The organism is Burkholderia sp. Bp9099, assembly GCF_003857805.1.
Classification (GTDB): domain Bacteria; phylum Pseudomonadota; class Gammaproteobacteria; order Burkholderiales; family Burkholderiaceae; genus Burkholderia.
In genome coordinates, this window is the sequence record NZ_QTPU01000015.1 from 1 (window position 1) to 54,295 (window position 54,295).

General features: G+C 64.7%; 59 protein-coding genes, 1 tRNA gene and 1 pseudogene (1 of these 61 cut by a window edge). 22 read left to right on the top strand and 39 right to left on the bottom strand.

The annotated features are described in order from the left end of the window. On the top strand, positions 1–486 hold a 486-nt coding region (locus DIE17_RS18625; RefSeq protein WP_175693453.1), incomplete at its 5' end, for an AAA-associated domain-containing protein. Between the two features lie 70 nt (positions 487–556). On the opposite strand, the gene DIE17_RS18630 is transcribed toward DIE17_RS18625, so the two are convergent. Then, complete coding sequence (locus tag DIE17_RS18630; protein ID WP_124521578.1) at positions 557–1,051, bottom strand: hypothetical protein; 495 nt, start codon at positions 1,049–1,051, stop codon at positions 557–559. Then, the gene (locus tag DIE17_RS18635) at positions 1,048–1,599 is read right to left on the bottom strand and encodes a hypothetical protein (protein WP_044846387.1); all 552 of its coding nucleotides are present in this window, start codon (positions 1,597–1,599) and stop codon (positions 1,048–1,050) included. The genes DIE17_RS18630 and DIE17_RS18635 overlap by 4 nt, the downstream gene beginning before the upstream one ends. Before the next feature lie 287 nt (positions 1,600–1,886). On the opposite strand from DIE17_RS18635, the gene DIE17_RS18640 reads away from it, so the two are divergent. The 3 genes from DIE17_RS18640 to DIE17_RS18650 all read left to right on the top strand — a co-directional run bounded on the left by DIE17_RS18640 (position 1,887) and on the right by DIE17_RS18650 (position 4,230). Next, entirely contained in the window at positions 1,887–2,072 is a 186-nt protein-coding gene (locus DIE17_RS18640; protein ID WP_059527452.1) for a hypothetical protein, read from the top strand. A gap of 150 nt (positions 2,073–2,222) precedes the next feature. Then, positions 2,223–3,644 (top strand): alpha,alpha-trehalose-phosphate synthase (UDP-forming), encoded by a 1,422-nt coding sequence (gene otsA, locus DIE17_RS18645; RefSeq protein ID WP_124521580.1) that lies wholly within the window; start codon positions 2,223–2,225, stop codon positions 3,642–3,644. Between the two features lie 4 nt (positions 3,645–3,648). After that, on the top strand, positions 3,649–4,230 hold the full coding sequence (locus DIE17_RS18650; RefSeq protein ID WP_124521613.1) for an AAA family ATPase: 582 nt from the start codon (positions 3,649–3,651) through the stop codon (positions 4,228–4,230). Between the two features lie 51 nt (positions 4,231–4,281). On the opposite strand, the gene DIE17_RS18655 is transcribed toward DIE17_RS18650, so the two are convergent. Both DIE17_RS18655 and DIE17_RS18660 read right to left on the bottom strand, forming a co-directional pair. Further along, the gene (locus DIE17_RS18655) at positions 4,282–5,649 is read right to left on the bottom strand and encodes an MFS transporter (RefSeq protein WP_044846391.1); all 1,368 of its coding nucleotides are present in this window, start codon (positions 5,647–5,649) and stop codon (positions 4,282–4,284) included. Between the two features lie 179 nt (positions 5,650–5,828). Beyond that, complete coding sequence (locus DIE17_RS18660; RefSeq protein WP_044846392.1) at positions 5,829–6,209, bottom strand: DUF5594 family protein; 381 nt, start codon at positions 6,207–6,209, stop codon at positions 5,829–5,831. Between the two features lie 117 nt (positions 6,210–6,326). Here DIE17_RS18660 and DIE17_RS18665 point away from each other — a divergent pair, with 117 nt between their 5' ends. Next, complete coding sequence (locus DIE17_RS18665) at positions 6,327–6,728, top strand: hypothetical protein (RefSeq protein ID WP_044846393.1); 402 nt, start codon at positions 6,327–6,329, stop codon at positions 6,726–6,728. A 184-nt stretch (positions 6,729–6,912) separates the two neighbouring features. Here DIE17_RS18665 and DIE17_RS18670 read toward each other — a convergent pair whose 3' ends face one another. Next, positions 6,913–7,287 (bottom strand): hypothetical protein, encoded by a 375-nt coding sequence (locus DIE17_RS18670; protein WP_124521581.1) that lies wholly within the window; start codon positions 7,285–7,287, stop codon positions 6,913–6,915. Between the two features lie 143 nt (positions 7,288–7,430). Here DIE17_RS18670 and eco point away from each other — a divergent pair, with 143 nt between their 5' ends. Beyond that, positions 7,431–7,931, top strand: coding sequence for a serine protease inhibitor ecotin (gene eco, locus DIE17_RS18675; protein WP_044846395.1), 501 nt, complete (start codon positions 7,431–7,433; stop codon positions 7,929–7,931). A 117-nt stretch (positions 7,932–8,048) separates the two neighbouring features. Here the strand turns inward: eco and DIE17_RS38015 are convergent. Further along, a pseudogene (locus DIE17_RS38015) lies at positions 8,049–8,387 on the bottom strand (TetR family transcriptional regulator C-terminal domain-containing protein); the annotation flags it as partial. 394 nt (positions 8,388–8,781) lie between these two features. Between DIE17_RS38015 and DIE17_RS18685 the strand changes: the two are divergent. Beyond that, positions 8,782–9,900, top strand: a complete 1,119-nt coding sequence (locus tag DIE17_RS18685) for a right-handed parallel beta-helix repeat-containing protein (RefSeq protein ID WP_124573303.1) — start codon at positions 8,782–8,784, stop codon at positions 9,898–9,900. Between the two features lie 359 nt (positions 9,901–10,259). Further along, positions 10,260–10,748, top strand: a complete 489-nt coding sequence (locus tag DIE17_RS18690) for a hypothetical protein (RefSeq protein WP_124921198.1) — start codon at positions 10,260–10,262, stop codon at positions 10,746–10,748. 114 nt (positions 10,749–10,862) lie between these two features. Here the strand turns inward: DIE17_RS18690 and DIE17_RS18695 are convergent, their stop codons facing one another. Beyond that, complete coding sequence (locus DIE17_RS18695) at positions 10,863–11,600, bottom strand: Abi-alpha family protein (protein WP_124921199.1); 738 nt, start codon at positions 11,598–11,600, stop codon at positions 10,863–10,865. Between the two features lie 285 nt (positions 11,601–11,885). On the opposite strand from DIE17_RS18695, the gene DIE17_RS18700 reads away from it, so the two are divergent. Further along, the gene (locus DIE17_RS18700) at positions 11,886–12,254 is read left to right on the top strand and encodes a hypothetical protein (protein WP_124921200.1); all 369 of its coding nucleotides are present in this window, start codon (positions 11,886–11,888) and stop codon (positions 12,252–12,254) included. Positions 12,255–12,401: 147 nt separating this feature from the next. Here DIE17_RS18700 and DIE17_RS18705 read toward each other — a convergent pair whose 3' ends face one another. From DIE17_RS18705 to DIE17_RS37480, 18 genes are all read right to left on the bottom strand, one after another. Continuing rightward, complete coding sequence (locus tag DIE17_RS18705) at positions 12,402–12,719, bottom strand: head-tail connector protein (RefSeq protein ID WP_124921201.1); 318 nt, start codon at positions 12,717–12,719, stop codon at positions 12,402–12,404. Continuing rightward, positions 12,709–13,998, bottom strand: coding sequence for a phage portal protein (locus DIE17_RS18710; protein ID WP_124921202.1), 1,290 nt, complete (start codon positions 13,996–13,998; stop codon positions 12,709–12,711). Before DIE17_RS18710 ends, DIE17_RS18705 begins: the two co-directional genes overlap by 11 nt. After that, positions 13,998–14,177 carry a hypothetical protein gene (locus DIE17_RS18715; RefSeq protein ID WP_060357439.1) on the bottom strand — a complete coding sequence of 60 codons (180 nt, stop codon included), beginning with the start codon at positions 14,175–14,177 and terminating at the stop codon, positions 13,998–14,000. Before DIE17_RS18715 ends, DIE17_RS18710 begins: the two co-directional genes overlap by 1 nt. Before the next feature lie 12 nt (positions 14,178–14,189). Next, on the bottom strand, positions 14,190–16,079 hold the full coding sequence (locus tag DIE17_RS18720) for a phage major capsid protein (RefSeq protein WP_260439253.1): 1,890 nt from the start codon (positions 16,077–16,079) through the stop codon (positions 14,190–14,192). A gap of 56 nt (positions 16,080–16,135) precedes the next feature. Next, entirely contained in the window at positions 16,136–17,656 is a 1,521-nt protein-coding gene (locus DIE17_RS18725) for a terminase large subunit (RefSeq protein WP_124921204.1), read from the bottom strand. After that, entirely contained in the window at positions 17,638–18,078 is a 441-nt protein-coding gene (locus DIE17_RS18730) for a hypothetical protein (RefSeq protein WP_060357442.1), read from the bottom strand. The genes DIE17_RS18725 and DIE17_RS18730 overlap by 19 nt, the downstream gene beginning before the upstream one ends. 104 nt (positions 18,079–18,182) lie before the next feature. Beyond that, complete coding sequence (locus DIE17_RS38020) at positions 18,183–18,623, bottom strand: HNH endonuclease (protein ID WP_260439254.1); 441 nt, start codon at positions 18,621–18,623, stop codon at positions 18,183–18,185. A gap of 88 nt (positions 18,624–18,711) precedes the next feature. Further along, a complete protein-coding gene (locus DIE17_RS18740) occupies positions 18,712–19,122 on the bottom strand; it encodes a hypothetical protein (protein WP_124921205.1) in 411 nt (136 codons plus the stop codon). Further along, positions 19,119–20,435 carry an AAA family ATPase gene (locus DIE17_RS18745; protein ID WP_124921206.1) on the bottom strand — a complete coding sequence of 439 codons (1,317 nt, stop codon included), beginning with the start codon at positions 20,433–20,435 and terminating at the stop codon, positions 19,119–19,121. The genes DIE17_RS18740 and DIE17_RS18745 overlap by 4 nt, the downstream gene beginning before the upstream one ends. Continuing rightward, entirely contained in the window at positions 20,432–20,617 is a 186-nt protein-coding gene (locus DIE17_RS18750; protein ID WP_124921207.1) for a hypothetical protein, read from the bottom strand. Before DIE17_RS18750 ends, DIE17_RS18745 begins: the two co-directional genes overlap by 4 nt. After that, positions 20,614–21,006: a hypothetical protein gene (locus DIE17_RS18755; protein WP_124921208.1), complete on the bottom strand. Its 393-nt coding sequence runs from the start codon at positions 21,004–21,006 to the stop codon at positions 20,614–20,616. The genes DIE17_RS18750 and DIE17_RS18755 overlap by 4 nt, the downstream gene beginning before the upstream one ends. After that, positions 20,999–21,226: a hypothetical protein gene (locus tag DIE17_RS18760; RefSeq protein ID WP_124921209.1), complete on the bottom strand. Its 228-nt coding sequence runs from the start codon at positions 21,224–21,226 to the stop codon at positions 20,999–21,001. Before DIE17_RS18760 ends, DIE17_RS18755 begins: the two co-directional genes overlap by 8 nt. After that, complete coding sequence (locus tag DIE17_RS18765; RefSeq protein WP_124921210.1) at positions 21,223–21,411, bottom strand: hypothetical protein; 189 nt, start codon at positions 21,409–21,411, stop codon at positions 21,223–21,225. The genes DIE17_RS18760 and DIE17_RS18765 overlap by 4 nt, the downstream gene beginning before the upstream one ends. After that, positions 21,408–21,617: a hypothetical protein gene (locus DIE17_RS18770; RefSeq protein ID WP_185735387.1), complete on the bottom strand. Its 210-nt coding sequence runs from the start codon at positions 21,615–21,617 to the stop codon at positions 21,408–21,410. The genes DIE17_RS18765 and DIE17_RS18770 overlap by 4 nt, the downstream gene beginning before the upstream one ends. A 156-nt stretch (positions 21,618–21,773) precedes the next feature. Continuing rightward, complete coding sequence (locus tag DIE17_RS18775) at positions 21,774–22,049, bottom strand: XRE family transcriptional regulator (RefSeq protein ID WP_124921211.1); 276 nt, start codon at positions 22,047–22,049, stop codon at positions 21,774–21,776. Positions 22,050–22,196: 147 nt separating this feature from the next. Beyond that, complete coding sequence (locus DIE17_RS18780; RefSeq protein WP_254609460.1) at positions 22,197–22,514, bottom strand: transcriptional coactivator p15/PC4 family protein; 318 nt, start codon at positions 22,512–22,514, stop codon at positions 22,197–22,199. A gap of 3 nt (positions 22,515–22,517) precedes the next feature. Continuing rightward, positions 22,518–22,778 (bottom strand): AlpA family transcriptional regulator, encoded by a 261-nt coding sequence (locus DIE17_RS18785; RefSeq protein ID WP_124921212.1) that lies wholly within the window; start codon positions 22,776–22,778, stop codon positions 22,518–22,520. A 102-nt stretch (positions 22,779–22,880) separates the two neighbouring features. Then, positions 22,881–23,750, bottom strand: a complete 870-nt coding sequence (locus DIE17_RS37480) for a hypothetical protein (RefSeq protein ID WP_185735388.1) — start codon at positions 23,748–23,750, stop codon at positions 22,881–22,883. Between the two features lie 552 nt (positions 23,751–24,302). On the opposite strand from DIE17_RS37480, the gene DIE17_RS18795 reads away from it, so the two are divergent. Next, positions 24,303–25,316 (top strand): ParA family protein, encoded by a 1,014-nt coding sequence (locus DIE17_RS18795; protein ID WP_124921213.1) that lies wholly within the window; start codon positions 24,303–24,305, stop codon positions 25,314–25,316. Then, a complete protein-coding gene (locus tag DIE17_RS18800; RefSeq protein ID WP_124921214.1) occupies positions 25,316–26,194 on the top strand; it encodes an SIR2 family protein in 879 nt (292 codons plus the stop codon). The genes DIE17_RS18795 and DIE17_RS18800 overlap by 1 nt, the downstream gene beginning before the upstream one ends. Before the next feature lie 274 nt (positions 26,195–26,468). Here the strand turns inward: DIE17_RS18800 and DIE17_RS18805 are convergent, their stop codons facing one another. The 3 genes from DIE17_RS18805 to DIE17_RS18815 all read right to left on the bottom strand — a co-directional run bounded on the left by DIE17_RS18805 (position 26,469) and on the right by DIE17_RS18815 (position 28,267). Next, positions 26,469–27,686 (bottom strand): phage integrase central domain-containing protein, encoded by a 1,218-nt coding sequence (locus DIE17_RS18805; RefSeq protein ID WP_124921215.1) that lies wholly within the window; start codon positions 27,684–27,686, stop codon positions 26,469–26,471. Between the two features lie 175 nt (positions 27,687–27,861). Beyond that, positions 27,862–27,936: transfer RNA gene (locus DIE17_RS18810), tRNA-Arg, on the bottom strand. A 148-nt stretch (positions 27,937–28,084) separates the two neighbouring features. Further along, complete coding sequence (locus DIE17_RS18815; protein WP_006478164.1) at positions 28,085–28,267, bottom strand: rubredoxin; 183 nt, start codon at positions 28,265–28,267, stop codon at positions 28,085–28,087. 198 nt (positions 28,268–28,465) lie between these two features. On the opposite strand from DIE17_RS18815, the gene DIE17_RS18820 reads away from it, so the two are divergent. The 5 genes from DIE17_RS18820 to DIE17_RS18845 all read left to right on the top strand — a co-directional run bounded on the left by DIE17_RS18820 (position 28,466) and on the right by DIE17_RS18845 (position 36,417). Next, positions 28,466–28,873 carry a DUF4399 domain-containing protein gene (locus DIE17_RS18820; RefSeq protein WP_124487169.1) on the top strand — a complete coding sequence of 136 codons (408 nt, stop codon included), beginning with the start codon at positions 28,466–28,468 and terminating at the stop codon, positions 28,871–28,873. A gap of 228 nt (positions 28,874–29,101) precedes the next feature. Next, a complete protein-coding gene (locus DIE17_RS18830) occupies positions 29,102–31,087 on the top strand; it encodes an ATP-binding cassette domain-containing protein (protein ID WP_185500430.1) in 1,986 nt (661 codons plus the stop codon). Positions 31,088–31,345: 258 nt separating this feature from the next. Then, positions 31,346–33,328: a DNA topoisomerase IV subunit B gene (locus tag DIE17_RS18835; RefSeq protein ID WP_124487170.1), complete on the top strand. Its 1,983-nt coding sequence runs from the start codon at positions 31,346–31,348 to the stop codon at positions 33,326–33,328. A 62-nt stretch (positions 33,329–33,390) separates the two neighbouring features. Continuing rightward, positions 33,391–35,712 carry a DNA topoisomerase IV subunit A gene (gene parC, locus DIE17_RS18840; RefSeq protein WP_044846423.1) on the top strand — a complete coding sequence of 774 codons (2,322 nt, stop codon included), beginning with the start codon at positions 33,391–33,393 and terminating at the stop codon, positions 35,710–35,712. Between the two features lie 246 nt (positions 35,713–35,958). After that, complete coding sequence (locus DIE17_RS18845) at positions 35,959–36,417, top strand: CopD family protein (RefSeq protein ID WP_044846424.1); 459 nt, start codon at positions 35,959–35,961, stop codon at positions 36,415–36,417. A 67-nt stretch (positions 36,418–36,484) separates the two neighbouring features. On the opposite strand, the gene DIE17_RS18850 is transcribed toward DIE17_RS18845, so the two are convergent. Beyond that, the gene (locus DIE17_RS18850) at positions 36,485–37,369 is read right to left on the bottom strand and encodes a LysR family transcriptional regulator (protein WP_124521587.1); all 885 of its coding nucleotides are present in this window, start codon (positions 37,367–37,369) and stop codon (positions 36,485–36,487) included. Positions 37,370–37,482: 113 nt separating this feature from the next. On the opposite strand from DIE17_RS18850, the gene DIE17_RS18855 reads away from it, so the two are divergent. Then, a complete protein-coding gene (locus tag DIE17_RS18855; RefSeq protein WP_124521589.1) occupies positions 37,483–37,929 on the top strand; it encodes a multidrug/biocide efflux PACE transporter in 447 nt (148 codons plus the stop codon). Positions 37,930–37,972: 43 nt separating this feature from the next. Here the strand turns inward: DIE17_RS18855 and DIE17_RS18860 are convergent, their stop codons facing one another. The 7 genes from DIE17_RS18860 to DIE17_RS18890 form a co-directional block, all read right to left on the bottom strand. Beyond that, positions 37,973–39,181 (bottom strand): chromate transporter, encoded by a 1,209-nt coding sequence (locus tag DIE17_RS18860; RefSeq protein WP_124487173.1) that lies wholly within the window; start codon positions 39,179–39,181, stop codon positions 37,973–37,975. A 207-nt stretch (positions 39,182–39,388) separates the two neighbouring features. Then, positions 39,389–41,728: an EAL domain-containing protein gene (locus DIE17_RS18865; RefSeq protein WP_124487174.1), complete on the bottom strand. Its 2,340-nt coding sequence runs from the start codon at positions 41,726–41,728 to the stop codon at positions 39,389–39,391. A gap of 220 nt (positions 41,729–41,948) precedes the next feature. Next, positions 41,949–42,830 carry a PhzF family phenazine biosynthesis protein gene (locus tag DIE17_RS18870; protein ID WP_124487175.1) on the bottom strand — a complete coding sequence of 294 codons (882 nt, stop codon included), beginning with the start codon at positions 42,828–42,830 and terminating at the stop codon, positions 41,949–41,951. Between the two features lie 13 nt (positions 42,831–42,843). Next, positions 42,844–43,302, bottom strand: a complete 459-nt coding sequence (locus DIE17_RS18875; protein WP_034190720.1) for a RidA family protein — start codon at positions 43,300–43,302, stop codon at positions 42,844–42,846. Positions 43,303–43,352: 50 nt separating this feature from the next. Then, positions 43,353–44,534: a PLP-dependent aminotransferase family protein gene (locus DIE17_RS18880; protein ID WP_124487176.1), complete on the bottom strand. Its 1,182-nt coding sequence runs from the start codon at positions 44,532–44,534 to the stop codon at positions 43,353–43,355. A gap of 152 nt (positions 44,535–44,686) precedes the next feature. Beyond that, positions 44,687–45,595 carry a DMT family transporter gene (locus DIE17_RS18885; RefSeq protein ID WP_124521591.1) on the bottom strand — a complete coding sequence of 303 codons (909 nt, stop codon included), beginning with the start codon at positions 45,593–45,595 and terminating at the stop codon, positions 44,687–44,689. 55 nt (positions 45,596–45,650) lie between these two features. After that, positions 45,651–46,343 carry a VOC family protein gene (locus DIE17_RS18890; protein ID WP_124521593.1) on the bottom strand — a complete coding sequence of 231 codons (693 nt, stop codon included), beginning with the start codon at positions 46,341–46,343 and terminating at the stop codon, positions 45,651–45,653. A 230-nt stretch (positions 46,344–46,573) separates the two neighbouring features. Here DIE17_RS18890 and DIE17_RS18895 point away from each other — a divergent pair, with 230 nt between their 5' ends. The 4 genes from DIE17_RS18895 to DIE17_RS18910 all read left to right on the top strand — a co-directional run bounded on the left by DIE17_RS18895 (position 46,574) and on the right by DIE17_RS18910 (position 51,175). Further along, positions 46,574–48,034: a PLP-dependent aminotransferase family protein gene (locus DIE17_RS18895; protein WP_124487178.1), complete on the top strand. Its 1,461-nt coding sequence runs from the start codon at positions 46,574–46,576 to the stop codon at positions 48,032–48,034. A gap of 158 nt (positions 48,035–48,192) precedes the next feature. Further along, a complete protein-coding gene (gene htpG, locus DIE17_RS18900; RefSeq protein WP_124521595.1) occupies positions 48,193–50,091 on the top strand; it encodes a molecular chaperone HtpG in 1,899 nt (632 codons plus the stop codon). 8 nt (positions 50,092–50,099) lie between these two features. Further along, on the top strand, positions 50,100–50,699 hold the full coding sequence (locus DIE17_RS18905; protein ID WP_044846453.1) for a chorismate--pyruvate lyase family protein: 600 nt from the start codon (positions 50,100–50,102) through the stop codon (positions 50,697–50,699). Continuing rightward, positions 50,699–51,175 carry a DNA-deoxyinosine glycosylase gene (locus DIE17_RS18910; protein ID WP_044846432.1) on the top strand — a complete coding sequence of 159 codons (477 nt, stop codon included), beginning with the start codon at positions 50,699–50,701 and terminating at the stop codon, positions 51,173–51,175. The genes DIE17_RS18905 and DIE17_RS18910 overlap by 1 nt, the downstream gene beginning before the upstream one ends. 35 nt (positions 51,176–51,210) lie before the next feature. Here DIE17_RS18910 and DIE17_RS18915 read toward each other — a convergent pair whose 3' ends face one another. After that, positions 51,211–52,014: a hypothetical protein gene (locus tag DIE17_RS18915; protein ID WP_124487181.1), complete on the bottom strand. Its 804-nt coding sequence runs from the start codon at positions 52,012–52,014 to the stop codon at positions 51,211–51,213. A gap of 75 nt (positions 52,015–52,089) precedes the next feature. Beyond that, on the bottom strand, positions 52,090–52,785 hold the full coding sequence (locus DIE17_RS18920) for a mobilization protein (protein ID WP_039319584.1): 696 nt from the start codon (positions 52,783–52,785) through the stop codon (positions 52,090–52,092). Between DIE17_RS18920 and DIE17_RS18925 the strand changes: the two genes are divergently transcribed. Beyond that, on the top strand, positions 52,784–52,972 hold the full coding sequence (locus DIE17_RS18925) for a hypothetical protein (protein ID WP_124521597.1): 189 nt from the start codon (positions 52,784–52,786) through the stop codon (positions 52,970–52,972). The two genes, DIE17_RS18920 and DIE17_RS18925, sit on opposite strands and share 2 nt — an antisense overlap. Positions 52,973–52,974: 2 nt before the next feature. Here DIE17_RS18925 and DIE17_RS18930 read toward each other — a convergent pair whose 3' ends face one another. Beyond that, positions 52,975–54,295: the 3' portion of an alkaline phosphatase gene (locus DIE17_RS18930; RefSeq protein WP_124521599.1), read on the bottom strand. 482 nt of this gene lie beyond the right edge of the window; only the last 1,321 of its 1,803 coding nucleotides appear in the window; its start codon lies off the right edge, out of view — the gene reads right to left on this strand; the stop codon is at positions 52,975–52,977.

Here is a 54,295-nt window from a genome sequence, read left to right on the forward strand (position 1 = left end):
AGCTGGCTGCCGCAGGTGTCGACCAACCTGATGGCCGGCCTGATCGAGACGCTCGCGATGGCGCCGTACCACGGCCGTGCCGACATGCCGGAAATCGCGCGCACGCTGCATCTGGAGGTCGACGACCTGTTCCCGATCGCCGAAGTGCTGCAGTACCTCGGCTTCGCCGACGTGCGCGAAGGGGACGTGTTCCTGACGCCGCCGGGGCGTGTGTTCGCGGAATTCGGCACGCAGGAGCGCAAGCTGATGTTCGCGGATCACCTGCTGAAGCACGTGCCGCTCGCCGCGCGGATCAAGAAGGTGCTGAACGAGCGCCCGGGCCATCGTGCGCCGCGTGTGCGTTTCGAGCAGGAGCTGGAGGATTTCCTGTCGGACGGCGCGGCGGAGGAAACGCTCGACGCGGTGATCGACTGGGGTCGTTACGGCGAGATCTTCTCGTACAACGACCAGACCGAAATCTTCAGTCTCGAGGACGTCGAGTCCTGAGCCGTCGAGCCGGGCCGTCTGGCCCGGCATCCGCACGCACGGCGCCTGCCAGGCGTCGCGCATCGCATCGTTACTGCAGGTTACCCCACCGGTCGACCGCCGGTTCGGCCGACGCCCACTTCCAGTGCGTGCCTTGCTGGCACGCATTCGCGAAATACCAGTCGGCCTTGTCGCCGTCCTTCACTGAGAACGCGAATTCCTTGCACAGCGCAAGCGCCGTCGAGTACGCGCGCGTGACGCGCACCTCGCCCTCGCCGTTTTCGAGCGGCAGCGTGTTCTTCACGTTCCACGGCTTCACTTCGCCGACGGCCAGGCTGCCGGCCGCCTTCGCGATCGCGTCCTGCTGGTTCTGATGGAGCTGTTTCATCGTGCGGTTGACGGCCTCGTCGGTCGCCGCCTGCACGGCGATCCCGACACCGACGCCGACGGCCGGGTTCGCCGTGACGAGGCCCGTCGCCGCGCCGGCGAGCGCGCCGCTCGCCGCGCCGACCGAGCCGCAGCCCGACAGCGCGGCGCTGGCCGCGCACAGCGCGCCGATCGCGGCGATTCGGATCGCGACGGTCATTGCAGCGCGCCCCAGCGTTCGGTCGCCGGTTCCGCCGACGCCCATTTCCACACGGGACCGTCGCGGCAGATCGTGGCGACGTAGAACGCCGATTGCGCGGCCTTGTCGGCCTTCGCGGGCGTGTCGACCGCGAACACGATTTCCTTGCAGTCGAGCGGGCCGATGCTGATCATCCGGCTGACCGTCACGCGGCCCTGTTCGTCATCCTCGATCGGAAACGAATGGTGCGTCGTCCACGGCGCGACGCCGCCGACGTCGAGCGGGCCGGCCGCCTTCGCGATCTGTTCCTGCGTGTAGCGGTGCGCGACGCGCTGCGTGTACTGGACGCCCGCACGCGCACCGGCGACGGCGCCGAGGCCGATGCCTGTCGCGACGGCGGCATTGTTGGTGACCTTGGAGGCGATCGCGGCGCCCGCGATACCGGCGCCGGCGGTCGCGCCTTCGCTGTACAGCGAGTTGCAGCCGGACAGCAGTGCGGCGGTGGCGAGCGCGGCCAGCACGATGCGCGCCGGCGTGGCCCGGCGCGGCGGTTCGAAACCCATGTTCATCCCTGAGTGCAAGTCCTGTCTGGGTGAGCGGCGACGCATGCGCGCCCCCTTGCCGCGTCATTGTTTCGCAATGGTCATAGGAAAACTGCAAAGCTTTGACAAATGGCCGGCGGCGGGTCGCGCGCGTACGCGCGGCGCTATTGTCGGACAGATGGCGGAGCCGGGGTCAAAACGTTACAAATTGAAGGTAATTGTTACCGTGGCGTGCGAGGAAGCGACCTAGACTGTTTTGTTATGGAATGTTTCTACGACGGCTCCGAGCCGCGCGCCATATGAGACACCCAGCCATGCGCCGTTCGAAACGGTTTTCTCCCCGGCCGCCCGATGCAGGTGCCGAGCGCCCGCGTCCGCAGACCGACGCGCCGGCCGGTGCGCCCGACGAGACGCCGTCCGACGGCGATCACAACCAGGGCGGCGCACGCCCGGAAGGGCTCGACTATCAACGCGACCTCGGCCAGGAGCAGGACGCTTGAGGCTGTCGCCGCTGTATTCCGCTGCCGCATTTCATTGCGCGCCGTGTTGCATCGCTCACATCTGAATCGCCGCGCGACTGCCTTCGGGCCGTCGCGTCCGCCTTGGCGCGCGCTGCGCGTCATTCAATCGAATCGAGGAGGGGAAGCCGCATGAGCAGATTGATCGTGGTATCGAACCGTGTCGCCGCCGGCGAGGACACGCGCCCGAGCGCAGGCGGTCTCGCGGTCGGCGTGATGGATGCGCTGAAGGAAACCGGCGGCGTCTGGTTCGGCTGGAACGGCGAGATCGTCGGTACGCCCGACACGCAACCGGCGATCCAGCGGGACGGCAACGTCACCTATGCGACGGTGGGGCTGACCCGGCGCGACTACGATCAGTACTACCGCGGTTTCTCGAACGCGACACTCTGGCCGGTGTTTCACTACCGCAGTGATCTCGCGCGCTTCGACCGGCAGGAGTACGCCGGCTATCTGCGCGTGAACGCGATGCTCGCGAAGCAGCTCGCCGCGCTGCTGCGGCCCGACGACCTGATCTGGGTGCACGACTATCACCTGCTGCCGTTCGCGCATTGCCTGCGCGAGCTCGGCGTGAAGAATCCGATCGGCTTCTTCCTGCACATTCCGTTTCCGTCGCCCGACATGCTGCGCGTCGTGCCGCCGCACGACGAGCTCGTGAAGTTCATGTGCGCGTACGACATCGCGGGTTTCCAGACCGACGCCGACAAGCAGGCGTTCACCGACTACATCGAGCGGCGCGGCATCGGCGCGGCGAGCGACGACGGGATGCTGCATGCGCACGGCCGCGTCGTGAAGGTCGCCGCCTATCCGATCGGCGTGCATCCGGATGCGATCGCCGAGGCGGCCGTCCAGTATGGCTCGCGCAAGCCGGTGAAGATGCTGCGCGACGCGCTCGGGGGCCGCAAGCTCGTGATGAGCGTCGACCGGCTCGACTATTCGAAGGGGCTCGTCGAGCGCTTCCAGTCGTTCGAGCGGATGCTCGCCAACCAGCCGGGCTGGCAGGGGCGCGTGTCGCTCGTGCAGATCGCGCCGCCGACGCGCTCCGACGTGCAGACCTACCAGCGCATTCGCGAGACGCTCGAAGGCGAGGCCGGCCGTATCAACGGCCGCTTCTCGCAGCTCGACTGGACGCCGATCCAGTACCTGAACCGCAAGTACGAGCGCAATCTGCTGATGGCGTTCTTCCGGATGTCGCAGGTCGGCTACGTGACGCCGTTGCGCGACGGGATGAATCTCGTCGCGAAGGAATACGTCGCGTCGCAGGACCCGGCCGATCCGGGCGTGCTCGTGCTGTCGGAGTTCGCGGGCGCGGCGGCCGAGCTGAGCGGCGCGCTGCTCGTCAATCCGTACGACCTGTCGCAGATGGCCGATGCGCTCGAGCGCGCGCTGTCGATGCCGCTCGCCGAGCGGCGGGCGCGGCACGAGGCGAACCTCGCGCGGCTGCGCGAGAACAACCTTTCGGTCTGGCGCGACACGTTCGTCGCCGACCTGCGCAGCGTCGCGGCGGCCGCGTCGGTCACGCGGCGCGCGGGCCGGCGGGCCGCGCATGTCTGAGCGGATGTCCGAGCGCGTGGAGGAGGGTGGCGCGGCGGACGATGCGGCCGCCCGCTTCTTCATCGTCACGGGCGGCCCCGGCTCCGGCAAGAGCACGTTGCTCGATGCGCTCGAGCGTACCGGTTTCGCGCGCTCGCACGAGGCCGGGCGCGGCGTGATCCGCGACCAGATGGCGATCGACGGCCCGGCGCTGCCGTGGCGCGACCGGGCCGCATTCGCCGAGCAGATGCTGAACTGGGAGATGCGTTCGCACCATCTCGCGCGAGGCGCGCGCGGGCCCGTGTTCTTCGATCGCGGCGTGCCGGACGTGATCGGTTACCTGCGCCTGACGGGCCTTGCGGTGCCCGCACACGCGGAGGCCGCGGCGCGGCGCTTCCGCTATCACCGGCGTGTGTTCATCGCGCCGCCGTGGCCCGAGATCTACACGCACGACACCGAGCGCCGGCAGGATTTCGCGGAGGCCGTGCGCACCTACGACGCGATGGTCGACTGCTATACGGCGTATGGTTATCGGCTGATCGAGCTGCCGCGCGTGAGCGTGAAGGCGCGCGTGCGCTTCGTGATGGACGCGCTCGACGCTGCCTGAGTTGCGGGCGCGGCGCGCTGCGGCGTCAGGTCGCAGCGTGAAGTCGCCGCATCAGGCCGCAGCGTCGGGGCGCGGCGACGCGATGCGCAGCATGCTGACCACCGCGGCGACCGCCGCGAACACCGTGGCGACATAGAGCGCGATCGTCGGACCGCGGTCGGGCGCCAGCCCGAAAATCAGCGCGACGAGCGCGGCACCGAGCGTCTGGCCCGTCAGGCGCGCCGTGCTCAGCATCCCGCCGGCGCCGCCGCTGCGCTCGCGCGGCGCCGACGACAGCATCGCGCGATTGTTCGGCGACTGGAACAGCCCGAAGCCCGCGCCGCACAGCGCCATCCGCCACACGATGTCGACGGTACCCGGGTGCGCGCCGATCGTCGCGAGCGACAGCAGCCCGGCCGCGAACAGCGCGAGCCCGATGCCGCCGAGGATGCCGGCCGAATAGCGGTCCGACAGCACGCCCGCGAGCGGCGCGGCGAATACGATCACGAGCGGCCACGGCGTCATGTAGAGGCCGGTTTCGACCTGGGAGAAGCCGAGCGAATGCTGCAGCCAGAACGGCAGCGCGACGAACGCGAGCATCTGCGACGTGAACGACGCGACCGACGTGCAGATCGACAGCGCGAACATCGGGATGCGCATCAGGTCGACCGGCAGCAGCGGCGCCGGCTGCGACAGCTGGCGCTTCACGAAGAAGTAGCCGACGCCGAACGCGACGGCCAGCTCGGCCGCGACGTACGCGTGGCTTTCGCCGTGACCGAGCCCGTCGACGGCCATGATCAGCAGGCCGAACACGCAGGCGTTCATCAGCGCGCTCGGGAAATCGTACGGCGCGTCGTGCAGCGGGTTGGCCGGCAGCGCACGCAGGCTGCCGAACACCGCGGCGATGCCGATCGGCACATTGACCGCGAACAGCCAGGGCCACGACGCGAACGACAGGATCGCCGATGCGACCGTCGGGCCGATCGCCGACGACAGCGCGACCACCATCGCGTTGATCGACAGCCCGCGCCCGAGCATCGACGACGGGTAGATCATGCGCACCAGCGCCGCGTTGACGCTCATGATGCCGGCCGCACCGAACCCCTGGATCACGCGCATCACCGCGAGCGTCGGCAGCGAGCCGGCGAGCGCGCAGCCGAGCGACGCCGCGGTGAAGAGCGCAAGACCCGCGATGTAGATGCGGCGATAGCCGACGCGTTCGCCGAGCGACGCGAGCGGCAGCAGCGTGATCGTGACCGCGAGCTGGTACGCGTTGACGATCCAGATCGATGCGGCATCGGACGCGTGCAGGTCGCGCGCGATCGTCGGCAGCGCGACGTTCGCGATGGCGCCGTCGAGCACGGCGAGCGTGATGCCCAGTGCGACGCAGACGATCGCCCAGTAGCGTTGCGGAAGCGGCAGGCCGGTATCGGCGTTCATGGCGGGAGCGAAAGCGTGGTTGTCCGCGTGCCCGGGTGCCGGTTGCGTGCGCAACCATGCTTGCGGGTGGAGGCGGCGGTGGACGGTCCGGCCAGCCTGGCGGCGCCGGCGCGGGGCCGGTCGAGTGTATCACCGGGCCGAATCGCGCGACGCCGACACCGCCGCCGGCCGGCGCGCGTTCAGCCTTCGAAATCGAGGCCGCCGAGCCGCACGAGCGGGTCGGCCTGCGTGCGCGACGCGAGGTCGATGTCGCGCGCGCCCTCCCATGCGCTCAGCTTCCTCGGCAGCGCGCTCAGATAGTGCTCGAACCGCATGGGCCCGTCGGGCTCCATCAACCGTTCGATCTCGTCGGTGTCCCAGGTCAGTTCGAGGTTCAGCGGATGCACGAAGCCGCTCACGTGCTCGTGCGGCGCGCTGCGGATCTGCACGCGCGTCGGTTGCCCGTGGCCGCCGTACGGGACGACGTCGGTCAGTACGTGATCGGCGAAGAAGGCGGCGATCGCCTGCGCGATGCGCGGCGCGAATTCGGTATCGAAACGGCGGGCGGTTTCGGGCTGCATGAAGGCGTCTCCAGTGTGCCGAAAATCGTAGCACGGCCGTGCCGCGTTTCGGCGTGCGTGATACCCGTAATGGCGCGTTACCACTTGCTGCATCTATTACGGCCGGGCGCGGCCACAATGCATCGCATCCAGTACCACTTCGCGTGGGAGTCCATCATGAAAAAGATTGCCGCTGTATGTGTCCTCGCCGGTTCGCTCGCCGTGGCGGGCCCGGCGTCCGCGCATGGCCGCGACGGGGGCGCCGTCATCGGCGCGCTGATCGGCGGCGCGGTGCTCGGGGCGATCGTGACGTCGGCGATGAATCCGCCCGTCGCGTATCAGGCGCCCGTGTATCAGGCACCGGCCTATCAGCCGCCGACGTACTACCAGGCACCGGCCTACCAGCAGCCGGCTTATCCGACCTACCAGCAGGCGCAATACCAGGACGACGGCCCGAGCTATTGCTACGACCGTTATCAGCGCGCGTACGTGTGCGGCGCGCCCGTGTCGGGCGGCTATGCGCAGCCGGCGGGGTGGTAAGAAGCGGGCACGCGCATGAGGCGCGGGCAGGTTCGGCGTTGCGTAGCCGGCCGCCCCGGTTTCCGGTGGAGCGGACGACAAAAGGCCCTCGCGGTGATGCGAGGGCCTTGCTTTTTGACGGTCGTCTATCGGCTCGTATCGGCCTCGCGCGGGCCGTGCGTGGATACAAACGGTTGCAATTGCGTCAGTGGCGATGGCCGCCGCCGTTGCCTTGGCCGCGCCCGCCGCCGTCGTCATTCCAGTCGGCGCGGCGTCCGTCGCCGCGGCCCCAGCCGCCGTGACGGGCGCGTTCGCTGCGGTCGCGATCCCAGCCGCCGCGGTCACGATTCCAGCCCTCGCGTCCGCGATCCCAGTCGCGGCGTCCGCGGTCCCAGTCGCGCCCGCCGCCACCGCCCCAGATGTTGACCGTCCCGTACACGGGCGACGCCCCGTAGGCCGGCCCGTACGCGTAGCCGGGATCGGAATAGTAGGGCTGTCCGTAGCCGTATCCGGCGTCCGGACCGACGACGCACCCGGCCAGCAGCGTGGCGACGCCGGCGGCAGCAATGAGCTTCAGCATGATGATCTCCGTTGGTTTCCGTATAAGTACCGCGCGCGGGGATCGCCGGCTGTATGCAATTGTGTCGTGAAATTACAGCGCCGTAAGGTCTTGGAGCGAAAGTGTTAGCATCCAGGGCCTATTTGTTTTTCAGGAGCACATCGATGAAATTCGCGATCCGGGCCGTCCTGGCCGCCCTTTGCGTGACGACCGCCGCCGCCTGCGCGGCCGGGCCCGCATCGGCGCCTGCCGTGCCGGCCGAGTCGATCAAGATGTTCCCGCAGCCGACGGCCGGCCAGCAGCGCGCGGTGATCGCGCTGCCCGCGCTCGAGAACGAAGGCGACGCGCGCGTCGAGCTGATGATCGGCAAGACGCTGCAGACCGACTGCAACCAGCAATGGTTCGGCGGGGAACTGACCGCCGAGGACGTGAAGGGCTGGGGCTATACGTACTATCGCCTGACCGACGTGAAGGGGCCGGCGTCGACGCTGATGGCCTGCCCGGGCCAGGCGCCGCAGCAGCGCTTCGTGCAGGTGCGCGGCGACGGCCAGCTGCTGCGCTACAACAGCCGCCTGCCGCTCGTCGTGTACGTGCCGGACGGTTTCGACGTGCGCTACCGCGTGTGGCATGCGTCGAAGGACGTGCAGCACGCCGTGACGCAGTAATGCATCGGCGCGGTCGTGCAGGGGCGCTTGCCGCTGCACGGTCGCGTGTGGTTTCGCTTGCGGGCTTCTTTCCGAGGTCCGCCGTTTTATCCGCCGCTCGCGTGTGCGAGCACAGCATGCGGCCAGCGCGGCTTGCGCGACCGCCTCCAGATCGCGACGGCTCGCACCGTCGCGCGCCCGAATCGACATCCCCTGTTGCACCGTCACGTAGTAGCGCGCGATCGCGTCGAGGTTCGCATGTGCCGAGAGCTCTCCGGTCGCAACGCTTTCGCCCAGCCGCGCGTCTAACGCGGTGACGGTCTGCTCGCGCATCGCGATCAGCATTTGCCGGACCGTGTCCGAGCGCTCGGCCGGATGCAGTGCCGATAGCACGATCAGGCAGCCGGCGGGTCTCGAGCGGCGCGTGAAGACGCGCGCCGTCTGCATCAGGTAGTCCTTGATGGCGTCGTGTGCCGCATGTCACCGTGATGGCGCGATGATGAATGGAAGAGGATAACGAACGGTTTTGCAGGCGCACGGCGGAATTCATTTACAAAGTAATCAAGCGTACTTACGATGACGCCAATCTGGGCTAGCGGAACTTCGTATGCGTACGGTCGATCAGGCGATGCTTGCCGCGCTGTGCCTTTGGCTTGCTGCATGCGGCGGCGGTGACGGCAGCGCGGCTCCGGCATCGCAAACCGTTGCGGGCACATCGACATCGTCCGTCGCACCTGCCGGCGCTGCATCCGGCGCATCGGCTGCATCGACGAATTCCGGCAGCCCGGCACCGACCGCTGCGCCGGCCGGTTCCGCGTCCGGCACGACGCTTCTGCTGTCCAGTGGCGCCAAACCGATTCTGGTCGCCGATGTGACGGTCTCCCCGGCTGCCGACGGCAGCGACCAGGCCGACGCGTTGCAGAAGGCATTCGACAGCCTGCGTGCCGGCCAGCGCCTGGTCATCGCGCCGGGCCGCTACGTCGTCGGGCATTCGCTTGCCGTGACGGTGCCGCAGGCGGTGATCTCGGGATACGGCGCGACGCTGGCCGCGACGAATCCCGCCGACCAGACGATCGTGATGAGCGGCGCCGGCTCGACGCTCGTCGGCGTGACGCTGGCCGGCACCGGCACCGCGCGGCTCACGACGCCCGAGTCGACCAAGGTCGAGGTCACGGGCTCGGACGTTCAGGTGCTCGGGGTGACGATCCAGGGCGGCGCGAGCGCCGGGATCTTCGTGTTCGGCGGCAACCGTATCGCGATCGTGGGCAATACCGTGCGGGCGACGCTGGCCGACGGCATTCATACGACCTACGGATCGACCAACGTGCTGGTGCAGAACAATACGGTGACCGGCACCGGCGACGATCTGATCGCCGTGGTCAGCTATCTCGGCGACGGCCGCCTGAGCAGCAACGTGCTGATCGACCATAACGCGGTATCGGGCAATTCTTGGGGGCGCGGCATCACCGTTGTCGGCGGGCAGGCGGTGACGATCTCGAACAATACGGTCGACGGCGTCGAGAAGGCGGCGGGGATTCTGGCCGCGCAGGAGGACAGCTGGAAAACCTACGGGGCTTCGAACGTCGTCATCACGGGCAATACCGTGACCAACATCCAGAACGCGAACGTGAACAACGGATTGCAGCCGACGCAGCAGGGCGCGATCGAGCTGGATACCTGGTCGGGAGCGGTGTCGGACGTCACGGTGGCGAACAACCGCGTGTCGGGTTCCGGATATGCGGGGTTCCGGGCGTACGGAAACGTGTGTTCTTTCAGCGTGACGGGCAACACGTTCTCGTCGATCGCCGGGTTGCCGGTCTCGTTGCTGACGAACGGTTGCGCGTCGAGCCAGATCGTCGTCGATGCGAACCGGCTCGCGGACGGCAGTGTGCTGGCGCTGCCGGCGGGGGCGTCGTCGACGGGGACGTTTGCCGTGACGGGCGCGAATGCGAGTCTGATGCCGCAGGTCAGGACGGGGTTGATGCGGTGACGGGGCGGTCAGGGCTCAGGCCTGGCGGCCATTGGCTGGCACAGCACGGCATACGCGGCTTCGGCGGAACACGCGGCCAAGCGTGAGCGTGGGCACCCGACGTTCGGACGCTGTGCGTGCCGACGGTGCGATTTTCAGGCTGGGGCGGAATTTCGGGAAATTGCTGGTCCCCCGACAGAATTCATATCTTCATGACCATTAATAGGATGGGTGTGGTTCTAAGTAAAAAGACCCCCAATACAACCCCCAGCAGAGCGAGCTCTCAAGATTACCGCCGAACAAACCGGCGGGAAATGCGATCATTGTGTTTCATCCGGGCAGCGCAGCTGCGAACCGCAGTCTCCACATTTCTGGGAAGCATGACTACACAACCCCCGATTGATCCGCAGGCAGTGGCGGAAGAATTGGCCCATCGCCAAGCCTTGCGAACTTCGCTTGAAGAGTGGTGGGAGAGGTTGGCGGAAATGTCTGCAACGTGGGACCTTGAGACCGTCAAGCACCTTGTCGTGCTGAACGCCGCTGGCTTCGCGGGGGTGGCAACACTACTCGCTGGAAGCAAGCCGCTTCAGCCTGGATGGATCGGCCGGGCGACGCTGCTCGGATACGGTTTTGGCGTGGCTTTCGCTATTCTCAACATGTACTTGGCGTCTGTGCGTTTCGACAAGATGACTATGGAGATCAAAGAGCGAATCGTGGCAACTCACGATTTGTCGAAGCCGATGGATAACGTCTTCGGTCGGCTCACGTCAGGACACCGATTCGGTATTGCTGGCCAGATATGCGGATGGGGAGCGGCCATACTTGCGGTGGTGAGCACGCTCGCGATTGGTTTCAGCCTCGTGAAGTGACGGCTCATCGTGCTCGGCCGTAGCGGCAGCAGCGTGCAAAAAAGCCCACTTGCTTTCGCAGAGCGGGCTTTGATGTTGGTGGCGGGGATCAGATTTGAACCTATGACTTTCGAGTTATGAGCCCGACGAGCCTGTTGAGTCGCTCCGGCACGACAATGTGCATGCGGCAACAAAAAACGAGCCGAGATAGGTTGGATTGACGCTGTCCATCATTTCACCCCCGCCCATGGTTCTCGTCAGTGTGAGACATCCGAGGCGAGCCAGGTTAGCAAGCGACAGACGGACGTCATTGGAGGGCTCTGGATTTTCGGAGGACCTACGACCGCCCTCAGGGCAAATAATGGCTCGCTCCGGGAGGTAACCGGTGAATACTCCTTGATGATGCATTTCGCCAAACGGCAGCGCATATATCGTGCGCAGTATGCGAGCGTCGAGCGGCGTGAGATCTCTAAGAATCGAAATGTATGCCGCGCTCAGATCTATGCCGCTATCGGCATTGGCGGCATTGACCAAAAGCGTTGCCCACAAATCTCGTATATCTGCGTCATCCTCCAAGGAGGCGGCTTGCAGAAGGGGGACCGCGAACTTAGGAGGGATTGTTCGCGTAGGAGAAGGCAATCCGATTTGCGCTAGCTTTCGGTCAGCGCGTGCCATGAGATCTACCTGATTCTCCCATCGCATGTATTTCAGCTTGTCCTCGACGATTCCTGACGCAAGTTGCAGCGGACCTCCGATGTATCTCGCCACAAACGTTCCGAGTCTAGTGGTTGCCTCCACAACCTGTCCTGCTGTTTTGGCGACTTCCTCGGTGGCTTTTGCGACGTCGGATGCGGCTTGAATTGGATCGGACACGTGACACCTTGTACATTGAGCGAAGGAGCTATGATCAGAGCGTAAACAGCGATCTCCGGCAAGAGGCACGGTGTCCTCGCAGCCGGGAGCTTACGCATGCGGGGAATCAGCCTCACTCCTCAAGGGCCTGGGTAATGACGCGCTCGGGCAGATGCGGCGCGTAAATTGAGACTTGCTGAGCTACTGCCGGTCGGTCGAAGTATGGGGCACGGTCGGCACTGGTTGAACATGTTCGGCATGGTTCCCATAGAAGAGGTCGATCAGGCATCCGCCATCGATTGAAAGTTGTCCGGACTGGAGGTCAATGTGAATACGAAAAGTGCGAAGCGCAACCTGTACAACTCTGACGAGGATTTTTGGCGGGATCTGGACAGGCTAAACGCGCTCGACAATCCTTACTTGCCGTGGCGCGCAGTTGAAGCTCGCAAGAGTCATATTGATGAGTTCGGGGATGCAGTCGAGAATGGGGAGGTGCATTACGTGAAGGATGCTGGGCGCGCATTCACTCCCCCATTCCGCCTATCGCGTAGTTCCATGGAAAAGGTTCTTTACGTGGCCGTGCGTCTTAATCCGACCATTCAGGGGCTTGCAGACAAATTGATAAAGAAAGCGGAGGATGAGTTGTTTAGCCACCTGGATCAGCAGACGCCATAACTGTGTGGTGCCGCGTGATGGGCTGTCGGTATTCGGGTTTCGTGCAGAATGCACGTGCCGTTGCAACGGGTCATATAAGAAGCCCGCTATGCTGTCGCATAGCGCTGCGTCAAAGCGTATCAGCGCAGATCACTCTGTGATTGAGCCTCAAGCCACTGCCGGATCGCGCAAGCGCATAAGAAGTGACTCGACCGCCGGCGTGAGCGGGCTGGTCGCACCTTCGCGGTCATCGTATAGGGTGCCAAGCACTAGGAGGACAGCCGAGCGCACCGCGCCGGGCACGGTGCTCGCAGTGTCACCTTCTTCGAGTGCCCATGTGTCGGGGACCTCCTTCAGTTTCAGATAGTCCACGACGATGTCGCTGGCCGCGTCGATCAGATCCTTGATCGCGTAGTCATCCTCGCCCGCTTCGACGCGCAGGTGCGAGAGTGCGCGATTGAACGAGACGAGTTGTTTAATTGCCATTGGTCGGCTCCTTTGATTCAGGCGTGCTGGTCGTCGTGGTGCTGCTTGGCGCGGGATCCTTGTCGCGCTCGGCGAGCGCGCGCAGCGAGTAATTCTGCTGCTGGAGGTAGGGCGTATCGCCGCCCGGAACCGGCGCCATGTTTTCGGCAGCACGCGCCTCATTCGGGGCCATCCAGCCACCGCCTACGGCTTTTGAGTGCGCGTCATATCGCGCGGCTGGATCCATGCGCAAGAGCCCGCGTACATCAACGTCAAACCCCTGGCCGTCCGGGACTTCGAAGCCGTCATCGAGACAGAGTTCGAGTTCTTCGATCGGGGCTTGCAGGCAATCGGTGTAGTACGACTGTTCAAGCGCGCCGATGTTGGCTGCTGTTTTCGAGCCGGTCGGGTCGGCACCGATCTTGTAGAGCGGGACGTGATAGCAGCGCGCCACGTCTTCGACAGCCCAGCGGAGCTGTTCAACGAGCTGCGCATCCGTGGCGGTCATCATGACGGTTTCGTACTTCAGTCCGTCACCCACCACAGCCAAACGGCCGGCGTTTTCGCCGCCGTAGTTCGTTTCCCAATGGGTCTTCAGCCGGTTTGCGGTTTCGTCGCTGATCTTGCCGGGCGCGGACAGGATGCCGCCAGGCCGCGACATGTTGCCGAAGAACTTCCGGCTGTTCTGCTGGATACGGTTTCCCATCGTGCCGGCCGCGGCCGCCGCGACGATCGGTGATACACCAATGAGCGGATGCCAGGGGCAGATACCGCGATCGTGGATGATCTCCGACGCCGGAATCGTGACTTTCTCCGGCAGGCCGCGCAGCGGATCGGCGGCCACCTGATAGAACACAGCACCGCTGGGCGCGACGAGCGGAACAACGCGCGTCGGGTCGAGCACGTACATCGCAATCACGTTGCGCAGCATGTCGCGAACGAGCAGCACATACGCGTTGCCAGCGAGCAGCTTCGACACCTGCCACGCCTTCACGAACTGAATTCGATTTTGGTACGGATTCGGCCGACGTAGCGGCCCCGTGAAGCGGGGCGCACTGGCGTCCTGCCAGATATTGCCGATCTGCTTCACGTACCGGATGCCGAGTTTCGAGATGTCCGAGGCGATGCGATCCACGCACGCGTAAACGGCCGAGAACGCGAGCAGGTCGTGGCGGCTATCAACGCCCATACCGGTCTGCCACGCGCCCGCGAACGGCTCGCGCACGACACCGGCAATCGTGCCGCCTCCGCCGACCGGAGCGGGCGGAGCGGCTTTCCGCGTCCAGGAGAAAAGCCGCATCAACCCTCCGGCCGCATGTCGCGGCGCTTGTACGTGGAACGTTTCGCCGCCGGCTCGCGGATCTTCCCGAGTAGGATCAGCAGCTCGACGTGCTTCGGATCATCAACCTCGATCCGCTCGCCGACGTGCCGTGTGCGTCCCGCATACGGGAACGCCACGACTACCTCATAGGTTTGCATGGCGTTCCCCGCTTAGCCCGCTTGCGCTGCGTCGCCGTAGGCTGCGCCGGAAATGTACTGGACGCCTTCGACGCGGCGACGCTTCCAGTTAATGAAGCGCTCGGCCTTCAGGGCGATGAAGCCGTTTTGCCACAGCGACACCAGTTCTGTAGCGCCAGCGACGGGCGCGCTGTCCATTTGCAGCGACGCTTCGCGGCTCACGTCGAGCGTCACACCGCCGTCGTCGGCGAACAGGATTTCGCTTGCCTTCGCGAGTACGATGTTGTCGCCGGCCGTTTGCGACAGGATCGCCGGCAGTCCGAAGAACGTGCCGCCCGCCATCGTCAGGCCCGGAAACTCCGGTTGCCCCATCACGTTCAGCATCAGCGACAGCGCGAGGGCCGTCGTCTCCGACATGATCCAGACCGCGCCGGCGACCGACAGATTGGCCGTGATGTACGCCTGGAATACCTTTTTCACGTCTGCGCGCACGGCTTCCGCATCCTTGCCTGATGCCGGAATCGCCTTGACGCCGTTCGTGATCGACGCGGGCGACAGGCCATTCGCGCCGGCTTCAACAGCCGGATCGATGAATTGCCCGTCGAGGAATTGGCTGATGGTCGAAATGAGATCCTGCTGGACGACGCCTTCTGCGCTCGGCGTCGAGAAGCGCGCGAGTTCTTCCGTGATCGCGACGATGCCGGCTACCTTCGAGAAGCCGAGTGTCGTCGTGTTGAACGCCAGCGCCGAGACGGGCGCGGGCTTGCCTTCGCCGACCCAGCCGACCGACGAGCCCGTAGCCTGGCCGGGGATGCGGACATTGAACGGGACGCGGCGAAGCCCTTCGATGCGACCGACGATCGTAGCCGGGCGCAGCAGTTCGATGAACTCGCCGGCCATGTTCTGATATTCGACGAGCGGCGCGGCCCACGACGGATCGGTCGTCGTGCCGGCTGCGACGGCCGCCTTGAGGACCGTCTCAACCTCCGGCGTTGAATCCTTCCATTGCTTCGCGATCTCGGCCGCTTGCATGAGGTTGCCCTTCGAGCGCGCGAGTGCGATCGCGTAACGCGTGAACGCCGTGCCTTTGGTGACGTTGGGCGTCACGATGACGGGCGAGTGCGCCGCCGGGCCGCCCGCGACCGGAACGGCCGACTTGGCCTCGATCGCTTGCTGTTCCTTGAGGCGCGTTTCGTGGGCGTCGAGCGACTTCAGCTCGGCGTTGAGCTGATCGTATTCCGTCGACTCGACTTCGTTCAGCGTGCGGCCACCGTCTGCGTCAGCGCCATCCATCAGCGCCTTTTTGCGTGCGATGTGTTCCGCTCGCTTCTTCGCGAGAGCCTTAAGTCGTTCAGCAATGGTCATGTCATGGTCCTTGATGATGGGAGTGCTCAAACGCACGACGGGCGCTCCCACACGGGACTTGTCATGCGCTTTGATTGATTGAACTGCCGCATCAGCGTTTGCCGGGATCGTCACGGCGCTGAGTTCGAACAGTTCGCAGGATTTGATGAGGAAGCCGCCGGTCGCCTTGTCGTACACGGCGTCGAGAGGGCGGAATCCGATGGACAGGCCCGGCACCAAACCGGCTTTGATGAGGTTGTATGCCTCATCGATGTATGCGGCAGTGCCGGGCGGGGCGATCGTCGCCTCAACCTCCGCGCCGGCCGCTGTGACCGTCATTTTGTTGACGGTGCCTATGGGCTTGCTCGGATCGTGCTGCCACAGCAGCGGGAAAGGCGTCTTGAATTGGATGCCTTCGGGAACGACGGTGTCGCCTACGCGATCGGGCGTCGGAGTGGAGGCGATGCCCTTGAGCACCCGCGTCCCGTCGTCGAGGTTCTTCACCGCGAACCGCGAGAACGCTTTGTTCGACGCCTGGGCGGTTTGCTTGGTGATAAATTTCGAAATTTGCTGATCCATTGGCATTTGATTGCGTGAATATCGTCATTATCACGCATAAAGTGCCAATGTCAAGCTCATATGAAGAACATCTGCGGCTCGGTTTCTGATTCTGTCGAATTTTGTTGCGTGACGCCGACAGCCATCGCCAAAGCCACCATGCCGTCGATGCGGCCGGTCGACTTCTGTTTCGTGAATTTGCGGTTGCCCGCCGGATCGGAAACGGCGACCGTGTTCACGGCACACATTTGCAAGACGGGGTGGCCGCCGTGTCGGAGCTTGCGCGCGAGCAGCCGCGCTTCCAGCTCGCGGATAGCTGGCGACATGGAAACGAAGCCCTGGCCGAATTCGACGAACCGGCTCAACTCTTCATCCGTGAAGCCGACCCGCTCAAGCCACGGTTTCAGGAATCGCATGTTGTACCGGTCGAACGCGAGCGCGCGCACGTTGCAGCGGTCGAATACGCCGCGCAAATATTCGGCGACGAACTCGTATTCAATGGCGCTGCCGGGTGTCGTCTGAAGCAGTCCATCACGCGCCCACACGTCGTAAGGCACGCGATCGGCGCGCGCCTTCGCTTCTAGGCCGTCCTCTGGGAGCCAGAATGTCGGATGAACGTCGCCGGCCTCCGACAGCAGAACGAGGGCCGTCAAGTCACTCACGCTCGATAGATCGAGGCCGCCATAAACGTCCTCGCCGTCCAACTCGGCAGGGTCGCCGCCGTTCTCCGTCCAGATTGCGCGCGCGACAAACGGATTGCGAGCTTCGACGCGCTGATTCAAGACCAAGTTGCGATAGGCCGATTCGCGGCTCGGCAGGCGCTTCGCATCCGACGCCATGCGACGCACTTCCTCGCGATTCATGAACACGTCGAAATGCGGGTTCGCCAGTCGGATCGCCTCATCGCTGAATGGATCCATGTCGAGCGGCGCGGCATAGAGCGCCACCTTCAGACGCGGATCGGCACCGCTGAGAGCGTCGTCGATGAGCAGGCTGAGCAGGTCACCATCGGTAGGGGCCTGCGTGCTGATGACGATCGACAGCGGACTTTCCTGCGCTGCGCTCGCCGTTTCCAGCGCCTCGTACAGTTGGGAGCGTGGGCCTTTGACCTGGCCGAGCTCGTCGTGGATCGTGAGTGCGGGGCTCAGCCCGAATTTGGTCGCTGCGTCGGCCGACAGCGCCTTGTAGATCGTGCCGAGGTCGTGACACAGCAGCTCCTTCGCCGTGTCGCGGATGGTGACGTACTGCGACAGATCCTCGGACATGCGGACAACCTTCGCCGCGAGTTCGAACAGCACGGCCGCCTGGTCGCGCGATTGCGCTGCGCTGTATAGCTGGCTGTTCGGCCGCGCCTCTGGGCCGACGAGGTGAAGCAACACGAGGAATGCTGAAAGGGCCGTTTTGGCGTTTTTGCGCGCCATCGAGAGGATGAACGTGCGCGTCGGAGTGTCGTAGATTTGCTTGATCCAGCCGCGTTGCTCTTTCGTGAGCTTGACGGGCTGCCCGACGAGTCGGCCTTCAGGGATGTGGCAGTGCTCTTCGATCCATCGGATGTTGCGCTCGCCGCGAGAGACACGCTTTACGCGGGGAGTTCCCATGGTTTCCTTGCCTTCTTCTGGTTCGTCAGTGAACGACCTACCGTCGTCGGATGCTCGACGGCCTGCCGCGTGATGCGCAGTCGCGTCGCAAGCGACGAGGCCGCGCGACTCTCACGCTCCGACATTGCAAGCAGTCGGTCGTAGCGTTTCAGGCCATCGTCGTCCGCGAGCCATGCGCGCTCGAAATTCAAAATCTCTTCGGCCAGTACGCGAGCGTTCGTGACGTGACGACAGTACATTTCCAGCAGCGGCGCATGGGTTGCCGTGAACGCGCTCGCCGGTTGATCGTTGACGACCTCCATCCAGACTGCGCGCTCGCCGTCACTCAGGTGGAGTGGCGCCGCAAGCCGCTGTTCGGCCGCAACCGGCGCGGCTGTCGCCGTTACGATCGATGCGGCGGATTTCCGTCCGCGTTGAGCCATTTTTTACCTTTTTTGTCCACGTTTATGAAGGCGAAGGGAGCGGTCGGTTTCCCGGACTTTGAATCCCTAGAAATCGACCATCCCCCCGGGCCGGGGGCTACAGCTCATGACCAACTGCCGTCGAGCGGCAGGCCGTCAGGCCCGAACGCCTTGCGCCGCTCCCGATGACCGAACTGCTGGCGCGTCACCTGGTCATGGTGATCCGCACACAGTCCGCGGAGGTTGTCGTCGGCGTCGGTGCCGCCGTGTTCGAGCGGTTTGACGTGATCGACGACGACGGACTCGCGCACAACGTCCTGTTGAGCACATAGCACGCAGATCGGATCGCGTCGAAGGATGCGGGCGCGGATCTTCATCCACTTGCTGCCGCGCGTGCGCAGTTGGACACGGGCGCTCATCGAATTGACCTTGGCGGAGACGGCGGAAGGAATCGTCGTGACGGCTTCGTGCGCGACCGTCGCGTCGTTGGAACAGTGCTGAAATTCGACGCAGCATCGGGCGGAGTCATATTTCGGATTGGCATTTAATTGCTCAAATTCTTGCATTGATGAAAGTATCTGCTACCTCGCGGACGTTTACAACAGGCGGGATGGAGATGCGGTGGAACAGGCCCGCCGAAGCGAGCCTTGGGCGTTATGCCTTGTGTGGTGTCCGCGCCTTCGCGAGCCGTTCCCGGAAGTAGGCAAGATCGGGCCGTAGCGTGCTGACTGGCTGACGTTCGACGGTCAGCACGACGTTGTCGTAATGCGCATCAGTCCAATGCTCCAGTCGGGCCAGCTCCGTCACGGCGTCGAATAGCTCTTTCTGCCATTCCTTCATCTGATCCGGTGTGAGGCAAGGGACGAACGGCAGGAATGGACCATCTTCTATCGGCAGACCGGCCAGCTCGCGCGCGCACTCGCGCAACGCCTCCCGATTCGTTCGCATGACAGGCAGCAGTCGGTCGGCGGCTTCCTTCGGTCCGCGCCACGTCAACCGATCGCCGTCGACAGTCAGGGTGATCCTGTTGCGTCGGCATTCGATCCAGATTTCGAGGGGGGTCATACGTCCCCTCCAGGTTCCGAATCCGAAGAATTCTCCGAAGGCGACACTCCCTTGGCAATGTCCCCTTCGTGAGAATCGCCAAAATCGACCGCCCGCAAACCCTTGCCAGAGCCGAAGGGGACATGACTTCCCGAAGGGGACACGGTATAGAGAGTGGGATTCTTCGTGTCTTCTTCGTGGGTTGTCTCCTTCGCAAGCGCCCATTCCCATCCTTCCTTCATGCCGACCTTGCGTTTCTCAACGCCGAGTTTCGACGCGGCTCGCTGCATCATCTTCCAGTTGAACCCGGCTCCGTCTGCGTCAGCTTTCAGCACCTTCGTGCGAACTGGTCCATCCGACAGCAGGCTGGCTAGAAACTCGCAAGCGTCATCCAACCCTGTGCGCTCCTCGTCATCCCGCTCAACGTCGCCGAGAATGTCGCGGGCTGAACCGTCGATCAGTGCGCCCCATACAACCCGGCTTGCCGTGATGCCATCCGTCTCGGCCATTTCGAGCGAGTAGGCCACGCCACCATCGTCCGGAGCGATATTCGATTTCGCGCGGGCCAGAATCCGACGCTCGGCCGCCTCGTCCTTGCCGGCAACCAGCACCATGCGGGCAAGTGCGACGAACGCCTGGGAACCGATAACGCGCTCGGCTGGACTGCTGCCCTTGGTGCCCTTAGCAAAGTGCGAGATACCAAGAACACAGCAGCGGTGTGCGCTCGCCATGTCTACCAGTGATTGCAGGTTGCGGCGAACGTCATTGACGCGGTGTACGTCTCCCGAGACGGCCGAGACAATCGGATCGAGTATCAGCAACTGCGCATCGCTCATGTCGGACAGCCGCTCGGCCAGTAACGGCATGTCGGCCGCCGGATCGAAGGGCAGCAGTTCCCCGTTCTCATCGGTGCGGCCCGTGATGATGTGTACGCGGTCGAGGTCAGCGCCAGCAGCCATCAGGCGCGGAACGATCGTATCGGCTGGGTTGTCTTCGCCGCTCCATATGAGAACGTCACCAGGACGATTGCAGGCGGATCCATCCGGCCATGTGCCGCCACGCGTGACCGTTGCCGTCAGTGCCAAGGCCAGCGTCGTCTTACCGGTTCCCGGCGAGCCCGCGAGCAGGGTCAATTTCCCCTCCGGGAGCCAATCCGGCCAGAGCCAGCGAATCGCCTCCGGCACGACGTTCGAAGCGCGCGTAATGGTCACGGCGGGGCGGGCCTGAGTGTCGTTCGAACCCGGCGCGCGGGCGAAAAATGCCTCGCGGGCTGCCTTCACGCGGCCAGCGTCAACCGCACGATCCAAATCCAATTCGGCAAGATGATCCGTCATAGCCGTCCCGCCTTCGTTTCGCGGATCAGCCATGCCTTTGCGGCCGTCACGATGTTGGCCGTCACCCATTCCCTGTGTTTTTCCCACTCACGTTCACCCATCTGCTTTCTACAGCGTTCGATTTCGCGCTCGATCATCTGATTTCCTAGCGCCTTGATTTCGTCGGCTCGGGTGGGTGTCATGCGCCGCCCTTGTCAGATGAGGACTGCTTAGGGGTTGATCGACGAGAAGAGGCCGAGGCGGCACGAACAACCCGATCGCGCAGCTCGTAGTCCGCTTCGCTTGCGATGAAGGCCATCTGTCCGATTGCATCCACCTGGCGGGCAATGCTCCACAGCAGCGACGGAACGCTAGTTTCTTGAAAATTGCCGATGCGCTGCCCGCGCTCCTTTCTCAAGTCTTCGGACACAAGGCAGGCAATTCCATCCAGCGTGTCGCGCAAAGCGCCTGCCTCGTCCGGCGCTGTCGACGACGACAGAAATTCGAGTTCTTCAGTCGAGGCGGATTTCATGTCGAAGCGACCGTAGAAGAACGACAGCAGGCCGGCGGCGTCAGGTTGCCTATCAAGCATGGCGGGCCTCCGCTTCGATTGATTCGGCCGTTTCCAACGCATCGCTCAGCTTGGAGCTGAGCACGGACGTGAGCAGGCGGATTGTTTCGATGGACCACTCGTGCTCGCCAGCGTCGTACTTCTCAAAAAGCCAATTGATGCAATGAGCGGCAGATCCACAGTCGAGCAGGGTGTCGACAATGGCGAGCTTGGGAATGGGCTTCGTGACGGATTTGCTCATGCCGACACCTCCACTACGCCGGTTTCGACTTTTTCGGCCAGTGTGCGCAGCATGTCGAAGAACGCATCGATACGAGTTTCGCTCATCGCTTCGAAGAATTGATGGCGGGCGACACACAGGCCCATCGTGAGCGCGGACAATGCTTGCGCGTCACGAATGAGTTGCTGGCGGGCGTCGATATTCATGCCGACACCTCCGCGCGCGCAGCCATGCGCAGTTCGCTAAGTGCAATCGCGGTGCGCTGAGCGACATCGCGGCCGATGTCGCACATCACACACGCGCGCATCGTGATTTGCGCCTCGCTTTGGATCACGTTGAACAGCTCTTCAAGCTGTTGGAGCTTGCCGCCGAGATCTTCCAGAGCTTGACCGTCGATGAGGAACTTAGCCACGGGACACCTCCGCACGGGCGAGTTCAGCCAGGCGACGCAGTGCATCGCCGGTCACGTCGAGGGCGTCTTGGTAGGTGGGGGCGAGCGCAGCGGCGCGCAGCGCTTCGCGAATGATGAGGGTGGGAGAGGTGAGCGCGGGCGCAAGGCTCGCTTGCGTTACGACGCGTCCAGCTCGATCGTTGCGCCCACTGCGCGCATTCTGTTCAGGATCCGTTCCAGCGTCTCCGCGTCGAGCTCCAACTGCGCCATCATCGTAAAGAGCATCTGCGGGTTCATTTGGCGCCCATTGTCGGGATTCGGGTTGGTGTACTTCCGCCAATGCTGATCGCCCGCGAGCCAGGCCAGTTCGGCCATCTGCTTCCCGGTCAGTCCGAGGCTGTTCTTCAATGCCGAAAGATCTTCCGGCGACGGTGGTGTGTATTTGATAGGCATGGGTAGCCGCGCGACACGCGGTTAACGTGAGCTTCATGGTTTCGTCCTTTCGGGATAAACGGGACTCGCAAATGCGTTTCCCTATGGACACGAAATTAGCTCCTTTGGGGCTAATTGTCAACGATGGCGGCATCGCGAGCAACATCATCAACGCACCCCCATCGGGTCAACCGCCTGCGCTGCCAGCCGGAGCGCCTGCATTAACTCGCCAGCCTGTTCCGGGCGCAGCGATACGCCGGCCCGGCCGGGCTTCCACTCACCGCCATCCACGACGAACCAGACTCGAACGTCGATCAGGGTCCGGCCGCGATATTCGCTAACCGTGACGCGCAGTCGCTCGGAGTCGGAACGGCGCAGATCGAGGAAGCACGTGCCATGTGCGCCGTTGGTGTTAACATTCGCGTTCGAATTGAGATTCTTTTTGTATTGGCTGGCCTGCGGGTCGGCCATTTTTTTTGTTTGCATGACTCAGACCTCCGCGCGGTAGTTTGCGGGATCGGAGAGCCAGCGATGAATCTCGCGGTTCGGCCATGCAATGCAGCGCTGCGAGCCGAGCTGTACGCGCCGCGGAAAGCGACCGGCGATTTCACGCAGTCTGATTGACTCGCGCGAGAGCGGCACGAACGTCTTGAGATTCTGCCAGCGCGAGTATCCGTCAAGCGGCAACGCTTGGGGGGCAGTAGTGAGCGCCTGTGCGCTCGGTTGTGCGAATGTTGTATTGGCAGCCATGCTGTAAACCTCGTACAAGGTTGTTGAACATGGCGCTAGTTAAATATGTTGCGTCGGGCTCGGGTGCCAGCTGGCAAAACTCGCTGCTAGCTGGCAAATCGATCAAGCTTCACTGAGCAGGTCAAGGCCCGCTTTGATACTGGCTCTGATGGAAGATGATCCCGTGCCTTGTCGCTTGGCGTCTGGCAGAGCGTCGAGAATATCGGTGACTGCCTCGGCGATTCTCGACGAGTTTGGATCGTCCCCCTTCCTATAGCGATTCGATGCGCTCGCTAGAGCAAGAGCGAGGGCGCCGATTTGCTTGTGAAGGGACGCCCGTTCTCGGTCTCCAAGATCGGACGTCGCAGAAGCATCAGTGCCGGTTCGGTCGTCGTTCAACAGATTGCGGAGATCGGCGCTACCGATTCGAAACGTATCTGGAGAGGGAAACTCCAAATCGACGATGAAATCCCGCGCGCTGTTTGAGCCTGCGGGCCGGGAGGGCATCCTTCGAAGTACCTGCAACAGAGAGTCGTTGTGTTGATCGAGCAGTAGGATTCCGTCCGTGAATTCAATTTTTCCTAACCGATCGCCGTCGAAGATTTCCTGGCGGTCCCTCCGGGCGTCGAAGGCTATGCGGTACACCCCTTCGAGCAATTGAACGCGTTCGGATTGATGGAACCACTGTTCCCGTTCCGCACCGGATCGCTGGCGCCCCATACCAGCGATGGACGGGTCTGGACGCGTGCCGAAGCAGTGACAGCCTCGCGCGACAGGTATTGCGTATCTCGCCGTCGCATCCCACCAAACCGGAATCTGCCCTGCATATACGTGATCGAGAACGTCAGAGTCCGTAATGTCCTCGCCGAATGATTCTCGAAGAAGGTTTGCCGCCTGTGTGACTGTGAACCAGCGTTTGAATGAGCCGAACTCCCGCATTGCTAGCCCTGTAGCAAAGCCCTGTTTAGGAACCGCGCCAACCGGGTAGGGCACCCGCGTTCGCCCCGTCGAGCTAGGCGCGGTTTGACTTTTGGGATGCCGTCAGTTGGCAACCGTGGTCATCGATTGTAGATCGGCATACTGTTTTTTTGTACAGGTATAGCAGTCAGGCGTTGGATGATGCGAAGGGCAGTCGTGGTCTCGGGATAATGCTCGTCTACGACGGTCGGTTTGCTGAGGCGTTGCCTCGACCGCATGTCACGGATGCCGAGTTGTCAGGTCCGGTGCGTAGGTTCGGCACATGACCACACCACACAGTAGACCGGACATTCATGCATGACTATTTCTTTACCGATAGTCGATCAAAGGGGGTCTTGCGGCCGCTATCACGCAACGCACGAGCGCCCCGGAGTCAATCGCTCCGCACGTTGGCCGTGCATGTTTCCGCCAAACTTTCGGCAGCGCATCATCCTACGCCGATCCACCTTGGGGCGAGCTGCATGCTCGATTTGCTCCGGACAGTACCTAGGGAGGATGTTGCTGCGTTGTCGACCTGAATTATGCGACACTTGGGAACATTAAAGCCTCTGGACACCACGAACAACGATGAGATCAATTTGTGTATTCAACAATAAGGGTGGCGTAGGAAAAACAACCCTACTCGCAAACCTCGCGGCATACCTCGCTATCGACTGCGACCTCAAGGTGCTTGTCGTTGACGCAGACCCTCAGTGCAATGCAACTGCGTATATGTTGCAGGAATCATTGCTCGAAAAGTATTACAAATCACGGGACGATGCTACGACGATCAATCATCTCATCACCTCGTTAAAGCGCTCAAAAGGGTACGGGCCGGTCCCTGTCGTCCGAAGCCAGGGGTTTGGTGTCGACTTGGTACTCGGCGACCCAAAATTCTCCCTTGCAGAAGATTTTCTGGCAAAAGATTGGGGTGACGCCATTTCGGGGGAAGAGCGAGGACTTAAGACGACATTCCTGTTTAGCGCGTTATTAGAATGGGCGGAAAACGAAGGTTATGATTATGTTTTTTTTGATGTTGGGCCGTCTCTCGGTGCAATAAATAGGACGGTGTTGCTCGCGTCTGATTATTTTATTTTGCCGATGTCGTCGGATATATTCAGTCTTCGCGGCCTGCAAAACATTCAGCTGGCAATCGCAAGTTGGAAGCGGAGCCTGGAGCGAGGTTTATCGGTTTTTGAGGAAGATAATGGTCATCCTTTTGCAATCGAAGAAGGCGGAGAGGCTGAGTCTGTTAATATTAAATTTTTAGGATATGTTACGCAGCAATACACGGCAAAGACCGTAGACGGCAAGAAGCAGCCCGTATCTGCCTACGAAAAAATTATCCGAAGAATTGGGCCGTCGGTTAAAAAGCATCTGGTGGACGGATTTAACGGCGGGATAAGCTTGAATTATAAACTGGGTGAGATTCCGTATTTCCAGAGCGTGGTTCCCATGTCCCAGAGCGCAAGCAAGCCCATATTTGGGCTAAAGTCTGCGGATGGTGTGGTGGGAGCGCATTTCGATAAGGTTAGGCAATTCCATGATGTCATCTCGAGCATCGCTGAAAATATCGAGGCCAATCTTGAAGGTATTGAATAATGGAATGGCCTCAGCGTCTAGTACGCGATATTGCGGCGCGTCGATCGGTGCTTTTCTTTGGGTCCGGCGTATCAATGAATTCTATATCCGCCGATGGAAAAAATCGCCCAAAAAGTTGGCCCGGATTTCTCGAGTCGGCGCTGTTGAAAATTCCCGCCGCCAATAAGCCAATAGTAAAGGAGGTAAAAAAATTTATTGCGGCAAACGATTTGCTTACTGCGTGTGAAATAATTAAGCGCGCTATTGGTAGGGATGATTTTGTTGAGCTGGTAAAGGCTGAATTTCAGGATCCAGGTTATCGCCATGCCCCAATTCACGAACATCTTTGGCAACTTGATTTCAGAATAACAATTACTCCAAATTTCGATAATATCTATGATGGCTTGGTCGCGCAACGGGGGAATGGAACGGTATCGGTAAAGCAATATTTTGACAACGACATTGCTGATTCTATAAGGGGGCAGGGTCGGGTTGTCATAAAGAGCCATGGCACCGTTACCCACCCCGATAAGCTAATATTTTCTAGGGGTGATTATGCGAAGGCGCGGAACGAGCACCGAGATTTTTACGGATTGGTTGATTCGTTGCTTCGAACCCATAGCTTTATATTTGTTGGGTGTGGTTTGGATGACCCGGATATTCGATTGTTGCTTGAGGACTACTGCTATCGCCACCAATACGCCCAGAGTCATTATTTTGTCTTGCCCGCAAAGCGATATTCACAGATGACGAAGGCGGTCCTTGAGGAGTCGCTAAAGCTCAAATTACTGGAGTACAGAGCTACTCCCGATCATGCGGATCTGACAACTTCTTTGCAGGCACTGGTAACTAACGTTGAACAGAAGCGCAACGAGTTAGGGGAGTCGCAGAGTTGGTAAGGCGCCGCTGACGGCTCGGTTCATTGCATATGGACCGTAGATTGGCTTGGGCAGGCTCCAAATCGATAGTCGTATTGGCGACGATGAACTCGGATCCGAGTATCCTCGCTCGCCACCGATTTGCCAGATACTGCTGCGCTTCATAGGGTAGATTATCTGTAGTAAGCGGACGTTCGCGGATAACCGCTCAGGAACCGCTCCTGGCCGAATGCCGACGTGTCGACTACGCGCCCTCCCCCACGAAATTCGAGATGCCCTTTTTCAGGTGTCGCAATCAGCCATTGGATGATGTGAGGGGCAGTACCTTCGCCCCGGCCTTCAAGTCGTCGAGGTAGTCGGCCCAGCGCTGCATCATCTTGCGACGCTCTGGCAGATACTCGGCGTGGACGTAGGCGGCCGTGACCTGGTTGCGTTCCGCGTGCGCCATCTGACGCTCCACAACATCGCGACTGTATCCAAGTTCGCGCAGCGCCGTCGCGGCAAGGCCGCGGAAGCCGTGTCCGGTCATGCGCGACTTGTAGCCCATCCGATACAGGGCATACAGCATCGTGTTGTTCGAGATGTGACTTCTGCCCTGTACGCTATAGAAGACGAAGCGCTGCTGGCCGTTGATCGCGTGCAACTGTGTCAGAACGTCAATTGCCTGCCGGGACAGCGGGACGATGTGCGGATCGCGCATCTTCATGCGATCGGCGGGCACGCGCCATTCAGCAGCATCGACGTTGATCTCTGGCCACTCGGCCTGGATCATTTCTTTTGTCCGCACGAACGTCAGCGCCATGAACCGCAAGGCGAGCCGCGTGACCAGATCGCCTGAATATTCCTCGATGTCGCGCATGAGCTGCGGGATCTCGGTCGCTTTCACTCGCGCCATATGCTGTACGCCGGCGCTCTTCTTCAATACCGTTTCCGCGTCAATGTCGGCCGCCGGGTTTCGAGTACAGCGGCCGGTCATGATGCCGTACTGAAACACGGCACGCGAACGCTGCAGAACCCGCTTGGCCGTCTCGCGAACGCCGCGAGATTCGACAGTGCGAACGATCGCCAGCAGTTCGGGTGCATCGATGCTCGCGATAGGGCGAGCGCCGAGTCGAGGGAATACGTCGACTTCGAGGCAGTTGATGACCTTGCCTGCATACACCTCAGACCATCCACCACGCTGAGTCTCAAACCATTCGCGCGCAACGATTTCGAACGAGCTGGCGGCGGCCAGTTGCGCAGCGCGCTTGTCGGCTTTCTTGGCTTTGCCAGGGTCAACGCCTGCGGCAAGCTTTTCACGCGCGCTATCGCGGCGAGCGCGTGCCTCGGCAAGCGAGACCTCCGGATACGTGCCGAGTGCCAGGCTCTTTTCTTTACCGTCGACGCGGTACTTGAGAACCCATCGTTTGCCGCCGGCTGGCGTTATCAATAGCAGCAGTCCGCCACCGTCATAAAGCTTCTGTTGTTTCTCAGTGGGCTTGGCTGTGCGGACCTTGAGGTCGGTGAGCGCCATGTGCTGGTGCCTCGGGGGTTGTTTTCTGGGGGTGTTTTGCAGAACCCCCAAAACAACCCCAAGTCGGGGGTTGTTTCCACTGGGGGTTGCTGGTGGAAGTTTGCAACAAAAAACCCCGCACAGCCAAGCGTGACGGGGTTCTTGTGGCGAAGCTGGTGGAACTTTGGGGGATTCTTGGTCCCCCCGACAGGAATCGAACCTGTATCTAGCGCTTAGGAGGCGCTTGTTCTATCCATTGAACTACGGGGAGAGCCATGTCCGCGATATCGCGTGCGGAAGACGCGACCGGGACGGCGATGTGGACAGCGCGCAGAGTATAGCAAACGCGACGCGCATCGGCGGAGGGAATGCGTGCCGATACGCGCCGCGCGCGCCCGGTCGTGTCCGAAAAAGCCGAATCAGAAATCGACGACGACGAAATCTTCCTTGCCCACGTCGCACAGCGGGCAGCGCCAGTCGGCGGGAATGTCGGCGAAACGGGTGCCGGCGGGGATGCCCTCGTCGGGCAGGCCTTCCGCTTCGTTGTAGACCCACCCGCAAATCAGGCAGACCCAGCTCTGGTATTCGGTTACTTCGCTCATGTGGCGCTCGGGATGATGAAAGTCGGTGACGCCGTCCGCGGCGTGGCCGGCGGACGAAAGGCGCAATGGTACCGGAATTTCGCCGAACGCCTCCGCAACGTCGTTTTAAACGTACGCATCGCGAACAACCGCCGTCATCGCGCGGGCCGGGCACGCAGTGTATGCTTCGTGAGCCTTTCAATCTGAAGGAGAAAAACGATGCTCAACAAGAAGAAATGGATCGCGGGTGTGGTTTGTGTCGCGGCGCTGGCCGCGTCGACGCTCGCGCGTGCCGAGGCGCGCGTGTACTTCGCCGAGCCGAAGGATGGCGCGACGGTCTCGAGCCCCGTGCACGTGAAGTTCGGCCTTGAAGGGATGGAACTCAAGCCGGCCGGCGACATGACGCCGGACACGGGCCACCATCACCTGCTGGTCGACGGCAAGCCGGTGCCGAAGGGCGACGTGATCCCCGCCACCGACCATTCGCTGCACTTCGGCAAGGGCCAGACCGAAACCGACCTGAAGCTGCCGCCCGGCCAGCATACGCTGACGCTGCAGCTCGGCGAAGGCGCGCACCGCTCGTACGGTCCCGAGCTGAGCTCGACGATCACGGTCAACGTGAAATAATCGCGCGTTCCGCCTGCGGGCGCCCGGCCGGGAAACTGCGGCCGGATGCCCGCCGCCGGCCCCGCATGACGCCAACGCGCGCGATGCCGGCCCCGTCCGCCGAGCGCGCGCCATCATGCCGCCGCAGCAAAAACGCAGCGCTAACGCAGCGCTTAAGCTGCACAAAATGATTCGCCCTCCGGCCTAGTCCATCCGGCCATCCCGGCGCAGGCGTCCGCCACCGGTACAATGGGCGCTTCCGATTTCTCTCTTCGCCGTCTCCCCATGTCGCTTTATTCCATTACCGGCGCGCAACTCGCGTTCGGTCACGTCGCGTTGCTCGATCACGCGGACTTCTCGCTGGAGGCCGGCGAGCGCGTCGGCCTGATCGGTCGCAACGGCGCGGGCAAGTCGTCGCTGCTGAAGATCGTCGCCGGGCTCGCGAAGCCCGATGACGGGCTGATTACGCGCCAGCAGGAGCTCGTGACCGTCTATGTGCCGCAGGAGCCCGAATTCGAACCCGGCGCGACCGTGTTCGACGCCGTGGCATCGGGGCTCACGCACACGCGCGAAGTGCTCGAAGAATACGATTCGATCGCGCATCGCCTCGCCGAAACACCGGAAGGCGCCGAACACGACGCGCTGCTCGCGCGGATGAACGCGCTGCAGTCGTCGCTCGATGCGCACGACGCATGGAACTGGCGCACGCGCGTGTCGATGACGCTCGCGCAGATCGGCCTGACCGACGGCGACGCGCAGGTCGACGCATTGTCGGGCGGGATGCAGAAGCGCGTCGCGCTGGCGCGCGCGCTGGTGCTGCAGCCCGACGTGCTGCTGCTCGACGAACCGACCAACCACCTCGACTTCGACGGCATCCGCTGGCTGGAAGAACTGCTGGTCGCGCAGCGTGCGGGCCTGTTGTTCATCACGCACGATCGCGCGTTCCTCGACCGCGTCGCGACCCGTATCGTCGAGCTCGATCGCGGCCGGTTGCTGTCGTATCCGGGCAATTTCTCCGCGTACCAGACGCGCAAGGCGCAGCAGCTCGAAGTCGAGCGCGTGGAAAACGAGAAATTCGACAAGCTGCTCGCGCAGGAAGAAGTGTGGATCCGCAAGGGCGTCGAGGCGCGCCGCACGCGCAGCGTCGGCCGCATCGCGCGGCTGGTGCAGATGCGCAACGAGCGCGCGGAGCGCCGCAATTCGCAGGGCAACGTGAAGCTCGACGTCGCGCAGGGCGAGAAGTCGGGCAAGATCGTCGCGGAACTGACGGACGTGACGAAGCGCTACGGCGATCGCACGGTCGTCGACACCTTCTCGACGACCGTGATGCGCGGCGACAAGATCGGCTTCGTCGGCCCGAACGGCGCCGGCAAGACCACGCTGCTCAAGCTGATCCTCGGCGAGCTGAAGCCCGACGCGGGCACGGTGCGCACCGGCACGAACCTGCAGGTCGCATATTTCGACCAGATGCGCGCGCAGCTCGACCAGGAAAAGAGCCTGGCCGACACCATCAGCCCCGGTAGCGAGTGGGTCGAGATCGGCGGCGTGCGCAAGCACGTGATGAGCTATCTGGGCGACTTCCTGTTCGCGCCGGAGCGTGCGCGCTCGCCGGTGAAGTCGCTGTCGGGCGGCGAGCGCAACCGGCTGCTGCTCGCGCGCCTGTTCGCGCGTCCGGCCAACGTGCTGGTGCTCGACGAACCGACCAACGATCTCGACATCCCGACGCTCGAACTGCTCGAAGAGCTGCTGGCCGACTACGACGGCACGGTGCTGCTCGTCAGCCACGATCGCGCGTTCCTCGACAACGTCGTGACGTCGGTGATCGCGGCCGAAGGCGACGGCAAGTGGCGCGAATACGTCGGCGGCTTCACCGACTGGCAGATCCAGAGCGAGCGTTCGCAGCAGCTCGCGCAGCAGGAAGCGGCGAAGCGCGCGGTGAAGGAAGCGGCGCCGGTCAAGGAAGACGCGGCGAAAGGCGCGGCCGGCCGCAACGCGCAGCGCACGGTGAAGCTGTCGTTCAACGAGCAGCGCGAACTCGATGCGCTGCCGGAGAAGATCGCGGCGCTCGAGGAAGAACAGAAGACGATCAACGCGCAACTCGAAGATGGCTCGATCTTCGCGAAGGATCCGCAGGAAGGCACGCGCCTGACCGAGCGGTTCGCGGCGATCGACGACGAGCTCCTCGCCGCGCTCGAGCGGTGGGAGACGCTCGAGGCAAAGCGCAAGCCGGTCTGACGCACCACGCGTGGCGGCCCGGCGCGTCGGAGCGCCGGCCGGCAGCGCCGTGCGACGATCTTGCGGCGGCGCGCCACGCGGAACCAGTAAAATACCGCGCGTCCCGGGTCGCTCGGCGCACGCCGCGCGCCCGCTTTCGGAGCAGTCCAAGCACACCGTTGTTTCGATTCGCTTTTTTACGGAACTCAACGTTTTGTCCACGACGTTATCCACACGAGGTGTGGACAACGTCCCGATGAATGACGAAATTCAGCGCCTATGTCAACGAAGAAGCCCAGCGCGGCCTATAGCGAAGCATCGATCAAGGTGCTCAAGGGCCTCGAGCCGGTCAAGCAGCGGCCCGGCATGTACACCCGTACCGAAAATCCGCTGCACATCATCCAGGAAGTCATCGACAACGCGTCCGACGAGGCGCTCGGCGGCTACGGCAAGCAGATCACGGTCACGCTGCACGCCGACCAGTCGGTGTCGGTCGAGGACGACGGCCGCGGCATCCCGTTCGGGATGCATCCCGAAGAGGGCGTGCCGGTCGTCGAGATCGTGTTCACGCGCCTGCACGCAGGCGGCAAGTTCGACAAGGCCGCCGGCGGCGCGTACACGTTCTCGGGCGGCCTGCACGGTGTCGGCGTGTCGGTGACGAACGCGCTCGCGACGCGTCTCGACGTGACGGTCTGGCGCGACGGCAAGATCGCCGAACTCGGCTTCGCCGACGGCGACGTCGTGAAGCCGCTCGCGACGCAAGGCGCGGGCCGCGGCGAGAAGAAATCCGGCACGCGCGTGCAGGTGTGGCCGAATCCGAAGTACTTCGATTCGCCGAACCTGCCGCTCGGCGAGCTGCAGCGTCTGCTGCGCTCGAAGGCCGTGCTGCTGCCGGGCGTCGAGGTCGTGCTCGTCAACGAGAAGACCGGCGAGCGCCAGGCATGGAAATACGAGGACGGCCTGCGCGGCTACCTGCTCGACGAGATGAACGGCAGCGAGCTGCTGATCCCGCTGTTCGAAGGCGAGCGTTTCGCCGATGCGCGTTCGACTGACGACACATTCGCCGAGGGCGAGGGCGCGTCGTGGGTCGTCGCATGGAGCGAGGAAGGTTCGCTCGTGCGCGAGTCGTACGTGAACCTGATCCCGACGCCGGCCGGCGGCACGCACGAGTCGGGCCTGCGCGACGGCCTCTACCAGGCGGTGAAGAGCTTCGTCGAACTGCACAACCTGCAGCCGAAGGGCGTGAAGCTGCTCGCGGAAGACGTGTTCGCGCGCGTGTCGTTCGTGCTGTCCGCGAAGGTGCTCGATCCGCAGTTCCAGGGGCAGATCAAGGAACGCCTGAACAGCCGCGATGCTGTGAAGCTCGTGTCGTCGTTCTCGCGTCCGGCGCTCGAACTGTGGCTGAACCAGCACGTCGAGCACGGCAAGAAGCTCGCCGAACTCGTGATCAAGCAGGCACAGGCGCGCACGCGCGCGGGCCAGAAGGTCGAGAAGCGCAAGAGCTCGGGCGTCGCGGTGCTGCCGGGCAAGCTGACCGATTGCGAGACGGAAGACATCGCGCGCAACGAACTGTTCCTCGTCGAGGGCGACTCGGCGGGCGGTTCGGCGAAGATGGGCCGCGACAAGGAGTACCAGGCGATCCTGCCGCTGCGCGGCAAGGTGCTGAATACGTGGGAAACCGAGCGCGATCGCCTGTTCGCGAACAACGAGGTGCACGACATCTCGGTCGCGATCGGCGTCGATCCGCACAGCCCGGACGACACCGTCGACCTGTCGAACCTGCGCTACGGCAAGATCTGCATCCTGTCGGACGCGGACGTCGACGGCTCGCACATCCAGGTGCTGTTGCTCACGCTGTTCTTCAAGCATTTCCCGCAGCTGATCGAGCGCGGTCACGTGCACGTCGCGCGGCCGCCGCTGTTCCGCGTCGATGCGCCGGCGCGCGGCAAGAAGCCCGCGCAGAAACTCTATGCGCTCGACGACGGCGAACTCGAGGCGACCCTCGACAAGCTGCGCAAGGACGGCGTGCGCGAAACGCAGTGGAGCATCAGCCGCTTCAAGGGTCTCGGCGAAATGAGCGCGGAGCAGCTGTGGGACACGACGATGAATCCCGACACGCGCCGCCTGATGCCGGTGAAGCTCGGCGAGCTCGACTACGAGGCGACGGTTGCGCGCATGACGATGCTGATGGGCAAGGGCGAGGCAGCCGCGCGACGCGGCTGGCTCGAGGAAAAGGGCAACGACGTCGAAGCGGACATCTAAACCCGCGCGGCCGGGCATGACGCCCGGCCCGGCCTCACGCCACTTACGAATACGGAATTCAGATGGACGACAATACTTCCGATCTCTTCGCCGGGTCCGACGCACCGGAAGCCGATGCGCTGACGCTCGGCAACTACGCGGAGCAGGCGTACCTCAGCTACGCGGTCAGCGTCGTGAAGAGCCGCGCGCTGCCCGACGTGTGCGACGGCCAGAAGCCGGTGCAGCGCCGGATCCTGTTCGCGATGAACGAAATGGGCCTCGGCCCCGACGCGAAGCCGGTGAAGTCGGCGCGCGTGGTCGGCGACGTGCTCGGTAAATATCACCCGCACGGCGACCAGTCGGCGTACGACGCGCTCGTGCGTCTCGCGCAGGATTTCTCGCTGCGCTATCCGCTGATCGACGGGCAGGGCAACTTCGGCTCGCGCGACGGCGACGGCGCGGCGGCGATGCGCTACACCGAAGCGCGGCTCACGCCGATCTCGAAGCTGCTGCTCGACGAGATCGACCAGGGCACGGTCGACTTCATGCCGAACTACGACGGCTCGTTCGAGGAGCCGAAGACGCTGCCGAGCCGCATGCCGTTCGTGCTGCTGAACGGCGCGTCGGGCATCGCGGTCGGCCTGGCCACCGAAATCCCGTCGCACAACCTGCGTGAAGTCGCGGCGGCGGCGGTCGCGTTGATCCGCAATCCGAAGCTTTCGCACGCGGAGCTGATGAACCTGATTCCCGGCCCGGATTTCCCGGGCGGCGGCCAGATCATCTCGAGCGACACCGAGATCGCGGCGGCCTATGAAACCGGCCGCGGCAGCCTGAAGGTGCGCGCGCGCTGGAAGATCGAGGATCTCGCGCGCGGCCAGTGGCAACTCGTCGTCACCGAGCTGCCGCCGAACACGTCGGGCCAGAAGGTGCTCGAGGAAATCGAGGAACTGACCAACCCGAAGCTCAAGCTCGGCAAGAAGACGCTCACGCCCGAGCAGCTCAACACCAAGAAGGCGATGCTCGACCTGCTCGACGCGGTGCGCGACGAGTCGGGCAAGGAAGCGGCGGTGCGGCTCGTGTTCGAGCCGAAGTCGCGCACGATCGACCAGACGGAATTCGTGAACACGCTGCTCGCGTACACGAGCCTCGAATCGAACGCGACGCTGAACCTCGTGATGATCGGCGCCGACGGCCGGCCGGGCCAGAAGGGGCTGCTGACGATCCTCGACGAGTGGGTGAAGTTCCGCCAGCTGACGATGACGCGCCGCTGCCGCCATCGTCTCGCGAAGGTCGACGACCGCATCCACATCCTCGAAGGGCGGATGATCGTCTTCCTGAACATCGACGAGGTGATCCGCATCATCCGCGAGTCGGACGAGCCGAAGGCCGCGCTGATGAGCGCGTTCGGCCTCTCCGACCGCCAGGCGGAAGACATCCTCGAAATCCGCCTGCGTCAGCTCGCGCGGCTCGAGAAGATCAAGATCGAGAAGGAACTCGAGGCGCTGCGCGACGAGAAGGCGAAGCTCGAGGAACTGCTCGCGAACGAAAGCGCGATGAAGCGGCTGATGATCAAGGAGATCGAGGCCGACGCGAAGCAGTACGGCGACGATCGCCGCACGCTGATCCAGCAGGAAAAGCGCGCGACGTTCGAGGCGAAGGTCGTCGACGAGCCGGTGACGGTCGTCGTGTCGCAGAAGGGCTGGGTGCGTGCGCTGAAGGGCCACGGGCTCGACCCGGCCGGCTTCACGTTCAAGGCCGGCGATCACCTGTACGCGGCGTTCCAGTGCCGCACGCCCGATCGCCTGATCGCATGGGGCAGCAGCGGCCGCGTGTACTCGGTCGACGTGTCGGTGCTGCCGGGCGGGCGCGGCGACGGCGTGCCGGTCACGTCGCTGATCGAGCTCGAATCGGGCTCGCATCTGATGCACTACTACGCGGCGCCGGCCGATCAGCAACTGCTGCTCGCGTCGAGCAACGGCTTCGGCTTCCTCGCGAAGGTCGGCGACATGGTGAGCCGCGTGAAGGCCGGCAAGTCGTTCATGACGATCGATGCAGGCGCGGTGCCGCTCGCGCCGATGCCGGTACTGCCGAACGCGACGCAGGTCGCGTGTCTGTCGAGCGGCGGCCGTCTGCTGGTGTTCGGGATGGACGAGATGAAGACGCTGTCGGGCGGCGGCCGCGGCGTGATCCTGATGGCGCTCGACGACAAGGAAACGCTCGTGCAGGCGCTCGCGATCGACCCGGCCGGTGTCGTGCTGATCGGCACCGGGCGCGGCGGCAAGGCGCAGGACGAGACGCTGTCGTACGCGGGGCTCGCGCCGCACGTCGGCAAGCGCGCACGCAAGGGCCGCGCGCCGGAAACGAAGCTCAAGGTCGTCAACGAGCTGCGTCCGCTGCTCGGCTGACGCCGCATCCGGTCGCCGGCTCGACCGGCATCGAAGGCCGCACCTCCGCTTCGGCGGGCGTGCGGCCTGTTTGTTTTGGGGCGACGCATGCAGGAAAGCGAGCGTGGCGCCGTCACGCGGAACTTGCAAATATTGTGAAATACCGCCGGGGGTCTGAACCGACCGGCGGTCCGCCGGTCGAACGTCGCTCGAGACCGCGCGTGACGCGGCTGTTCGTTGCACTCAACTCATAACAGGATTGCCGCCATGTCCCACGCTGTTGCCGTCGCGCTGTTTCTTCATCTGCTGGCCGTCGCCGTGTGGGTGGGCGGGATGGTCTTCGCGCACTTCTGCCTGCGCCCGGCGCTGTCCGACCTGACGCCACAGCTGCGGCTGCCGCTGATCGAGGGCGTGTTCGGCCGCTTCTTCAACTGGGTGTCGGGCTCGGTGATCGTGATCCTGCTGTCCGGCGGTTTCCTGCTCACGGCCTTCGGCGGCGCGCACGCGACGTGGACGCTGCATGCGATGGCGGGGCTCGGCGTCGTGATGATGCTGATCTTCGGCCATATCCGCTTCGCGCTGTTCCCGCGCATCCGCCGCGCGGTGCAGGCGCAGAACTGGCCGGACGGTGCGCGCGCGGTGAACACGGTGCGCCTGCTGGTCGTCGTCAACCTCGTGCTCGGCGTCGTGACGATCGGCGCGGCCGTGCTGTCGCGCGGCTTCTGATCGCCTCGCCGGCCTCTGATTTCGCGGCGCCGTTCGGCGCTCGCCGCCGGTGCGGTGCCGCGCGCCGCTACGCGGCCAGCATCGCGTCGAGCAGCCACGCGCCGGCCGGGCCGAGCGGCCGGTTGCGCGACCACACGGCATCGACCCGCACGCGGCGCGGCCAGCCGCGCGCGCGCAGTTCGCACAGCCGATCGCGCGCGAAGTGCTCGACCATCCAGCGCGGCAGCTCGGCCCAGCCGAACCCCAGCACCGCCATCTCCAGCAGCATCAGGTAGCTCGGCGCGAGCCAGCGCTGCGTGCCGACGACGATCCGGTCGGCAGCGCCGCGATCCTCCGGTTTCACATACGTATTGAGGCGCAGCTCGCGCGCGTCGCGCAGCGCCGCATGCGGCACGTCGGCGTCGCCATAGGCCGCCAGCGCGTGCGTGCGCCCGACGAACAGGCCGATCTCCGACTCTTCCGCCACCGTCGCCGCGCCGATATCGGGCGGATAGACCGCGCGCGCGGCCATCAGCCCGAGCTGTGCGCGACCCTGCTGGATCAGGTCGAGTACGTCCTCGTGCTCGGCAATCTGGCATTCGAGCTCGAGCGCCGGAAAGCGCCGCTCGAGCGCCATCAAGGTTTCCTCGTAACGCTTCGACTGGTACGTGTCGGACACGACGAGCGTCAGCCGCGCTTCCTCGCCCTGCGCGAGCCGCGCGGCGGTGCGGTCGATTGCCGCGCCGGCCTCCAGCGCGCGCTGCACCTGCGGGAGCAGCGCGCGGCCGGCATCGGTCAGCGTCGGCGCGCGCGTCGAGCGGTCGAACAGCTGCACGCCGAGATCGATCTCGAGGTTCGCGATCGCTTCGGACACCGTCGACTGGCGCTTGCCGAGCTTGCGGGCGGCGGCCGTGAACGAGCCGAGCAGCGCGGCTTCGGCGAAGGCGAGCAGGGCTTCGGGGGCGTGGCGCATGCGGCGAACCTCAGGGTTTTATATCGGTAAAACCGATGATATCAAACTGGATTCGCGCGGTTTCGCCGATCAAAATGCCCGGCATGGATTGTACGAACACATCGGAGGGAACCATGAAACAGATCAACAAAACGGTGACGGAACGTCTCGTTCATGCGCTGACGTTCGAGCTGGTGGCGATCGCGCTGTGCGCGCCGATCGGTGCGTGGCTGCTCGACATGCCGGTGTCGCACGTCGGCGTGCTGACGGTGATGGTGTCGCTGATCGCGATGGCCTGGAACATGACGTTCAACACGCTGTTCGACCGCTTCGAGCGGCGGGCGGGCCTCACGCGCACGCTCGGCATGCGGATCGCGCATGCGGTCCTGTTCGAGCTCGGCCTCGTCGCGATGGTGGTGCCGGTCGCCGCGTGGTGGCTGAACGTGAGCCTCGTCGAGGCGCTGCTGCTCGACCTCGGCATCGTGCTGTTCTTCCTGCCCTACACGTTCTGCTTCAACCTCGCGTACGACGCGCTGCGCGCACGCTGGGCCGCACGCCGCGTCGCGGTACCGGCGGGCTGAGCCGCAAGCGTCCGGCGGCGGGGGCGGCGACCGGGGCCAGCCGTCAGTGGGCGACGGCCCACAGCCACACGCCGCATGCGATCGCGACCGCACCGTAGACGGCATACACGGGCACCTTGAAGCGCGTGAAGCACAGCGTCGCGAAGGCGCCCGTGAGCCAATAGACGGGATCGGCCGGTTCGCGATGCAGGATCTTCACGACGGCGACGACGAGAAAGCCCGTCGTCGCCGCGCGCAGCAGGCGCATCCCGTGCTCGAAGCGCGAATGGCGCTTGAGCCGGAACAGATGGTTCTGCGCGAACACGACGAGACATCCCGACGGAATGAACAGCGCGGCGGTCGCGAGCAGCGCACCGCTCCAGCCGTCGGTCAGGTAGCCGAGAAACGGCACGACGTTCAGCAGCGGGCCGGGCGCCACCGGCGACAGCGCGAAGGCGAGCGTGAAGTCGCGATCGGAGATGCCGGTGGCCGGCGACACGAACAGCGTCTTGAGCACGGGCAGCGCGGAGAAGCCGCCGCCGAACAGCGTCATGCCGGCGCCGGCGAGCCGCGGCCACAGCAGCGTCTCCTGGTAGTCGCCGGGCAGCGGCAGTGCGAATACCGCGACGAGTACGGCCAGCAGCACGAGCAGGTTGCGGTCGCGTTTCGACAGCGTGACGTCGACCGTGGCGTGTTGCGGCGGCCCGGTGAGCCAGCCAGCTGCAAACGCCGCGAAAAGAATCCCGACGAAAGCGGCCGGACTATGCGCGAAAGCGAGCAGAATCGTCGACAGCGCGGCGATCACCTGTTCGAGCCGCGTGCGCGCGAGCGCGCGCCACTGCTTGACCCACGTGACGCCGATCAGCGCGGCAAGCACCATCCCGAAGTGATTGATCAGCACCGGCGCGGCCAGCGAGCGCACGACCGGCGTGCGGTAGAAGATCGCAAACAGCGTCATCAGCACGGAGAACGGAAGGACGCTCGCGATGCCGGCGACCCACGCGCCTGCGCGGCCGTGCAGCGTCTGGCCGACCTGCACGGCGACATTACAGCCGACGGGGCCTGGCACGAGCCATGCAAGGGCGACGAAATCGGCGAACACGTGCGGCTCGATGCGCTGCCACCGCTCGACGTAGTGGCGTTCGAGCTGCGCCATCATCGAAAGCCCGCCCCACGACAGCGCGGAAATGCCGGCGACGACCTTGAACAAGGCCCACAGGGATGCCTGTGCCTGTTCGACACGTTCGGCCGCTTCGACTTCGACGGTGGTCATGATGGTGTTGCGGTTGGCGCCGGGCCTGGTCTCGCGCATAGGGACGTGCCGGCGGCCCGCCGACACGATGGCCCTCCCGATTGTCCGCCGCGAGTCATGACACTGCCATGCGCGAAAACGCTAGTAAATGAACTAAACAACCGCATCGGAAGCCGAAATGATCGATGTGCCGCGCAACATGGGCCGTGCGGGTTGCAGGTTGCGGGTTCAGGCGCCGGTGCTGCCGGTCGCGCGGTGCGCGAGGACGTTCGGCCGGTTGCCGCGCACGCCGAAGCGCGCGATCAGCGCGGGGATCGCGTCGGCCGGCACGGGGCGCGAGAACAGGAAGCCCTGCGCCTCGATCTCGCCGAGCGCGGACAGCCATGCGATCTGCTCCTCGGTTTCGGTGCCTTCGACGACGACCGTCAGGCCGAGCGAGCGCGCGAGATGCACGATCGACGACACCATCACGCACACGCTGCGATCGTTCGGGATCGCCTGCACGAACGAGCGGTCGACCTTCAACGTATCGACGGAGAAGCGGTGCAGGTACGACAGCGACGAGTAGCCGGTGCCGAAGTCGTCGAGCGCGATCCGGATGCCGAGCTTCTTCAGCGCGACGATCTTCTCGGACACGAGCTCCGGATATTCCATCATCGCGGTCTCGGTGATCTCGAGCTCGAGCCGGTTCGCGTCGATGCCGGTGTCCTGCAGCGCCTGCGAAATCGTCTCGATCAGGTCGCCGCGCCAGAACTGTACCGGCGAGATGTTGACCGCGAGCGTCAGCGTGTCGTGGCCGTCGTCGCGCCAGCGCGCGATCTGTTCGCACGCGGTTCGGATCACGAAGTCGCCGATCGGCACGATCAGGCCCGTCGATTCGGCGATCGAAATGAATTCGTTCGCGGAGATGACCCCGTGCTCGGGGTGATCCCAACGCGCGAGCGCCTCGAAGCCGGTGATCGTGCGGTGCGTCAGGTCGATCTTCGGCTGGTACGCGAGGAACAGCTGCCCGTCGGCGAGCGCGACGCGCAGTTGCTGTTCCCAGCGCATCAGGTGATCCGCGCGATGCGACAGGTGCGGCGCGTAGAACTGGTAGCAGTTCTTGCCCGCATCCTTCGCGCTGTACATCGCGAGGTCGGCCTTCTTCAGCAGGTCGATTTCGCTTTCGTTCGCGACGGTGTGCAGCGCGATGCCGATGCTCGCATGCAGCACGAACGAACTGCCGCGCACGTCGAACGGCTCGCCGAACATCCGGATGATCGCTTCCGCGAGCCGCACCGCGCGCCGTTCGACGTCGTCGCCCTTCATCACGACGACGAACTCGTCGCCGCCGATCCGTGCGAGCGAGCCTTCGTCGCCGACGGCATCCGACAGGCGCGACGCGGTCATCTGCAGCACGATGTCGCCGGCGTTGTGGCCGAGCGTGTCGTTGACGGTCTTGAAGTTGTCGAGGTCGATGAACAGCAGGCCGAGCCGCGACAGGCTGGCCGGCATCGACACGTCGTTGCGCAGCCCGCGCAGGGTCGCGTAGCGGTTCGCGAGGCCGGTGAGCAGGTCGTATTCGGCGAGCTGGGTCATCTCGCGCTCGCGGCCGAGCAGCTTGCCGATCAGCCCCGTCGCGACGCCGAAGAACGCGAGCATCGCGAGCGTGATGAAGCTCGTCATCAGCAGGTAGACGTTGCGCGTATGGTAGTAGTCCGCGTATTCCTCGGTCTGCGACAGCCCGACCATCACGGCGAGCGGGTAGCCGTCGAGGTGGCGGTACGACACGATGCGCGTGACGCCGTCGATCGGGTCGATGATCGTGCCCGTGACGCGCTCGGCGATCGGGTAGACGCCCGATGCGGAGAACGCCCCCGGTGCGTTGTTGAGCGAGCCGGTGCGCCGCGCGAGCACGGCACCCGTATCCGACACGACGGAGATCACGCCTTCCTTGCCGATCGCCGCGTTGTTGTAGAAGTCGTTCGTGAAGTAGCTCGGGTCTTCCGACACCACGACGATGCCGGCGAAGCTGCCGTCCGGGTTGTTCAGGCGCCGCGTCATCTGCAGCGTCCAGTGGCTCGACACGCGGCCGAGCACGGGCTTGCTGATGTACAGGCGATCGTCGTTGTGCGCGAGGTGGACCTTGAAGTGCTCGCGGTCGGACAGGTTGATCGGTTTCGGGTGGAGTTCGGCCGTGTTCGCGAACAGGATGCCCTTCGCGTTGACGAGCGAAACCTGGATCAGCGTGTCGCTCGGCACGACGCCTTTTTCGACCGTGCTCGCGAGGTTGAAGCGCGCGGGCGATTTCTCGAATTCGAACTTGACGAAGCGGGTGATCTGGTCGACCTGGTGGATCGCCTTGACCGTGTGCTGTTCGAGCGCGGACGACAGGATCGCCGCGGAAGCCGCCGCTTCCTTGTACGCGCTGTCCTTTTCGACCGACAGCCGCGCGATGATCACGGCCCACAGCAGCGCGAGCGCGAGCATCCCGAGCAGCGGGATCGCGAACAGCGCGCGCCGGCGCGACTTGCGTGGCGCGCGTAGCGGCCGGTTCGGCGGCGGGTGGTTTGACCGGGCGGAGCTCATCGAAGAGGGCGGCGTCCTGCTCGCGTGCGCCATCCCGCGTCGGGATGGCCGGCTATGGTTGGGGTCGCACCGGCGTCTGTTCGTACGCGGGATGCGCAACCATGGACAGACCCGCCGAAGCGACGGATTAGGCCCGATATTACTGGCTGGAACGTTTTTGCGATAGCCGGGGGAATCGTAGGGCGCCGGCCGGGCCGGCGCCATCGCACATCGCGAAATGTTACACGGGGGACCGGAAGGTGCCGTCGACGACCGTGACGACGTGGCCGCCGATCCACGTGGTGCCGTCTTCGGCATAGCTGACGAAGATGCGGCCGTCGCGGCCGATCGCCGTGCCCTGGCGGGCCGTATACGACTGGCCGGGGCGGCGTCCCTGCCGCGTCAGCAGCCCGGCCAGCGCGGCGTTTGCGCTGCCGGTGACCGGGTCCTCGCCGAAGCCGAAGTCGCCGCCCGTCATCAGGCAGCGGATTTCGAAGGTCGCGGGACCGCCTTCGGCATGCGGCGCGTAGACCGCGAGGCCGTCCGTGCCGTAGCGGCGCGTGAGCGCCTCCAGCGCGGCCGGATCGGGCGCCAGCCCGATGCACGCGTCGGCCGACTTCAGCCGCACGACCAGCCACGGCGCGCCATTGTCGATCGCGCACGGCTCGGCTTCCAGGTCGATCGCGTCGCTGCGCAACGCGGCCACCAGTGCCGGGTAGTCCGAACGGTCGAGCGGCGTGAACCGTGCCGGCGGCGCGGCAAATGCCCAGCCATCGGCCTGTTCGCGCAGTTCGACCAGGCCGACCCCGCATTGCTGGACCAGCCGGCCCGGCGTGCGCGGCCGCGCGCCGCTTTCCAGGAACGCATGCGCGGTGCCGAGCGTCGGGTGGCCGGCGAACGGCAGCTCGCCCGCCGTCGTGAAGATCCGCACGCGGTAGTCGGCGCCCGGATCGGTCGGCGTGCAGACGAACGTGGTTTCCGACAGGTTCGTCCAGCGGGCGATCGCGAGCATGGCGTCGTCGCCGAGCGAGTCGGCGTCGAACACCACGGCGAGCGGGTTGCCCTTGAACAGCACCGACGTGAACACGTCGACCTGCTTGAAGCGGACGAGACGACCGGTCACCTCGATGCCCCCGTTACGCGACTTCGGCGATCAGTTCGATCTCGACGCACGCGCCGAGCGGAATCTGCGCGACGCCGAACGCCGAACGCGCGTGCTTGCCGGCGTCGCCGAACACCTCGGCGATCAGTTCCGACGCACCGTTCGTCACGACGTGCTGTTCGGTGAAGTCGAGCGTCGAGTTGACGAGGCTCATCAGCTTCACGATGCGCGTGACCTTGTTCAGGTCGCCCGTGTGCGCGTGCAGCGTCGCGAGCAGGTCGATCGCGATCGCGCGCGCAGCCGCCTTGCCGTCTTCCGTCTGCAGGTCCGCGCCGAGCTTGCCGGCCCAGACCTTGCCGTCCTTCTTCGCAATGTGGCCCGACAGGTAGACCGTGTTGCCGCTTTGCGCGCTCATCACGTAGGCGGCGGCCGGTGCGCCGGCGGTCGGGAGCTCGATGCCGAGCGACTTCAGCTTGTCGTAGACGTTAGCCATGGATTCGATTCCTCGTGGATCGTAGAGAGTCGTGACAGGGAAAAAGCGGATCAGAGACGCTCGCGCAGCAGCTTGCCGAGGCGCGCGACGCCTTCCTCGATCTTCTCCGGCGGCACCGTCACGAACGACAGGCGCAGCGTGTTCTGCTGCGGGTCGTTCGCGAAGAACGGCGCGCCCGGCACGAAGGCGACGTGGTTGGCGACCGCGGCCTCGAGCAGCTTCATGCTGTCGATCTGCGCGGGCAGGTTCACCCAGATGAACATGCCGCCGTCCGGGCGGTTCCACGTGACGCCTTCCGGCATGTGGCGCGCGAGCGACGCGAGCATCGCCTCGCATTGCGCGCCGTACAGCTGGCGGATCGTCGGGATGTGCTCGTCGAGGAAGCCGTCCTTGATCACTTCGTGCGCGATGCGCTGCGTGAGCGTCGGCGTGTGCAGGTCGGTGGCCTGCTTGGCCTGCACGAGCTTGAAGTGGAGTTCCTCGGGGGCAATGATGTAGCCGATCCGCAGGCCCGGCGCGAGCACCTTCGAGAACGTGCCGAGGTGCACGATATGGTCGGGCGCCATCGACAGCATCGTCGGCAGCGGCTCGCCCTGGTAGTTCAGTGCGCCGTACGGGTCGTCTTCCAGCACCGGGAACGGGCTCGACTGCGCGAACGCGGCGAGCGCGCGGCGGCGCTCGACGGGCAGGCGGCGGCCGGTCGGGTTCTGGAAGTTCGGCTGCGCGTACAGCAGGCGCGCGCCTTGCGTGAGCGCGGGCGTGAGGCCTTCGGGCAGCAGGCCCTGCTCGTCGGTCGGCACCTGCACGTAGCGCGGCTCGTACAGCGAGAACGACTGCAGCGCGCCGAGGTAGGTCGGGGTTTCGACGAGGATCGGGCTGTCCGGATCGATCAGCGCCTTGCCGAGCAGGTCGAGCGCCTGCTGCGAGCCGGTCGTGATCAGCACCTGCGACACGCGCACGCTGTAGCGCTCGGCGATCCATTCGCGCAGCGGCAGGTAGCCTTCGGTCGCGCTGTACTGGAGTGCGGCGGCGGGCGCATCGCGCAGCACGCGGTCGGCCGCGGCGCGCATGCGCTCGGCCGGGAACGTCGCGGGAGCGGGCAGGCCGCCTGCGAACGAGATGACCTCGGGGCGTTCCGTGACCTTCAGGATCTCGCGGATCGCAGAGCTCGTCAGCTTGCGGGCGCGTTCGGAAAGCTGCCAGTGCGGCGGATGCAGGTCGCTCGGATTCATAGTCTCCTCGTTCGGATATCGTGGTCAGTCAAGAAAGGTCGGTCAGGCAGATTGCGTCGACGCAGCCGGGTGGGCGTGCGGGAGCGCGATCGGGCCGTCGCGGCCGGGTGGGCAAAACCGTTCAGGCAAAACGGACATTATGGCGCACCTCATCAACCGGCGCGAGCGGGACGCGGGGCCGTGGCCACCGCCGAGCGCCGGCCGAGCATCACGGTCGCGATCACGGCGGCCGCGAACAGCCAGGTCGACGGCATCACCGTTTCGCCGAACAGCAGCGCGGAAAAGGCGATCGTGAAGAAGATCTGCAGCAGTTGCACCTGGCCGACGCGCGCGATGCCGCCCATGGCGAGCCCCGCGTACCACGCGAAAAAGCCGATGAATTGCGAAAAGAGGGTCACGTAGCCGAACGCGAGCCACGTGCGCAGCGCGAGCGGGGCAGGGTGCGCGGCGTGCTGCGTCCATGCGAGCCAGCCGACCGGCAGCACGAGGAACGGCGCGGACACGACGAGCGCCCAGCAGATCACCTGCCAGCCGCCGATCTGGCGCGCGAGGCGCGCGCCTTCCGCATAGCCGAGCGCGCCGATGCCGACCGCGACGAGCATCAGCGCGTCGCCGGCCTGCACCGTCCCGCCGCCGTCGCGCAGCGCGAACGCGATCACCAGCGCGCTGCCGGCCAGCGCACTGGCCCAGAACGCCTTCGACGGCCGTTCATGCGACAGCCACGCCGCGTACAGCGCGACGAACAGCGGCTGCAGGCCGTTGACGACCGCGCCGTGCGACGCCGGCACGGTCTTCATCGCCCACGCGGAGAACACCGGATACGCGATGATCACGCCGGCCGACACGACCGCGAGGCTTTTCAGTTGCGCGCGGGTCGGCAGCCGTTCGCGGCGCCACCACAGCAGCAGGCCGGCCGGCACCGACGCGGCGAGCGCGCGGCCGAGCCCGTTCAGCAGCGGGTTGAGTTCGGAGACGACGATACGCGTCATCGGCAGCGTGAGGCTGAAGATCATCACGCCGATGAGGCCGAGCAGCATGCCCCGGGTTTCGCGCGAATTCATGGACTGGGTGTCTCCGTATTGCAGGGTTCGGGTAATCGAAAGGGCGCCGGGGCGGTCAGCGCAGCGTGCGTGCGCCCTGCGGCGTGTCGAATTCGGCGACGAGCGCCGGCGGGCCGTCGCCGGTGTCGAGGTCGAGCAGATGGCCGGCGCCGAGCCAGTCGAGCTGCTCGCGGACGGCATCCGCACGCGGGTGGACGCCCTTGAGCGCCTTCAGCGCGACGCCGTTGTCCGGCAGCGATTCGGCCGGATGGCGCGGGCTGTCCCACTGGATCAGCGACGGCACGAGGCCGTCGCCGGCGCCTTGCCATGCGGGGAACGCGCCGTCGTCGGGCACCGTGAGGCCCCAGCTCAGGTCGCCGCGCCGCATCGCGACGACCGGTGCGATGCGCGTCGGGTACTGGCTTTGCCACAGCGCGAGCCGGCGCGGGCGGTCGACGCGCGCGACCCAGTGCGCGAGGAACGGGCCCTGCGCGAGCCGCGCGTGCATCGCCGGATCGTCGAGGCCGAACAGCCGCGCGCGCGGCGGCGTGGCGTCGTCGCCTGCCATGGGCGCGTCGGGATCGATCGCGATCACTTCGAGGTACAGCCCGCCCCACGCGCCGAACAGCGCGTTGTGGGTGCGCATCAGCGGATGGCGGCCGCCGCCGGCCGGTTCGATGCCGAGCGCGTCGGCGACGTGGCGCACGCCTTCGTCGAGCGTACGCGCGGCGATCACGAGATGGTCGAGGGTCAGGGAGCGGGCTGGCATGAACGTCGGTCGGGAAGCGAAAGTGTCATGGTGGGCGGGCGACGCGCGGGACGGTTGGGCGGCCGACCGGTGTCCGGCCGCGAATGCAGGCCGGACGGGGCTGCGCCGCATACGGCAGGGCCGGAACGGCGGCCGCACGATCGCCATTCCGGTCAACTGTAATCGTCGGCACCGGCACAGTAACGGTACAATCGGCGCGATAGCCTTCGGTACAGTTGGAGCCGCCGCCCATGTCCACCGTCCCACTCGCCCAGATTCCCGCGCCGCACGATACGGCCACGCTCACGCTCGTCGACCAGCTCGTCCAGTGGGCGCGGCGCCGCATCGACGAACGCGTGTTCCGGCCCGGCATGCGGATGCCGTCGATCCGCAAGCTCGCGCTCGACAAGAGCGTGTCGCGCTTCACCGTGGTGGAAGCGTACGAACGGCTCGTCGCGCAGGGCTACCTCGACTCGCGGCGCGGCTCGGGCTTTTACGTGCGCGAGCGCACGGCCACCGGCCCGCTGCCGGCCGACAACGTGGTGCGCGTGGCCGAGGCCGCGCCGGTGCACAACACGATCGACGTGGTCTGGCTGCTGCGCAACATGCTGCATACCGCCAGCCCGGAAAAAGGGCCGGGTCTCGGCTACCTGCCGGGCCGCTGGCTCGACGGCGAGCTGATCACCGGTGCGCTGCGCGCGCTCGGGCGCCAGTCCGGCGCGCAGATGCTCGGTTTCGGCACCGCGCAGGGTTTCCTGCCGCTGCGCCAGCAGCTGCAGACGCGGCTCGCGGAAGTCGAGATCGGCGCGAAGCCCGAGCAGCTCGTGCTGGTGTCGGGCATCACGCAGGCGATCGACCTGATCTCGCGGATCTACGTGCGTCCCGGCGATGCGGTGATCGTCGGCGATCCCGCGTGGTTCCAGATGTTCGGCCGCTTCGCGTCGCAGGGCGCGCAACTGGTCGGGATGCCCTATACGCCGGACGGCCCCGATCTCGACGCGCTGGAAACGCTCGTGCAGATGTGGCGGCCGAAGATGCTCGTGATCAATTCGGTGCTGCAGAACCCGACCGGCACGTCGCTGTCGGCCGCGCAGGCGTTCCGGATCCTGAAGCTCGCGGAGGCGTACGATTTCCTCGTCGTCGAGGACGACGTGTACGGCGACCTGTGCCCGCCGAGCTATTCGGCCACGCGGCTCGCGAGCCTCGACCAGTTGAAGCGCGTGATCTACCTGGGCAGCTATTCGAAGACGCTCGCGGCGAATTTGCGGGTCGGCTATGTCGCCTGCGCGCCGGAGATCGCGAAGGCGGTCACCGACCAGAAGATGCTGGTCGGGATGACGACGCCGGAGCTCAACGAGCGCGTGTTGTACAAGATCCTGACCGAAGGGCACTACCGGCGCCACGTCGAGCGGCTGCGCGCGCGGCTCGACGGCGTGCGCGACAAGACCGCGCGCATGCTCGAGCGTACCGGGCTGCGGCTCTTCACGATGCCGGCGGCCGGGATGTTCCTGTGGGCCGACACGGGCGTCGATTCGGATGCGCTCGCGGCCGCCGCGCACGAGGAAGGCTTCCTGCTGACGCCGGGGAGCCTGTTCTCGCCGCAGCAGTCGTCGTCGACATGGACGCGCTTCAATGTCGCGAACTGCGGCGATCCGGCGCTGCCGGGGTTTCTCGCGCGCTATATCGAATCGGCGGCGCGGCGCGCGTCGTGACGCCGGGCGGCACGCCGCCCTTGAAATGCGCTCGCCCGTCCCCAGATACCCGCGCAAACCGCCTGCGCCAGGCGGTCGTCCTTGACGGGCCCGCCGGCATCGCGCGCCGGCGCACCCGCGCTACACCATTCAAGTTCAAGTAAGAGGAAACAGCATCCATGGCACACGAAACGATGAGCTTTCAGGCAGAGGTCAAGCAACTCCTCCACCTGATGATTCATTCGCTCTACAGCAACAAGGAAATCTTCCTGCGCGAACTGGTGTCGAACGCGTCCGACGCGGCCGACAAGCTGCGTTTCGAAGGGCTCGCGGACAACGCGCTGTACGAGAACGATCCGAACCTGCGCATCCGCATCGGCTTCGACAAGGCGGTACGCACGATCACGATCGAGGACAACGGCATCGGCATGAGCCGCGACGAGGCGATCGCGAACCTCGGCACGATCGCGCGTTCGGGCACCAAGGAATTCTTCACGAAGCTGTCCGGCGACCAGCAGAAGGATGCGGCGCTGATCGGCCAGTTCGGCGTCGGCTTCTACTCGGGCTTCATCGTCGCGGACAGGATCACCGTCGAGACGCGCCGCGCCGGCCTGCCGGCGAACGAAGCCGTGCGCTGGGAAAGCGCGGGCGAGGGCGATTTCACGATCGACGCGATCGAGCGCGCGCAGCGCGGCACGAAGATCACGCTGCACCTGCGCGAAGGCGAGGACGAGCTGCTGTCGTCGCACCGCCTGAAGTCGATCATCCAGAAGTATTCCGATCACATCGCGCTGCCGATCCTGATGCAGAAGGAAGAGTGGGATCAGGAAAAGGGCGAGATGGTCCTGAAGGACGAGGACGAGACGGTCAACCAGGCGAGCGCACTGTGGACGCGTTCGAAGAGCGACGTCACCGACGAACAGTACACGCAGTTCTACCAGCACATCGCGCACGACCACCAGGATCCGCTCACGTGGACCCACAACCGCGTCGAGGGCCGCAGCGAATACACGCAGCTGCTGTTCGTGCCGGCGCACGCGCCGTTCGACCTGTGGAACCGCGACTACCGCGGCGGCCTGAAGCTGTACGTGAAGCGCGTGTTCATCATGGACGACGCCGAGCAGCTGTTGCCGCAATACCTGCGCTTCGTGAAGGGCGTCGTCGATTCGGCCGACCTGCCGCTCAACGTATCGCGTGAAATCCTGCAGGAAAGCCGTGACGTGAAGGCGATCCGCGAAGGCGTGACCAAGCGCGCGCTGTCGATGCTCGAGGAGCTCGCGAACGCGGAAGAGGATGCCGGCAAGGAGAAGTACAAGACGTTCTGGAGCGCGTTCGGCCAGGTGCTGAAGGAAGGCCTTGGCGAGGATCACGCGAACCGCGAGCGCATCGCGAAGCTGCTGCGCTTCGCGTCGACGCACGGCGACACCAACGCGCAGGACGTGTCGCTCGCCGACTACGTGTCGCGCATGAAGCCCGAGCAGAGCAAGATCTACTACGTGACCGCCGATACGTGGCAGGCCGCGAAGAACAGCCCGCACCTGGAGGTGTTCCGCAAGAAGGGTGTCGAGGTGCTGCTGCTGACCGATCGCGTCGACGAATGGATGCTGTCGTTCCTGCACGAGTTCGACGGCAAGCCGCTCGCGAGCGTGGCGCGCGGCGATCTCGACCTCGGCGAGCTGAACGACGAGGAAAAGAAGGCGCAGGAGCAGGCGGGCGAGGCAATCAAGCCGGTCGTCGAGAAGATGAAGGAAGCGCTCGGCGACAAGGTGAAGGAAGTGCGCGTCACGTTCCGCCTGACCGATTCGCCGTCGTGCCTCGTCGCCGACGACAACGACATGAGCGGCTATCTGCAGCGGATGCTGAAGGCGGCCGGCCAGAACGCGCCGGCGATGCAGCCGATCCTCGAAATCAATCCGGAGCATGCGCTGGTGAAGCAGCTGAACGCCGATAGCGCCAACTTCGGCGACTGGTGCCATCTGCTGTTCGACCAGGCGTTGCTGGCCGAAGGCGGGATGCTCGACGATCCGGCGAGCTTCGTGAAGCGGACCAACGCGCTGCTGCTGTCGCGCACCGCGTGAACACGCGAATGCGATTCGACGGCGCACGGGCGGGCTGGCGCGACACGCCCCGGCCCGGCTGCACGCTCGACCAGCGCGACTGGCTCACGCGCGGCGGTTCGCTGACCGCGCATCTCGCGCGGCTTGGCAGCGTGAGCGTGCGCGTGACGCGCGAGGCCGTCGACTGTCCGTGGTTCGACGAGCCGGACGCGCTCGACAGTGCGCCGCGCGCGCCGATGTGGGTTCGCGAGGTGATCCTGTCGGTCGACGGCACGCCGTACGTCGCCGCGCACAGCATCGCGCCGCTCGCGGCCAGCAAGGGCGTGTGGCAGGCGATGCGGCGGCTGCGCACGCGGCCGCTCGCGGAGCTGCTGTACAGCGATCCGCAGGTCGAGCGCTCCGCGCTCGTCAGCCGGCGCGTGATCGCAGGTCATCCGCTGTATGCGCTCGCGAGCCATGCGCTCGGCGCGGGCGTGCGCGCGCCGCATGCGTTCGCCGCGCGGCGCTCGGTGTTCCAGCGGCGCGGCAAGCCGCTGATGGTCACCGAATGCATGTTGCCCGCGCTGTGGCGCCATCTCGATGCGCACGGCGACGGGCCGCGCTCCGTCGGACCGCGCGGAGCAGCGTGATGCTGCAAGGCTTTCCGCCGGTCGTCGGGCCGCATACGCATACGATGATTCTCGGCAGCTTTCCGGGCGAGGCGTCGCTCGATGCCGCGCAGTACTACGCGCATCCGCGCAACCAGTTCTGGCGGTTGCTCGGTGCGGTGCTCGGCGAACCCGGGCTGCACGAACTCGTGTATGACGCGCGGCTCGAACGCGTGCTTGCGCACGGCATCGGCATCTGGGACGTGCTCGATGCATGCCATCGCAAAGGCAGTCTCGATTCGGCGATCCGGAATGCGAAGCCGAACGACTTTGCTTCGTTGCGCGAGCATGCGCCGTTGCTGAAGAAAGTCTGCTTCAACGGCAAGACGGCAGGGCGGTTTGCCGATGTGATCGGCGCGGCGGGTTATGAAACGCTCGTGTTGCCTTCGTCGAGTCCGGCGAATGCGACGTTGTCGTTCGAACAGAAACTGGTGCTCTGGCGCGCCCTTCGCACCTGAGGCGCGCCGGATTCCGAGTATCCGGTGAAGCGGTATCAGGTGGGCGGCGGCAGGTGCCTGGCGCCCCTGGCCGCGGCAATGCGACCTTGTGCAGCGACGAGTTGGTCGTCGGTGGTCGCCACCAGCCACAGACGTGCGTGCTCCTCGATCCGGCGGTTGTGGTCCTTCAACGGACCCATCGCGGCAGCGGCCTTCCAGACCACCGGGCCGATTCGGCTACTCCTGCCCGACGGCGCGCCTACCAGCAGGCAGTAAGGTCCCAGCGGAAGCGATACGAACGGAAGTGCCGGACTGGCGCTCACGCGCCAGTCGATGAACGGTGTGTCGCTGATCAGCAGCGGCGTGGGCAAGCCGTAGAGCACACTGAAATCGTACAGCGCCAGCTGCTCTCGCATGGCGACGTAAATTCGACGGATGTCGTCGACAACCGCCGCGCGGATCTCGTCGTCGAACATGGCTTCCTGCGCGTAGCGGGCAAACGCCTGTCGAGCCTCCCGTTGATACGCGCTGAACAGGCCGATCTCCACGCAGTCCTGCACCGCGCGCTGAACCTCCGCTACAGAACCGGCTTCCCCTGGCGTGCCTAGTTGCGCAGCCCGCAAAAAGCGGGCAAGTCCTTCCTCGTGGATCGCAGGACCCTCCGCGGATGCGTCGTCGTCAGTGTTCATGCCCAGCGGCACGTAGATATATTTCTCGGCAGCGAAATGCGATTTCTTGCCTGCATCGAACTTGATTTCGCCATCGACGCAGTCGAGATAGCGCGTCCCGATTCGGCCGTGCTCCCAAACCCAATTCTTCAGGAACGGACGGAGTGGATGCAGTCTGTCGTGATCGGCCATCGCAACCTCCAGGTTTCCGTGTATGAGCCATTCCGGCAACGCGCCGCACCCTCCGCGCCGTCGCAGGGGCCCGCACTACAACGCGAGCGTACCCAGCTCCTCATAAGTACGATGCAGCCAGACCTTGACGCGCTGCCGCTCCAGCAAGCCGAGCCCCGTGGCGGCGCGGTCGGGATGATTGACCGCCGCCCAGAAGCTCGCGCTTTGACGATCGATCTTCTGCATCGTCGTGTCGGGCAGGCGGCGCAGCGTAATCACGCTGGCGCCGAGGGCCTCGGCCCGCTCGCGTTCGCCGGACGCCTCCAGAATCTCGAAGCGATCGCCGCGGACTTCATTCAGTACCAGCACCAGCCTGATGCGTCCACCGAATTCGTCGAGCCAATGCCGCAGCAGATCGACCGAATCGCGTCCGGTGTCCATCACGTGCCACCACGTCAACGTGAGGCCGTGTTCTTCGGCAAAATCCAGCACGTCCGAATCGTCGAGCCATCTTGCGAGCGACTGCCGCGTCTGGGCCGCGAGGTCGACCAGTATGCGCCGCTGCGGATCTTCGAGCGCCGATTCCATGACCGGATCGAGGCTGTCATGCTGGTCGAGCACGGCAGGCGCGGCAAAATCGGCATAGAACCGCAGTAGCGCGCCGTGCGATCGGTCGGTATCGAAGCCCATGAAGGGCACGCTCCGATCGATGAAATACTGGGCCAGCACACGGGCGGCGAGCGATTTGCCGACGCCGCCTTTTTCCCCGCCGATGAAGTGGATGTGACTCATGATTACGAAATCCCGTGTGATGGAGCCGGTATGGCCGGAACGGATGTTGGCAGGCTTCGATGACGTTACGGCGTATCAGGTCACGTCGAAAGAAAATGCAGGTGCGACAGCAGCATGCTGTCTGATCGACGCCGATGTCAAACTGAACAAAATGGCAGCGCCAGCATGCGCCATCTCTGAAGCGTGACCCTAGAAGCGCTCGACGCGCACCTCGACCGAGTCCTTGGGCACGGTCAGGAGCGTGCGGTCGAGCAGGGCCTCCGCGGGCGCGGTGCCGTCCGGGTTCAGCGGCCTTACTTTGTTGAACACCACGCAAAAAAGCTCCGGCGTGACGGTGGCTGACGCATAGCCCTGTGCGTCGTGGTCGGCGTGGCGCAGATCGGGGTTGTTCGTCGTCAGGAAGGTGTCGAGTTTGGCCGGGGTGGAGGCCAGCGATGCAAACGGCGTGCCGCTCCATGCGGCTTTCAGGTAGGAATAGAAGGACGCGCTGCTGATGCCTGCGCAGACGAAGTCGACGGCCACGGGCGTGCCTTTTGCAGGGTCGGGGTCGTCCCGCACGACGCCGCACTGAAACGCATGCAGGTCCCCGCTGATCGCGACGACGTTGCGGATTCCCTGCTCGTTCAGGTATGAGAGCAGTTCGTGCTTGTGCGCCGGATAGCCGTCCCATGCGTCGCAATCGACCACGAGGCGTGCTGCCGGTGTCTGCGGCGCGCCTGGCATCACGGCCCACAGACGGTTCAACATCACCTCGTTGCCCCACACCTTCCAGGTCGCGGGCGAACCTTTCATCGTGGCCTTCCACCATTGCGTCTGCTCCGGGCCGAGCATCGACGGCGCGCGACCAAGCTGCGCGGCAGCCTGCGCCTCCAGGCGCTGCAGCACACCCTGGTTGACGAAGTAGCGCGAGCCGGCTGCGTCGTCGCCGTTGACCGGGTCGTGCCCGCGTGTACGCGCGACAGACGCCTCGCTGACGACATGGTCGTCGCGATACAGCCGCTCGTCCGTCATCACGAGATGCATCAGCGTGCCGAAGCGAAATTCGCGATAGATACGAATGTTGGTGTACGACGGATTGTCCGGTTCGAAGCGCACGTCGCTCCAGTCCACCGGCATGTACTCCGCCCACGCGCGACTGGCGTTGCGGCGGCGCTGCGTCTCCTGCCTTTCCTCGTTGGTGTAGACCTGGTGATCCTGCCAGCAGTCGTCGGAAAATTCGTGGTCGTCCCATATCGCGATCATCGGCAGGCGCTGGTGCAGCGTCTGCAAGCGCGCGTCGGTACGATAAGTGCGATAGAGCGTCCGATAGTCTTCGAGCGTATCGGCATACACGCGGCCATCGGCGAGCGGCTTTCCGTCAGGCAGGCGCAGCGGCGGGTGCGCCGCCTCGACCGTGCCGGGTCTCGAGGCCCCAACCGTCTCATAGATGTAATCGCCCACATGCACGACGAAATCGAGATCGCTTTCGGCTGCCAGCAGGCGCATGGCTTGCCAGTGATTGATGCTCCAG

Bases quoted from the DNA above. Each gene is read 5' to 3' on its own strand.
- DIE17_RS18750 (WP_124921207.1), bottom strand. From the start codon at position 20,617: ATGACACCCACCCGAGCCGACGAAATCAAGGCGCTAGGAAATCAGATG.
- DIE17_RS18835 (WP_124487170.1), top strand. From the start codon at position 31,346: ATGTCAACGAAGAAGCCCAGCGCGGCCTATAGCGAAGCATCGATCAAG.
- DIE17_RS18830 (WP_185500430.1), top strand. From the start codon at position 29,102: ATGGGCGCTTCCGATTTCTCTCTTCGCCGTCTCCCCATGTCGCTTTAT.
- DIE17_RS18765 (WP_124921210.1), bottom strand. From the start codon at position 21,411: ATGAATATCGACGCCCGCCAGCAACTCATTCGTGACGCGCAAGCATTG.
- DIE17_RS18780 (WP_254609460.1), bottom strand. From the start codon at position 22,514: ATGCAAACAAAAAAAATGGCCGACCCGCAGGCCAGCCAATACAAAAAG.
- eco (WP_044846395.1), top strand. From the start codon at position 7,431: ATGAAATTCGCGATCCGGGCCGTCCTGGCCGCCCTTTGCGTGACGACC.
- parC (WP_044846423.1), top strand. From the start codon at position 33,391: ATGGACGACAATACTTCCGATCTCTTCGCCGGGTCCGACGCACCGGAA.
- DIE17_RS18910 (WP_044846432.1), top strand. From the start codon at position 50,699: ATGCTGCAAGGCTTTCCGCCGGTCGTCGGGCCGCATACGCATACGATG.
- DIE17_RS18925 (WP_124521597.1), top strand. From the start codon at position 52,784: ATGATTACGAAATCCCGTGTGATGGAGCCGGTATGGCCGGAACGGATG.
- DIE17_RS18815 (WP_006478164.1), bottom strand. From the start codon at position 28,267: ATGAGCGAAGTAACCGAATACCAGAGCTGGGTCTGCCTGATTTGCGGG.
- DIE17_RS18845 (WP_044846424.1), top strand. From the start codon at position 35,959: ATGTCCCACGCTGTTGCCGTCGCGCTGTTTCTTCATCTGCTGGCCGTC.
- DIE17_RS18740 (WP_124921205.1), bottom strand. From the start codon at position 19,122: ATGACCCCCCTCGAAATCTGGATCGAATGCCGACGCAACAGGATCACC.
- DIE17_RS18915 (WP_124487181.1), bottom strand. From the start codon at position 52,014: ATGGCCGATCACGACAGACTGCATCCACTCCGTCCGTTCCTGAAGAAT.
- DIE17_RS18755 (WP_124921208.1), bottom strand. From the start codon at position 21,006: ATGCTTGATAGGCAACCTGACGCCGCCGGCCTGCTGTCGTTCTTCTAC.
- DIE17_RS18795 (WP_124921213.1), top strand. From the start codon at position 24,303: ATGAGATCAATTTGTGTATTCAACAATAAGGGTGGCGTAGGAAAAACA.
- DIE17_RS18890 (WP_124521593.1), bottom strand. From the start codon at position 46,343: ATGCCAGCCCGCTCCCTGACCCTCGACCATCTCGTGATCGCCGCGCGT.
- DIE17_RS18650 (WP_124521613.1), top strand. From the start codon at position 3,649: ATGTCCGAGCGCGTGGAGGAGGGTGGCGCGGCGGACGATGCGGCCGCC.
- DIE17_RS18705 (WP_124921201.1), bottom strand. From the start codon at position 12,719: ATGGCAATTAAACAACTCGTCTCGTTCAATCGCGCACTCTCGCACCTG.
- DIE17_RS18775 (WP_124921211.1), bottom strand. From the start codon at position 22,049: ATGCCTATCAAATACACACCACCGTCGCCGGAAGATCTTTCGGCATTG.
- DIE17_RS38020 (WP_260439254.1), bottom strand. From the start codon at position 18,623: ATGCAAGAATTTGAGCAATTAAATGCCAATCCGAAATATGACTCCGCC.
- DIE17_RS18875 (WP_034190720.1), bottom strand. From the start codon at position 43,302: ATGGCTAACGTCTACGACAAGCTGAAGTCGCTCGGCATCGAGCTCCCG.
- DIE17_RS18720 (WP_260439253.1), bottom strand. From the start codon at position 16,079: ATGGATCAGCAAATTTCGAAATTTATCACCAAGCAAACCGCCCAGGCG.
- DIE17_RS18670 (WP_124521581.1), bottom strand. From the start codon at position 7,287: ATGCTGAAGCTCATTGCTGCCGCCGGCGTCGCCACGCTGCTGGCCGGG.
- DIE17_RS18895 (WP_124487178.1), top strand. From the start codon at position 46,574: ATGTCCACCGTCCCACTCGCCCAGATTCCCGCGCCGCACGATACGGCC.
- DIE17_RS18860 (WP_124487173.1), bottom strand. From the start codon at position 39,181: ATGACCACCGTCGAAGTCGAAGCGGCCGAACGTGTCGAACAGGCACAG.
- DIE17_RS18715 (WP_060357439.1), bottom strand. From the start codon at position 14,177: ATGCAAACCTATGAGGTAGTCGTGGCGTTCCCGTATGCGGGACGCACA.
- htpG (WP_124521595.1), top strand. From the start codon at position 48,193: ATGGCACACGAAACGATGAGCTTTCAGGCAGAGGTCAAGCAACTCCTC.
- DIE17_RS18865 (WP_124487174.1), bottom strand. From the start codon at position 41,728: ATGAGCTCCGCCCGGTCAAACCACCCGCCGCCGAACCGGCCGCTACGC.
- DIE17_RS18655 (WP_044846391.1), bottom strand. From the start codon at position 5,649: ATGAACGCCGATACCGGCCTGCCGCTTCCGCAACGCTACTGGGCGATC.
- DIE17_RS18630 (WP_124521578.1), bottom strand. From the start codon at position 1,051: ATGACCGTCGCGATCCGAATCGCCGCGATCGGCGCGCTGTGCGCGGCC.
- DIE17_RS18820 (WP_124487169.1), top strand. From the start codon at position 28,466: ATGCTCAACAAGAAGAAATGGATCGCGGGTGTGGTTTGTGTCGCGGCG.
- DIE17_RS18660 (WP_044846392.1), bottom strand. From the start codon at position 6,209: ATGCAGCCCGAAACCGCCCGCCGTTTCGATACCGAATTCGCGCCGCGC.
- DIE17_RS18905 (WP_044846453.1), top strand. From the start codon at position 50,100: ATGCGATTCGACGGCGCACGGGCGGGCTGGCGCGACACGCCCCGGCCC.
- DIE17_RS18920 (WP_039319584.1), bottom strand. From the start codon at position 52,785: ATGAGTCACATCCACTTCATCGGCGGGGAAAAAGGCGGCGTCGGCAAA.
- DIE17_RS18730 (WP_060357442.1), bottom strand. From the start codon at position 18,078: ATGGCTCAACGCGGACGGAAATCCGCCGCATCGATCGTAACGGCGACA.
- DIE17_RS18850 (WP_124521587.1), bottom strand. From the start codon at position 37,369: ATGCGCCACGCCCCCGAAGCCCTGCTCGCCTTCGCCGAAGCCGCGCTG.
- otsA (WP_124521580.1), top strand. From the start codon at position 2,223: ATGAGCAGATTGATCGTGGTATCGAACCGTGTCGCCGCCGGCGAGGAC.
- DIE17_RS18880 (WP_124487176.1), bottom strand. From the start codon at position 44,534: ATGAATCCGAGCGACCTGCATCCGCCGCACTGGCAGCTTTCCGAACGC.
- DIE17_RS18745 (WP_124921206.1), bottom strand. From the start codon at position 20,435: ATGACGGATCATCTTGCCGAATTGGATTTGGATCGTGCGGTTGACGCT.
- DIE17_RS18855 (WP_124521589.1), top strand. From the start codon at position 37,483: ATGAAACAGATCAACAAAACGGTGACGGAACGTCTCGTTCATGCGCTG.
- DIE17_RS18800 (WP_124921214.1), top strand. From the start codon at position 25,316: ATGGAATGGCCTCAGCGTCTAGTACGCGATATTGCGGCGCGTCGATCG.
- DIE17_RS18760 (WP_124921209.1), bottom strand. From the start codon at position 21,226: ATGAGCAAATCCGTCACGAAGCCCATTCCCAAGCTCGCCATTGTCGAC.
- DIE17_RS18785 (WP_124921212.1), bottom strand. From the start codon at position 22,778: ATGGCTGCCAATACAACATTCGCACAACCGAGCGCACAGGCGCTCACT.
- DIE17_RS18690 (WP_124921198.1), top strand. From the start codon at position 10,260: ATGACTACACAACCCCCGATTGATCCGCAGGCAGTGGCGGAAGAATTG.
- DIE17_RS18665 (WP_044846393.1), top strand. From the start codon at position 6,327: ATGCATCGCATCCAGTACCACTTCGCGTGGGAGTCCATCATGAAAAAG.
- DIE17_RS18805 (WP_124921215.1), bottom strand. From the start codon at position 27,686: ATGGCGCTCACCGACCTCAAGGTCCGCACAGCCAAGCCCACTGAGAAA.
- DIE17_RS18640 (WP_059527452.1), top strand. From the start codon at position 1,887: ATGCGCCGTTCGAAACGGTTTTCTCCCCGGCCGCCCGATGCAGGTGCC.
- DIE17_RS18635 (WP_044846387.1), bottom strand. From the start codon at position 1,599: ATGAACATGGGTTTCGAACCGCCGCGCCGGGCCACGCCGGCGCGCATC.
- DIE17_RS18885 (WP_124521591.1), bottom strand. From the start codon at position 45,595: ATGAATTCGCGCGAAACCCGGGGCATGCTGCTCGGCCTCATCGGCGTG.
- DIE17_RS18725 (WP_124921204.1), bottom strand. From the start codon at position 17,656: ATGGGAACTCCCCGCGTAAAGCGTGTCTCTCGCGGCGAGCGCAACATC.
- DIE17_RS18710 (WP_124921202.1), bottom strand. From the start codon at position 13,998: ATGCGGCTTTTCTCCTGGACGCGGAAAGCCGCTCCGCCCGCTCCGGTC.